This window comes from Pseudomonas sp. IT-347P (assembly GCF_949768005.1).
Taxonomy (GTDB): Bacteria; Pseudomonadota; Gammaproteobacteria; order Pseudomonadales; family Pseudomonadaceae; genus Aquipseudomonas.
Genome location: NZ_CATKPQ010000044.1, coordinates 454,384 through 511,619, shown reverse-complemented (window position 1 = coordinate 511,619; position 57,236 = coordinate 454,384). Strand labels below are relative to the sequence as shown.

General features: G+C 60.1%; 52 protein-coding genes (2 of these 52 only partly in view). 30 read left to right on the top strand and 22 right to left on the bottom strand.

The features are described from left to right. A protein-coding gene (locus ACM6IV_RS18665; RefSeq protein ID WP_414871118.1) for a serine hydrolase domain-containing protein crosses the window boundary here: on the bottom strand, nt 1–159 show its beginning. It extends 915 nt beyond the left edge of the window; the window shows 159 of its 1,074 coding nt (coding positions 1–159); its start codon is at nt 157–159; its stop codon lies beyond the left edge, outside the window. Between the two features lie 167 nt (nt 160–326). Further along, nucleotides 327–1,205 (bottom strand): acyl-CoA dehydrogenase, encoded by an 879-nt coding sequence (locus tag ACM6IV_RS18660; protein WP_414871117.1) that lies wholly within the window; start codon nt 1,203–1,205, stop codon nt 327–329. Nucleotides 1,206–1,358: 153 nt separating this feature from the next. On the opposite strand from ACM6IV_RS18660, the gene olsB reads away from it, so the two are divergent. Both olsB and ACM6IV_RS18650 read left to right on the top strand, forming a co-directional pair. Next, entirely contained in the window at nt 1,359–2,114 is a 756-nt protein-coding gene (olsB, locus tag ACM6IV_RS18655) for an L-ornithine N(alpha)-acyltransferase (protein ID WP_414871116.1), read from the top strand. After that, nucleotides 2,114–2,908: a lysophospholipid acyltransferase family protein gene (locus ACM6IV_RS18650; protein ID WP_414871115.1), complete on the top strand. Its 795-nt coding sequence runs from the start codon at nt 2,114–2,116 to the stop codon at nt 2,906–2,908. The genes olsB and ACM6IV_RS18650 overlap by 1 nt, the downstream gene beginning before the upstream one ends. Before the next feature lie 15 nt (nt 2,909–2,923). On the opposite strand, the gene ACM6IV_RS18645 is transcribed toward ACM6IV_RS18650, so the two are convergent. Beyond that, nucleotides 2,924–3,508: an ACP phosphodiesterase gene (locus ACM6IV_RS18645; protein ID WP_414871114.1), complete on the bottom strand. Its 585-nt coding sequence runs from the start codon at nt 3,506–3,508 to the stop codon at nt 2,924–2,926. Nucleotides 3,509–3,678: 170 nt separating this feature from the next. On the opposite strand from ACM6IV_RS18645, the gene ACM6IV_RS18640 reads away from it, so the two are divergent. From ACM6IV_RS18640 to ACM6IV_RS18630, 3 genes are read left to right on the top strand one after another with little or no spacing between them, the layout of a single operon-like run. After that, nucleotides 3,679–3,981, top strand: a complete 303-nt coding sequence (locus tag ACM6IV_RS18640; protein WP_016771327.1) for an ArsR/SmtB family transcription factor — start codon at nt 3,679–3,681, stop codon at nt 3,979–3,981. A 34-nt stretch (nt 3,982–4,015) separates the two neighbouring features. Beyond that, nucleotides 4,016–5,182, top strand: a complete 1,167-nt coding sequence (locus ACM6IV_RS18635) for an MFS transporter (protein WP_414871113.1) — start codon at nt 4,016–4,018, stop codon at nt 5,180–5,182. Between the two features lie 29 nt (nt 5,183–5,211). Next, nucleotides 5,212–6,261 carry an alkene reductase gene (locus ACM6IV_RS18630; RefSeq protein ID WP_414871112.1) on the top strand — a complete coding sequence of 350 codons (1,050 nt, stop codon included), beginning with the start codon at nt 5,212–5,214 and terminating at the stop codon, nt 6,259–6,261. Between the two features lie 377 nt (nt 6,262–6,638). Here the strand turns inward: ACM6IV_RS18630 and emhR are convergent, their stop codons facing one another. Beyond that, a complete protein-coding gene (emhR, locus tag ACM6IV_RS18625) occupies nt 6,639–7,271 on the bottom strand; it encodes an efflux system transcriptional repressor EmhR (protein ID WP_414871111.1) in 633 nt (210 codons plus the stop codon). Between the two features lie 266 nt (nt 7,272–7,537). Here emhR and emhA point away from each other — a divergent pair, with 266 nt between their 5' ends. The 4 genes from emhA to ACM6IV_RS18605 all read left to right on the top strand — a co-directional run bounded on the left by emhA (nt 7,538) and on the right by ACM6IV_RS18605 (nt 14,977). Further along, the gene (gene emhA, locus ACM6IV_RS18620; RefSeq protein WP_414871110.1) at nt 7,538–8,695 is read left to right on the top strand and encodes an efflux RND transporter periplasmic adaptor subunit EmhA; all 1,158 of its coding nucleotides are present in this window, start codon (nt 7,538–7,540) and stop codon (nt 8,693–8,695) included. Between the two features lie 3 nt (nt 8,696–8,698). Continuing rightward, on the top strand, nt 8,699–11,848 hold the full coding sequence (gene emhB / locus ACM6IV_RS18615) for an efflux RND transporter permease subunit EmhB (protein WP_414871109.1): 3,150 nt from the start codon (nt 8,699–8,701) through the stop codon (nt 11,846–11,848). Continuing rightward, nucleotides 11,845–13,305 (top strand): efflux RND transporter outer membrane subunit EmhC, encoded by a 1,461-nt coding sequence (gene emhC / locus ACM6IV_RS18610; protein ID WP_414871108.1) that lies wholly within the window; start codon nt 11,845–11,847, stop codon nt 13,303–13,305. The genes emhB and emhC overlap by 4 nt, the downstream gene beginning before the upstream one ends. 412 nt (nt 13,306–13,717) lie before the next feature. Beyond that, complete coding sequence (locus ACM6IV_RS18605; RefSeq protein WP_414871107.1) at nt 13,718–14,977, top strand: OprD family porin; 1,260 nt, start codon at nt 13,718–13,720, stop codon at nt 14,975–14,977. A gap of 397 nt (nt 14,978–15,374) precedes the next feature. Here ACM6IV_RS18605 and pcaC read toward each other — a convergent pair whose 3' ends face one another. From pcaC to pcaR, 11 genes are all read right to left on the bottom strand, one after another. Next, nucleotides 15,375–15,767 (bottom strand): 4-carboxymuconolactone decarboxylase, encoded by a 393-nt coding sequence (gene pcaC / locus ACM6IV_RS18600; RefSeq protein ID WP_025110738.1) that lies wholly within the window; start codon nt 15,765–15,767, stop codon nt 15,375–15,377. 13 nt (nt 15,768–15,780) lie between these two features. Next, complete coding sequence (pcaD, locus tag ACM6IV_RS18595) at nt 15,781–16,569, bottom strand: 3-oxoadipate enol-lactonase (protein WP_414871106.1); 789 nt, start codon at nt 16,567–16,569, stop codon at nt 15,781–15,783. Between the two features lie 12 nt (nt 16,570–16,581). Next, the gene (locus ACM6IV_RS18590; protein ID WP_414871105.1) at nt 16,582–17,946 is read right to left on the bottom strand and encodes a 3-carboxy-cis,cis-muconate cycloisomerase; all 1,365 of its coding nucleotides are present in this window, start codon (nt 17,944–17,946) and stop codon (nt 16,582–16,584) included. Between the two features lie 46 nt (nt 17,947–17,992). Beyond that, nucleotides 17,993–19,288 (bottom strand): MFS family transporter, encoded by a 1,296-nt coding sequence (locus ACM6IV_RS18585; protein WP_414871104.1) that lies wholly within the window; start codon nt 19,286–19,288, stop codon nt 17,993–17,995. A gap of 191 nt (nt 19,289–19,479) precedes the next feature. Further along, nucleotides 19,480–20,046, bottom strand: coding sequence for a protocatechuate 3,4-dioxygenase subunit alpha (gene pcaG, locus ACM6IV_RS18580; RefSeq protein ID WP_414871103.1), 567 nt, complete (start codon nt 20,044–20,046; stop codon nt 19,480–19,482). A gap of 1 nt (nt 20,047) precedes the next feature. Beyond that, nucleotides 20,048–20,752, bottom strand: a complete 705-nt coding sequence (pcaH, locus tag ACM6IV_RS18575) for a protocatechuate 3,4-dioxygenase subunit beta (RefSeq protein WP_414871102.1) — start codon at nt 20,750–20,752, stop codon at nt 20,048–20,050. A gap of 36 nt (nt 20,753–20,788) precedes the next feature. After that, on the bottom strand, nt 20,789–21,994 hold the full coding sequence (gene pcaF / locus ACM6IV_RS18570; protein WP_414871101.1) for a 3-oxoadipyl-CoA thiolase: 1,206 nt from the start codon (nt 21,992–21,994) through the stop codon (nt 20,789–20,791). Further along, nucleotides 21,991–22,770, bottom strand: coding sequence for a CoA-transferase subunit beta (locus ACM6IV_RS18565; RefSeq protein WP_414871100.1), 780 nt, complete (start codon nt 22,768–22,770; stop codon nt 21,991–21,993). The genes pcaF and ACM6IV_RS18565 overlap by 4 nt, the downstream gene beginning before the upstream one ends. Then, nucleotides 22,770–23,627: a CoA transferase subunit A gene (locus ACM6IV_RS18560; RefSeq protein WP_414871099.1), complete on the bottom strand. Its 858-nt coding sequence runs from the start codon at nt 23,625–23,627 to the stop codon at nt 22,770–22,772. The genes ACM6IV_RS18565 and ACM6IV_RS18560 overlap by 1 nt, the downstream gene beginning before the upstream one ends. Nucleotides 23,628–23,899: 272 nt before the next feature. Then, on the bottom strand, nt 23,900–25,246 hold the full coding sequence (locus tag ACM6IV_RS18555; RefSeq protein ID WP_414871098.1) for an MFS transporter: 1,347 nt from the start codon (nt 25,244–25,246) through the stop codon (nt 23,900–23,902). Nucleotides 25,247–25,539: 293 nt separating this feature from the next. Further along, nucleotides 25,540–26,382 carry a pca regulon transcriptional regulator PcaR gene (gene pcaR / locus ACM6IV_RS18550; protein WP_007917109.1) on the bottom strand — a complete coding sequence of 281 codons (843 nt, stop codon included), beginning with the start codon at nt 26,380–26,382 and terminating at the stop codon, nt 25,540–25,542. A gap of 652 nt (nt 26,383–27,034) precedes the next feature. On the opposite strand from pcaR, the gene ACM6IV_RS18545 reads away from it, so the two are divergent. Together ACM6IV_RS18545 and ACM6IV_RS18540 are read left to right on the top strand one after the other, a co-directional pair. Next, the gene (locus tag ACM6IV_RS18545) at nt 27,035–27,235 is read left to right on the top strand and encodes a hypothetical protein (protein WP_008080067.1); all 201 of its coding nucleotides are present in this window, start codon (nt 27,035–27,037) and stop codon (nt 27,233–27,235) included. Between the two features lie 374 nt (nt 27,236–27,609). Beyond that, nucleotides 27,610–29,085, top strand: a complete 1,476-nt coding sequence (locus ACM6IV_RS18540; RefSeq protein ID WP_414871097.1) for an inorganic phosphate transporter — start codon at nt 27,610–27,612, stop codon at nt 29,083–29,085. A gap of 998 nt (nt 29,086–30,083) precedes the next feature. Here the strand turns inward: ACM6IV_RS18540 and ccoM are convergent. Together ccoM and ACM6IV_RS18530 are read right to left on the bottom strand one after the other, a co-directional pair. Further along, on the bottom strand, nt 30,084–30,197 hold the full coding sequence (gene ccoM, locus ACM6IV_RS18535; RefSeq protein WP_016771346.1) for a cytochrome c oxidase subunit CcoM: 114 nt from the start codon (nt 30,195–30,197) through the stop codon (nt 30,084–30,086). 144 nt (nt 30,198–30,341) lie between these two features. Then, nucleotides 30,342–30,503 (bottom strand): hypothetical protein, encoded by a 162-nt coding sequence (locus tag ACM6IV_RS18530; protein WP_096819493.1) that lies wholly within the window; start codon nt 30,501–30,503, stop codon nt 30,342–30,344. Nucleotides 30,504–30,685: 182 nt separating this feature from the next. Here ACM6IV_RS18530 and ACM6IV_RS18525 point away from each other — a divergent pair, with 182 nt between their 5' ends. From ACM6IV_RS18525 to ACM6IV_RS18515, 3 genes are all read left to right on the top strand, one after another. Further along, nucleotides 30,686–31,552 carry a LysR substrate-binding domain-containing protein gene (locus ACM6IV_RS18525; protein WP_414871096.1) on the top strand — a complete coding sequence of 289 codons (867 nt, stop codon included), beginning with the start codon at nt 30,686–30,688 and terminating at the stop codon, nt 31,550–31,552. Between the two features lie 88 nt (nt 31,553–31,640). Further along, entirely contained in the window at nt 31,641–32,111 is a 471-nt protein-coding gene (locus ACM6IV_RS18520) for a RidA family protein (RefSeq protein ID WP_414871095.1), read from the top strand. Next, nucleotides 32,108–33,319 carry an aminotransferase class V-fold PLP-dependent enzyme gene (locus ACM6IV_RS18515; protein WP_414871094.1) on the top strand — a complete coding sequence of 404 codons (1,212 nt, stop codon included), beginning with the start codon at nt 32,108–32,110 and terminating at the stop codon, nt 33,317–33,319. The genes ACM6IV_RS18520 and ACM6IV_RS18515 overlap by 4 nt, the downstream gene beginning before the upstream one ends. On the opposite strand, the gene ACM6IV_RS18510 is transcribed toward ACM6IV_RS18515, so the two are convergent. Then, a complete protein-coding gene (locus tag ACM6IV_RS18510; protein ID WP_003222394.1) occupies nt 33,289–33,630 on the bottom strand; it encodes a hypothetical protein in 342 nt (113 codons plus the stop codon). The two genes, ACM6IV_RS18515 and ACM6IV_RS18510, sit on opposite strands and share 31 nt — an antisense overlap. Before the next feature lie 253 nt (nt 33,631–33,883). Here ACM6IV_RS18510 and rapA point away from each other — a divergent pair, with 253 nt between their 5' ends. Next, nucleotides 33,884–36,730, top strand: a complete 2,847-nt coding sequence (gene rapA, locus ACM6IV_RS18505) for an RNA polymerase-associated protein RapA (RefSeq protein ID WP_414871093.1) — start codon at nt 33,884–33,886, stop codon at nt 36,728–36,730. 163 nt (nt 36,731–36,893) lie between these two features. Here rapA and ACM6IV_RS18500 read toward each other — a convergent pair whose 3' ends face one another. Next, the gene (locus tag ACM6IV_RS18500) at nt 36,894–38,243 is read right to left on the bottom strand and encodes a spinster family MFS transporter (protein WP_414871092.1); all 1,350 of its coding nucleotides are present in this window, start codon (nt 38,241–38,243) and stop codon (nt 36,894–36,896) included. Between the two features lie 301 nt (nt 38,244–38,544). Between ACM6IV_RS18500 and ACM6IV_RS18495 the strand changes: the two genes are divergently transcribed. Together ACM6IV_RS18495 and ACM6IV_RS18490 are read left to right on the top strand one after the other, a co-directional pair. Then, nucleotides 38,545–38,913, top strand: a complete 369-nt coding sequence (locus ACM6IV_RS18495) for a YkgJ family cysteine cluster protein (protein WP_414871091.1) — start codon at nt 38,545–38,547, stop codon at nt 38,911–38,913. A 150-nt stretch (nt 38,914–39,063) separates the two neighbouring features. Further along, a complete protein-coding gene (locus tag ACM6IV_RS18490) occupies nt 39,064–41,346 on the top strand; it encodes a putative bifunctional diguanylate cyclase/phosphodiesterase (RefSeq protein ID WP_414871090.1) in 2,283 nt (760 codons plus the stop codon). Here the strand turns inward: ACM6IV_RS18490 and ACM6IV_RS18485 are convergent. Beyond that, a complete protein-coding gene (locus ACM6IV_RS18485; protein ID WP_414871089.1) occupies nt 41,237–42,133 on the bottom strand; it encodes an NAD(P)-dependent oxidoreductase in 897 nt (298 codons plus the stop codon). The genes ACM6IV_RS18490 and ACM6IV_RS18485 overlap by 110 nt on opposite strands. 196 nt (nt 42,134–42,329) lie before the next feature. Here ACM6IV_RS18485 and ACM6IV_RS18480 point away from each other — a divergent pair, with 196 nt between their 5' ends. After that, nucleotides 42,330–44,528 (top strand): hypothetical protein, encoded by a 2,199-nt coding sequence (locus tag ACM6IV_RS18480; protein ID WP_414871088.1) that lies wholly within the window; start codon nt 42,330–42,332, stop codon nt 44,526–44,528. A gap of 262 nt (nt 44,529–44,790) precedes the next feature. Here the strand turns inward: ACM6IV_RS18480 and ACM6IV_RS18475 are convergent, their stop codons facing one another. Continuing rightward, nucleotides 44,791–45,111, bottom strand: a complete 321-nt coding sequence (locus ACM6IV_RS18475) for a DUF2288 domain-containing protein (protein WP_414871087.1) — start codon at nt 45,109–45,111, stop codon at nt 44,791–44,793. 352 nt (nt 45,112–45,463) lie between these two features. On the opposite strand from ACM6IV_RS18475, the gene ACM6IV_RS18470 reads away from it, so the two are divergent. The 9 genes from ACM6IV_RS18470 (at nt 45,464) to ACM6IV_RS18430 (ending at nt 53,114) form a co-directional block, all read left to right on the top strand. Further along, a complete protein-coding gene (locus ACM6IV_RS18470; protein WP_414871086.1) occupies nt 45,464–46,591 on the top strand; it encodes a branched-chain amino acid ABC transporter substrate-binding protein in 1,128 nt (375 codons plus the stop codon). 230 nt (nt 46,592–46,821) lie between these two features. Further along, nucleotides 46,822–47,745 carry a high-affinity branched-chain amino acid ABC transporter permease LivH gene (livH, locus tag ACM6IV_RS18465; RefSeq protein WP_034154997.1) on the top strand — a complete coding sequence of 308 codons (924 nt, stop codon included), beginning with the start codon at nt 46,822–46,824 and terminating at the stop codon, nt 47,743–47,745. Next, nucleotides 47,742–48,998: a high-affinity branched-chain amino acid ABC transporter permease LivM gene (locus tag ACM6IV_RS18460; RefSeq protein WP_250603347.1), complete on the top strand. Its 1,257-nt coding sequence runs from the start codon at nt 47,742–47,744 to the stop codon at nt 48,996–48,998. Before livH ends, ACM6IV_RS18460 begins: the two co-directional genes overlap by 4 nt. After that, nucleotides 48,995–49,762 carry a high-affinity branched-chain amino acid ABC transporter ATP-binding protein LivG gene (gene livG, locus ACM6IV_RS18455; RefSeq protein WP_077571419.1) on the top strand — a complete coding sequence of 256 codons (768 nt, stop codon included), beginning with the start codon at nt 48,995–48,997 and terminating at the stop codon, nt 49,760–49,762. Before ACM6IV_RS18460 ends, livG begins: the two co-directional genes overlap by 4 nt. Then, complete coding sequence (locus tag ACM6IV_RS18450) at nt 49,763–50,464, top strand: ABC transporter ATP-binding protein (RefSeq protein WP_003222380.1); 702 nt, start codon at nt 49,763–49,765, stop codon at nt 50,462–50,464. A 203-nt stretch (nt 50,465–50,667) separates the two neighbouring features. Continuing rightward, nucleotides 50,668–50,973: a DUF2282 domain-containing protein gene (locus ACM6IV_RS18445; protein WP_414871085.1), complete on the top strand. Its 306-nt coding sequence runs from the start codon at nt 50,668–50,670 to the stop codon at nt 50,971–50,973. Between the two features lie 25 nt (nt 50,974–50,998). Continuing rightward, a complete protein-coding gene (locus tag ACM6IV_RS18440) occupies nt 50,999–51,886 on the top strand; it encodes a DUF692 domain-containing protein (RefSeq protein WP_414871084.1) in 888 nt (295 codons plus the stop codon). Beyond that, nucleotides 51,883–52,641 (top strand): DUF2063 domain-containing protein, encoded by a 759-nt coding sequence (locus tag ACM6IV_RS18435; RefSeq protein ID WP_414871083.1) that lies wholly within the window; start codon nt 51,883–51,885, stop codon nt 52,639–52,641. The genes ACM6IV_RS18440 and ACM6IV_RS18435 overlap by 4 nt, the downstream gene beginning before the upstream one ends. Next, the gene (locus ACM6IV_RS18430; protein WP_414871082.1) at nt 52,638–53,114 is read left to right on the top strand and encodes a DoxX family protein; all 477 of its coding nucleotides are present in this window, start codon (nt 52,638–52,640) and stop codon (nt 53,112–53,114) included. Before ACM6IV_RS18435 ends, ACM6IV_RS18430 begins: the two co-directional genes overlap by 4 nt. A 109-nt stretch (nt 53,115–53,223) precedes the next feature. Here ACM6IV_RS18430 and ACM6IV_RS18425 read toward each other — a convergent pair whose 3' ends face one another. After that, nucleotides 53,224–54,138 carry a LysR family transcriptional regulator gene (locus ACM6IV_RS18425; RefSeq protein WP_414871081.1) on the bottom strand — a complete coding sequence of 305 codons (915 nt, stop codon included), beginning with the start codon at nt 54,136–54,138 and terminating at the stop codon, nt 53,224–53,226. Between the two features lie 104 nt (nt 54,139–54,242). On the opposite strand from ACM6IV_RS18425, the gene ACM6IV_RS18420 reads away from it, so the two are divergent. The 3 genes from ACM6IV_RS18420 to ACM6IV_RS18410 all read left to right on the top strand — a co-directional run. After that, entirely contained in the window at nt 54,243–54,842 is a 600-nt protein-coding gene (locus ACM6IV_RS18420) for a short chain dehydrogenase (RefSeq protein WP_414871080.1), read from the top strand. Between the two features lie 59 nt (nt 54,843–54,901). After that, a complete protein-coding gene (locus ACM6IV_RS18415; RefSeq protein WP_414871079.1) occupies nt 54,902–55,555 on the top strand; it encodes a COG3650 family protein in 654 nt (217 codons plus the stop codon). Nucleotides 55,556–55,652: 97 nt separating this feature from the next. Further along, a protein-coding gene (locus ACM6IV_RS18410) for an NAD(P)/FAD-dependent oxidoreductase (protein ID WP_414871078.1) crosses the window boundary here: on the top strand, nt 55,653–57,236 show its 5' portion. The gene runs 30 nt beyond the window's last position; the window shows 1,584 of its 1,614 coding nt (coding positions 1–1,584); it begins with the start codon at nt 55,653–55,655; its stop codon lies off the right edge, out of view.

Genomic DNA, 57,236 nt, shown 5'->3' with positions numbered 1-57,236 from the left:
GCCTTTGCGGGTGGTGTCATCGCGGGGTGGGAAGGCGTAATTCTCCAGAACTCCTGTATCGGTGATCGTCGTGCCGATTGGCCATTGTTCGCCGGGCCATTGTTCGGCCTGAACGGTGAAGCAGGTCAGCAGCAGAAACAGCGACAGGCCTTTGCACATGAGGAGGGCTCTTGGGGAGAACCTGCTGAGATTAGTCGGGGTTGATGACAGATGTGTGGTGATGATGAGATCGCTTTCGCGAGCAAGCTCGCTCCCACAGTTGACCGAGTTCCTTCAGTTGGAATGCCATCAAACTGTGGGAGCGAGCTTGCTCGCGAAGAGGCCAGTCAAGCCTGCGCCAAAGCCTTGGCCAACCGCTTGGCCCGAGCGCCTGCGGCCAACTGCATCACCCCCTGATCCCGCTGCCACATCTGCGCCCATTCTGTCGGCCCGTCAGCCAAGGCCTGACTCACCTCCCCCTCCAGCACCTCAAATTGCGCAAACAACCCACCCAGCAACACATGCCCGGCCGGATTGTTCGGCGGCTGCCGGCTCGCCTCCGCACACCCGGCCAACAGCGCCAGCAAACGTAATTGCAGCGCTTGCGGCCAATCGCTGTCCTGCCCGACGCCATACAGCCATGCGGTCATCGCGCTCAGCACATAGACATCTTCCAGCGTGCGAAACGGTTTGACGTAAGCATCCCAACCATCACCGGCGAGCAACTCGCACAACGCCCCATCAAGCTGCAACCGGCCATGACTGATGTCTGGCATCAACGGCAACGCCGGCAATTTCTCAACGGTTACTCCGGGCTCGCCGGGATACACCACGGCCAGACTCAGGCGCGGCGTTTCGCCGGGGTCTTCGCTGCGCGCGGCGATCAGCAACCAGTCCGCCGCATCGCCCGCCGTGACGAAGTCCTTGCGCCCACTCAGGCGCAAATCGCTCAGCCGCGTCTGCATGTCCGCCGGACGCAGACTGCGCTGTTCAGTCGCGCACAAGGCACCGAGGCTCAGCGGTGCGCTCGGCCACAACATGCGCAAGGCCGCCTGATAACCGACCAGAAACGCCAGCCCCGGCGTCGCCATCCGCCGCCCGCCCGCGACCGCCAATTCGAACGGGGTGACGTTGCCCAGTTGCTGCAACAACGTTGCAAAACCCTCGGCCAGGTCGGCAACGGCGGGCAATCGTTCACGGCGGTGCAGCAGATCTGGCCAAGGCATAAGAGGCTCCTCGTGGGCTGTCATATAAGCATCACCGAACGTTCATGGCGATGACACCGGGGCTACATAGCCTGACTTTGCACAACACGGCTGCATAAAGAAAGTCGATCGGCTGCAACCCACGACGGGTTAAAGGCCCGTACGGAGATTCACATGACTCAGATCGCCCGCATCAGCGACACCGGCAATGAACGCCGCCTGCAAGCCGAACGCCTGATCGGCGCCGAGGCCTTGCAGCAAGCCCAGGCCCTGCGTTTCAACGTCTTCAGCGGCGAATTCAACGCCAAACTGAACGGCGCGGAACTGGGTCTGGACATGGATGATTATGATGTTCACTGCAGCCACATCGGCGTGCGTGATCTGAACACCGGGCGTCTGGTCGCGACCACGCGTCTGCTCGATCACACCGCCGCCAGCAGCCTGGGCAAGTTCTACAGCGAAGAAGAATTCAGTCTGCATGGGCTCGCGCATCTGCAAGGCCCGATCCTTGAAATCGGCCGCACCTGCGTCGACCCGGCCTATCGCAACGGCGGCACCATTGCGGTGTTGTGGGGCGAATTGGCCGAAGTGTTGAATCAGGGCGGCTACAGCTATCTGATGGGTTGCGCGAGCATTCCGATGCAGGACGGCGGCATTCAGGCCCACGCGATCATGCAGCGCCTGCGCGAACGTTACCTGTGCACCGAACACCTGCGCGCCGAGCCGAAAAATCCGCTGCCGACGCTCGATATCCCATCCAACGTGATCGCGGAAATGCCGCCGCTGCTCAAGGCCTACATGCGCCTGGGCGCGAAGATCTGTGGCGAGCCATGCTGGGACGAAGACTTCCAGGTCGCCGACGTGTTCATCCTGCTCAAGCGCGACGAACTCTGCCCGCGCTACGCCAGGCACTTCAAGGCGGCTGTGTGATGAGCCGGCTGCGGGTGTACGCGCGAATCGCGCGGGTGCTGCTGGTGGTGGCGCTGGGCTTGACCATGGCCAGCGTCTTTGGCGTGTTTGAACGGATTGGCCTGGCGCATTCGATGGAACGGCGTCAGCGCTGGTCGCGCTTCTTCATGGCGCGGCTGAGCAATGCCCTGCCCTTTCGCGTGACCGTCCATGGTGAGCTGCCGAAACAGCCGATGCTGTGGGTCAGCAATCACGTATCGTGGACCGACATTCCGCTGCTGGGCATGCTGACGCCGCTGTCGTTTCTGTCCAAGGCCGAAGTACGCACCTGGCCGGTGGCCGGTTGGCTCGCGGCGAAGGCTGGCAGCCTGTTCATCCGTCGCGGTTCGGGCGACAGCCAGTTGATCCGCAAACAGATGACCCGGCACCTGCAAACCGAGCACGCCTTGCTGATGTTCCCGGAAGGCACCACCACCGACGGCCGTTCGCTGCGTACCTTTCACGGTCGCTTGCTGGCGGCGGCGATTGATTCCGAGGTGATGCTGCAACCGGTGGCGATTCGTTATCTGCGTGATGGCGAAATCGATGCGCTGGCGCCGTTCATTGGCGACGATGATCTGCTCTCGCACCTGATGCGCCTGTTCAGCAATGATTGCGGCGATGTCGAAGTACACCTGCTCAAGCCGATTGCCTGTCAGGGGAGTGAGCGTGCGGCGTTGGCGTTTGAAGCGCAGCAGGCGGTGCAGAAGGCGTTGTTTGGTGAGGCGGCGAAACCGGCCGAACCGCGTCGCGCAGGCGAACTGATCGCTGCCTGAACACACACTCCTACATTAGATCTGCGGTGTCTGGGGGTTTTGTGCGAAGTCCTGGAGTTGTGGGTAGAACAAAGCGAAATCCTCACTCAACGGCTCATACAACCGCCGCAATTCCTGCATCGCCCCCGCCAGCTCTTCCGGCCGGGTCAAGCGCCGCGAGATCCCGCGCAGCACCTGTTCCAGCACTTCAAACTCCTGATACGAACCCAGCCAGTCATTGGCGACCATGTGGGGCGCGATCTTCGCCAGCCGTTCGGGCATTTGCGGTTCACGGGACAGCACCCGATACACGTCAGCGGTGAAGTGTTCCAGCGGCTGATCGGCGTACAGCTTCCAGTCCCGCGCCAGGCAATGATCGAAAAACACATCGAGCACGATCCCGGCGTAGCGCCGCCGCGTTTCGGTAAAGCGGCCCAGAGCAATGTCCACCAGGGGATGGCGGTCAGTGAACACGTCAATCCGTCGATGCAGGTGAATGGCCGCCTCCACCTCGGGCGCAAACTGCCCTTGCAGCCGACCTTTGACGAAGTCGCCATACAGACTGCCGAGCAGTTGCCCGGGGCGCTGGCCACCGAGGTGTAAATGTGCGAGATAGTTCATGGGCGCAGCTTAGCACTGCGGCCAGTAAGCCATACACCCATGTATCGTTATAACGCGATATACCAATTTATGCTGACATCAGATCAAAATCATATTGGTATATCGCGATCCAACGATTTAAAGTTCGCCTCATCGCGATATAGCGTTGTACACATTGTGAGCACCCTGCCATGAACCTCGACCTCGACGAAATAATAAAAGCCCTGGCGCACCCGGTACGGCGAGACATCCTCAACTGGCTGAAAGACCCGAAAGGCGAATTCCCGGAACAGTTGCACAACCACGAGTACGGCATCTGCGCCGGACAGATCGATCAACGCTGCGGCCTGTCGCAGTCGACCGTTTCGGCACACCTCGCAACGTTGCAGCGCGCCGGTCTGATCAGCAGCCAGAAGGCCGGTCAATGGCACTTTTTCAAACGAAACGAGGACGTGATCCAGGCGTTCCTCAGCACCCTCAGTAAAGAGCTCTGACCCTTAACGTCAGCCAGCCGACAAGGAAACCTGCATGCCCCTCTCGCTCCTCATCCTAGCCTTGAGCGCCTTCGCCATCGGCACCACCGAATTCGTCATCATGGGCCTGCTGCCCGATGTGGCGACCGACCTCGGTGTGTCGATCCCCGGCGCCGGCTGGCTGGTGACCGGTTACGCCCTGGGCGTGGCCATCGGTGCGCCGTTCATGGCACTGGCCACGGCCAGACTGCCGCGCAAGGCAGCACTGGTGGCGTTGATGGGCATCTTTATTATCGGCAACCTGTTGTGTGCGATTGCCAGCGATTACAACGTGCTGATGTTTGCCCGTGTAATCACCGCGCTGTGCCACGGTGCCTTCTTCGGCATCGGTTCGGTGGTGGCGGCCAATCTGGTACCCGCGAACAAACGCGCTTCGGCCGTGGCCCTGATGTTCACCGGCCTGACTCTGGCCAACGTCCTCGGCGTTCCGCTGGGCACCGCGCTGGGTCAGCAATACGGCTGGCGCTCGACCTTCTGGGCGGTGACCGTCATCGGTGTGATCGCAATGATCGGCCTGATCCGTTTTCTACCTGCCAAGCGTGACGAAGAGAAACTCGACCTGCGCGCCGAACTCGCCGCTCTCAAAGGTGCGGGGATCTGGCTATCGCTGAGCATGACCGCGCTGTTCGCCGCCTCCGTATTCACCCTGTTCACCTATGTCGCGCCGCTGCTCGGCGAAGTCACCGGTGTGTCGCCGCGTGGCGTGACCTGGACGCTGATGCTGATCGGCCTGGGCCTGACCGTCGGCAACATCATCGGCGGCAAACTCGCCGACAAAGGCATGGCCGCCACGCTGATCGGCGTATTCATCGCGATGGCCGTGGTCTCCACCGTGCTGACCTGGACCAGCGTTGCGCTGATCCCGACCGAAATCACCCTGTTCCTCTGGGCCACTGCGTGTTTCGCCGCCGTGCCGGCGCTGCAAGTCAACGTGGTGACCTTCGGCAAAGCGGCACCGAACCTGGTGTCGACCCTGAACATCGGCGCGTTCAACGTCGGTAACGCCTTGGGCGCCTGGGTCGGCGGCAGCGTCATCGCCCACGGTTACGGCCTGACCAGCGTGCCACTCGCAGCCGCCGCGCTGGCCGTGCTCGCCCTGCTGGTGACCCTGATTACTTTCCGTCAGAACGGCAATGCCGATCTGGCCCCTGCTACCAACTGATTAACTTTTCACTTACGAGGGTTGTAGACATGGCAACTATTTTTGATCCGATCAAACTCGGCGACATTGAACTGGCCAACCGCATCATCATGGCCCCGCTGACCCGCTGCCGCGCCGACGAAGGCCGCGTGCCGAATGCGCTGATGGCTGAATACTACGTACAGCGTGCTTCTGCGGGCCTGATCCTCAGCGAAGCCACGTCGGTGACGCCAATGGGCGTCGGCTACCCGGACACCCCGGGCATCTGGTCCAACGACCAGGTACGCGGCTGGGCCAACGTGACCAAAGCGATTCACGCTGCTGGCGGCAAGATTTTCCTGCAACTGTGGCACGTGGGCCGTATCTCCCATGAGTCGTACCTGAACGGTGAGACCCCGGTGGCGCCAAGCGCGATCCAGCCTAAAGGTCACGTCAGCCTGGTGCGGCCACTGGCCGACTACCCGACTCCGCGCGCCCTGGAAACCGCTGAAATCGCCGACATCGTCGACGCTTATCGCACCGGTGCCGAGAACGCCAAAGCCGCCGGTTTCGATGGCGTGGAAATCCACGGTGCCAACGGTTACCTGCTCGACCAGTTCCTGCAAAGCAGCACCAACCAGCGCACCGACAACTACGGTGGCTCGCTGGAAAACCGTGCGCGCCTGCTGCTGGAAGTGACTGATGCGGCGATCGACGTCTGGGGCGCCGGCCGTGTCGGTGTGCACCTAGCACCGCGCGCTGACTCTCACGACATGGGCGATGACAACCTGGCGGAAACTTTCACCTATGTCGCCCGGGAACTGGGCAAGCGCGGCATCGCGTTTATCTGCTCCCGTGAGAAAGAAGGCGCCGACAGCCTCGGCCCGCAACTGAAAGAAGCTTTCGGTGGCCCGTACATCGCCAACGAAAAATTCACCAAAGACAGCGCCAACGAGTGGCTGGCCAGCGGCAAGGCTGACGCGGTGGCGTTCGGCGTGCCGTTCATTGCCAACCCGGATCTGCCGGCGCGTTTGAAGGCGGATGCGCCATTGAATGATGCGCGTCCAGAGCTGTTCTACGCCAAGGGCCCGGTCGGTTATATCGACTACCCGACGCTATAAGGCATCACGCAGAAACGCGAAAGCCCCCGACTTGTGAGAGTCGGGGGCTTTTTTGTGTTCGCCGGGAGAGCTATTGCGCGGCTGAGTACGTGGCCCCTCATCCCAGCCCTCTCCCGAGGGAGAGGGAGCCGATCGGGGAATGTTCGGGACCTGAGTTCGACTGGATATTTCAGGTCGGCGTATCTCGAAGGAGCACCTCGGTCAGTCCCCTCTCCTTCCGGGAGAGGGCTAGGGTGAGGGCAGACTGCCAACACTCATTCACACAGAAGACACAAATTCCCTACAAAATGCGCAGCTCGCTACGTTTAAACTCCCCGCCGCAAATCTATATAAAGGCAGGCCAATTGACATAACCTGTGCCAATTACGCATTTTGTTTCATTTGCGCAGGCTGGGGCTCAGGCGCAGCATATCCAACCCTGTATCGACCCAACGCTCGGCTTCGGCATGCAGATCGAAGCTGTCCGGCGCCAGAAGCCATCCGTACAGAAGGCCATCGATGTAGGCGTGAATGCTGATGGCCGCGCGGGCAGTGTCGAGATCTTCCGGCAACTGGCCGCGATTCACCGCATTACGCAGGGTCAGCCCAATGCGCTCATTGCACTCAAGACTGGCCACCCGGCGCTGCTGGCGCAAATCGCACATTTCATCGGTGAACTCGCACTTATGAAACAGAATTTCGTTGATACGCCGGGTTTTCGGATCCAGCGCAACTTGATGAAACAAATGAATCAGCAGCTTGCGCATGCAACCCAGTGGGTCGAGTTCGTCTTCGCTCTCGCTGGCCTTGGCCAATTCATCCAGCGGCTCATGCAGGCTGTCGAGCATGGCCTGAACCAGATCCGCCTTGTTGCTGAAATGCCAATAAATGGCCCCACGGGTAACTCCGGCCATTGTCGCAATGTCGGCCAGCGTCGTCCGAGCGACGCCCCTTTCGAAAAAGGCTTTCTCCGCCGCTTCCAGAATCTGGCTACGGGTTTCTTGAGCTTCCTCTTTGGTACGACGGACCATGACAGTAAAACCTCAAACAGGATGTTTCAGGGATGGCTGAATATCCGCTGAATAAAGAAGGGGTGATCTCTCGCGGATCAGTTCCCAGGCCTACAATTTCGAACCTTGCGACGACTTTTGTAACAGGGTGGATACGCGGCGCAGGTGTTTACAAACAACCATGAACGTAAGTATATTACTTAGCAAGCTACTTATCCACTCGGTACGCATTTTTTACCCTTTCACACTTCTTGTGCGCTTTTCGCGCGCCTGACCCGAGGATCTTCATGCAATTCAAGCCAGCTGTTACCGCTCTGGTCACTGCCGTCGCCCTGGCATCGCTGCTCAGCGGATGTAAAAAGGAAGAAGCGGCACCGGCCGCTCCACCGCCTCAGGTCGGCGTCGTCACCCTGCAGCCACAAGCCTTTACCCTCACTTCCGAACTGCCGGGTCGCACCAGTGCGTACCGCATCGCGGAAGTTCGACCACAGGTCAATGGCATCATTCTCAAGCGTCTGTTCAAGGAAGGCGCCGATGTCAAAGCCGGCCAGCAGCTGTATCAGATCGATCCGTCGGTCTATGAAGCGACCCTGAAAAGCGCCGAAGCCAACCTGCGTTCGACCAAATCGATCTCCGACCGCTACAAGCAACTGGTCGACGAGCAGGCCGTGAGCCGTCAGGAATACGACACCGCTGTGGCCAACCGCCTGGAATCGGAAGCGTCGTTGCAGAGCGCGCAGATCAACGTGCGTTACACCAAGGTCTATGCGCCGATCTCCGGCCGCATCGGCCGTTCGGCGGTGACCGAAGGCGCGCTGGTCAGCAATGGCCAGGCCGACGCGATGGCGACGATCCAGCAACTGGACCCGATCTACGTCGACGTCACTCAGTCTTCGGTTGAACTGCTGGAACTGCGCCGCGAGCTGGAAAGCGGTCGTCTGCAGAAGGCCGGCGACAATTCGGCCGCGGTCAAGCTGACCCTGGAAGACGGCAGCCAGTACAAGCTCGACGGTAAGCTGGAATTCTCCGAAGTATCGGTCGATCCGACTACCGGTTCCGTGACCTTGCGCGCCGTGTTCCCGAACCCGGATCACACCCTGCTGCCAGGCATGTTCGTCCGCGCCCAGTTGCAGGCCGGCGTCAATGCCGCGGCCATTCTGGCACCGCAGCAAGGCGTGACCCGCGACCTTAAAGGCACCCCGACCGCACTGGTCGTCGGCGCCGACAACAAGGTTGAGCTGCGTCAACTCAAGGCCAGTCGCACCGTCGGCAGCCAGTGGCTGATCGAAGACGGCCTGAAGGCCGGCGATCGTTTGATCACCGAAGGCCTGCAATACGTTCGCCCAGGTGTTCAGGTCAATCCGACTGAAGCGACCAACGTAGCCAAGAAGAACCCGGCCCCCGCTCAAGCAGCTGACAAAGCCGCTGGCGGCAAAGGGGAGTAACTCATGTCAAAATTTTTCATCGACCGTCCGATTTTCGCCTGGGTAATTGCCCTGGTGATCATGCTGGTCGGGGCACTTTCGATCCTGAAACTGCCGATCAACCAATACCCGAGCATCGCGCCACCGGCCATTGCGATCCAGGTGACCTACCCAGGCGCCTCCGCACAAACCGTGCAGGACACCGTGGTGCAGGTCATCGAGCAGCAGCTCAACGGCATCGACAACCTGCGTTATGTGTCCTCGGAAAGTAACTCCGATGGCAGCATGACCATCACCGCGACCTTCGAGCAAGGCACCAACTCCGACACCGCGCAGGTGCAGGTCCAGAACAAGCTGAACCTGGCCACCCCGCTGCTGCCGCAGGAAGTGCAGCAACAAGGTATCCGCGTCACCAAGGCAGTGAAGAACTTCCTGTTGGTGATCGGTGTGGTTTCGCGTGACGGCAGCATGACCAAGGACGACCTGTCCAACTACATCGTGTCGAACATGCAGGACCCGATTTCTCGGACCGCCGGTGTCGGTGACTTCCAGGTCTTCGGTGCCCAGTACGCGATGCGCATCTGGCTCGACCCGGCCAAGCTGAACAAGTACAACCTGACCCCGGCTGACGTCAGCTCCGCCATTTCGGCGCAGAACGTCCAGGTGTCGTCCGGTCAGCTCGGCGGTTTGCCGGCGCTGCCAGGTCAGCAACTGAACGCGACGATCATCGGCAAGACCCGTCTGCAGACCGCCGAGCAGTTCAAGGCGATTCTGCTGAAGGTCAATCAGGACGGCTCGCAAGTGCGCGTCGGCGACGTAGCCGATGTCGCTCTGGGCGGTGAGAACTCGACCATTTCCGCACAGTTCAACGGCAAACCGTCTTCCGGTCTGGCAGTGAAACTGGCCAACGGCGCCAACGCCCTCGACACCGCCAAGGCCCTGCGCAAGACGATTGACGAACTCAAGCCGTTCTTCCCGCAAGGCATGGAAGTGGTGTTCCCGTACGACACCACCCCGGTGGTGACCGAGTCGATCAAGGGTGTGGTTGAAACCCTGGTCGAAGCAATCGTGCTGGTCTTCCTGGTGATGTTCCTGTTCCTGCAGAACTTCCGCGCCACCGTCATCACCACGATGACTGTGCCGGTGGTATTGCTCGGTACGTTCGGCATCCTCGCGGCCTTCGGTTTCAGCATCAACACGCTGACCATGTTCGGTATGGTGCTGGCCATCGGTTTGCTGGTGGATGACGCCATCGTCGTGGTGGAAAACGTCGAGCGGGTGATGAGCGAAGAAGGCTTGTCACCGAAGGAAGCGACCAAGAAGTCCATGGGCCAGATCCAGGGTGCGCTGGTCGGTATTGCCCTGGTTCTGTCGGCGGTACTGTTGCCGATGGCGTTCTTCAGTGGCTCCACCGGTGTGATCTACAAGCAGTTCTCGATCACCATCGTGTCGGCCATGGCCCTGTCGGTACTGGTCGCGCTGATCTTCACACCGGCGCTCTGCGCAACCATGCTCAAAGCGATTCCGAAAGGCGAGCACGGCACACCGAAAAAAGGCTTCTTCGGCTGGTTCAACCGCAGCTTCGATCGTGGCGTCAGAAGCTACGAGCGCGGTGTCGGCAACATGCTGTCGCGAAAAGCCCCATACCTGTTGGCCTATGTGCTGATCGTCGTCGGCATGATCTGGCTGTTCACGCGCATTCCGACCGCGTTCCTGCCGGAAGAAGACCAGGGCGTACTGTTCGCCCAGGTGCAGACCCCGGCCGGTTCCAGTGCCGAACGTACTCAAGTCGTGATCGACGAAATGCGTTCTTACCTGCTGGAGAAAGAAGCCGGTGCGGTGTCTTCGGTGTTCACTGTCAACGGCTTCAACTTCGCCGGTCGCGGTCAGAGCTCGGGTCTGGCGTTCATCATGCTCAAACCGTGGGACGAGCGTGACGCGAGCAACAGCGTGTTCGCCCTCGCCCAACGTGCGCAGCAACACTTCTTCAGCTTCCGCGATGCGATGGTGTTTGCCTTTGCCCCGCCAGCGGTACTGGAATTGGGTAACGCCACCGGTTTCGACGTGTTCCTGCAGGACCGCGCCGGTATCGGTCACGAAAAACTGATGGAAGCGCGCAACCAGTTCCTCGGTCTGGCGGCACAGAGCAAGGTGCTCTATCAGGTGCGTCCGAACGGCCTGAACGACGAGCCGCAATACCATCTGGAAATCGACGATCAGAAGGCCCAGGCCCTCGGCGTGAGCATTGCCGATATCAACAGCACCCTGTCGATCTCCTTCGGTAGTAGCTACGTCAACGACTTCATCGACCGTGGTCGGGTGAAGAAGGTCTACGTGCAAGGTCAGGCCGGTGCTCGCATGAGCCCTGAAGACTTGAAGAAGTGGTACGTGCGCAACAACGCCGGAACCATGGTGCCGTTCTCCGCATTCGCCAAGGGCGAGTGGATCTACGGATCGCCAAAACTGGCGCGTTACAACGGTGTAGAAGCGATGGAGATCCTCGGTTCTCCGGCGCCGGGTTACTCCACCGGTGAAGCGATGGCCGAAGTCGAAGCGATTGCCAAGAAGCTGCCGGCCGGTGTTGGTATCTCCTGGACCGGTTTGTCTTACGAGGAACGTCTGTCGGGTTCGCAAGCGCCGGCGCTGTACGCCCTGTCGCTGCTGATGGTGTTCCTGTGTCTGGCGGCGCTGTACGAGAGCTGGTCGATTCCGATCGCCGTTATGCTCGTCGTACCGCTGGGGATCATCGGTGCATTGCTGGCCACCAGCCTGCGCGGTCTGTCCAACGACGTGTACTTCCAGGTGGGGCTGTTGACGACCATCGGTCTGGCGGCTAAAAACGCCATTCTGATCGTCGAATTCGCCAAGGAGCTGCATGAACAAGGCCGCAGCCTGCGTGAGGCGGCGATCGAAGCCTGTCGCATGCGTCTGCGCCCGATCATCATGACCTCGCTGGCCTTCGTCCTCGGTGTTGTACCGCTGGCGATCTCCACCGGCGCCGGTTCAGGCAGTCAACATGCGATCGGTACGGGCGTGATTGGCGGTATGCTCACGGCCACGATCCTGGCGATCTTCTGGGTCCCACTGTTCTTCGTTACGGTTTCGTCCATGGGCCAGCGTAAAATCGCTGACGAGGATGAACCAACTGAAACTCCTAAAGAGGCTGGCCAATGAGCAAGTCGCTACTCTCCATCGCAGTCGCCGCCTTCGTGCTGAGCGGTTGCTCGCTGATACCTGATTATCAGCAGCCTGAGGCCCCGGTCGCAGGTCAGTACCCGCAAGGGCCGGCGTATTCGCCGGCCCAGGCACCGGCGCAGGCCGCTGCCGAGCAAGGCTGGAAGCAGTTTTTCCATGACCCGGCGCTGCAACAGCTGATCCAGGTTTCGCTGGAAAACAACCGCGACCTGCGTGTCGCGGCGCTGAACATCGACGCTTACGCGGCTCAATACCGCATCCAGCGCGCCGACTTGTTCCCGGCGGTGTCGGCCAATGCCGCCGGCAGCCGCCAGCGTCTGCCGGCGCGTGCCTCGCAGACCGGCGACTCGATGATCAGCAGCTCGTACTCCGCCACCGTCGGCATCAGCGCCTACGAACTCGACCTGTTCGGTCGCGTTCGCAGCCTGAGCGAGCAAGCGTTGCAACAGTACTTCGCTACTGAAGAAGCGCGTCGCAGCACCCAGATCAGTCTGGTCGCCAGCGTCGCCAACGCTTACCTGACCTGGCAAGCGGACAAGGAACTGCTCAAGCTGACCCAGGACACCCTCGGTGCCTTCGAAGAAAGCTACAAGCTGACCAGCCGCAGCAATGAAGTCGGTGTCGCCTCGGCACTGGACCTGGCGCAGTCGCGCACCTCGGTCGAGAACGCCCGGGCGCAACTGGCGCGTTACACCCGCCAGGTCGCGCAGGACGAAAACAGCCTGACCCTGCTGCTCGGCACCGGTATCCCGGCCAATCTGCAAGCGGCCAAACCGTTGGGGGATGACCTGCTCAGCGATGTACCGGCCGGCCTGCCTTCGGACCTGCTGCAACGTCGTCCGGACATTCTGCAAGCCGAGTACAACCTGAAAGCGGCCAACGCCAACATCGGCGCGGCCCGTGCAGCGTTCTTCCCGAGCATCAGCCTGACCGCCAACGCGGGCAGCCTGAGCCCGGATCTGTCCGGCCTGTTCAAGGGTGGTTCGGGGACGTGGCTGTTCCAGCCGCAGATCAACCTGCCGATCTTCAACGCCGGCAGCCTGCGCGCCAGCCTCGACTACGCCAAGATCCAGAAGGACATTGGCGTGGCGAACTACGAGAAGGCCATTCAGACGGCCTTCCAGGAAGTCGCCGACGGCCTCGCCGCACGCCAGACCTACACCGAGCAGCTGCAGGCGCAGCGTGACTTTGTGCAGGCCAACCAGGATTACTACCGCCTGGCCGAACGTCGCTACCGCATCGGCGTCGACAGCAACCTGACCTTCCTCGATGCCCAGCGTCAACTGTTCAGCGCGCAACAAGCGCTGATCACCGACCGCCTCGCGCAGCTGACCAGTGCGGTCAACCTGTACAAGGCCCTGGGCGGTGGCTGGAATGCGCAGACCGCGCAGAACGAACCGCTGAAAGAAGAAGCACCGAAGATGAAGTTGTTCTGATCATCATCGGCTGAACACAAGGAGCCCACCGATTGGTGGGCTTTTTGTTGCCTGAAAGAAATGGGTTGTCTGTCCCGGCGTTATCGCGAGCAGGCTCACTCCTACAGTTGGAATGCATTCCCCTGTAGGAGTGAGCCTGCTCGCGAAGAGGCCCTATCAACCGCCACAAAACCCGTTTTAATCTTGCGTTCGATAATCGCCCAAAACCCGCTTTCACCAATTGAAACGCTGGCTCCGCCCCCCGCACCATTCGTATCACAAAACCAATAACAACAGGTTCGACACCATGCTCCCGCGCCCTGCCCCGTCCGGCTGATTGCCGTCGTTTCCCCCTGAACCCTTTTCATGTCTGCACCGCAAAACGGCGCAGCGCATCCGTTCACCCTAAAAAAAACAAGAGAGACCCGAGCCCATGACAACCTCCCCTGCGCCTTACGCGTTTCCCGGTCTGATCGCCCTCGCGCTGGCCGGTACTGCTTTGCCCGCTGTAGCCGAAGACGCCGGTTTCATTGAAGGGGCCAAGGTCAACCTGAACCTGCGCAACTTCTACATCAACCGCAATTTCACCAACCCGACCAAGGCTCAGGGCAAAGCTGAAGAGTGGACGCAGAGCTTCATCCTCGACGCCAAATCCGGTTTCACCCAAGGCACCGTCGGCTTCGGCATGGACGTGCTCGGCCTGTATTCGGTGAAACTCGATGGCGGTAAAGGCACTGGCGGTACGGCGTTGCTGCCGCTGGATCACGACGGCCGTCCGGCGGACAACTTCGGACGCACCAACGTTGCTTTCAAGGCCAGGCTTTCCCAGACCGAAGTGAAGGTCGGCGAATGGATGCCGGTGCTGCCGATCCTGCGTTCGGACGACGGTCGCTCGCTGCCGCAAACCTTTCGCGGCGGCCAGATCACTTCGAAGGAAATCGATGGCTTGACCCTTTACGGCGGCCAGTTCCGCGCCAACAGCCCGCGCGACGACAGCAGCATGAGCGACATGTCGATGACCGGCAAAGCGGCGTTCACCTCTGACCGCTTCAACTTTCAGGGCGGTGAATACGTTTTCAACGAAAAACGCACACAGATCGGCCTGTGGAACGCCGAACTCAAGGACATCTACAGCCAGCAATACGTCAACCTGATTCACAGCCAGCCGCTGGGCGACTGGACCCTCGGCGCCAACCTCGGCTTCTTCTACGGCAAGGACGACGGCAGCGCCCGCGCCGGCGATCTCGACAACAAAACCTGGTCGGGGATGTTCTCGGCGAAGTACGGCGGCAACACCTTCTACGTCGGCCTGCAGAAACTCACCGGCGACAGCGCCTGGATGCGCGTCAACGGCACCAGCGGCGGCACCCTGGCCAACGACAGCTACAACGCCAGTTATGACAATGCGCAGGAACGCTCCTGGCAGGTACGCCATGACTACAACTTCGTAGCGATGGGCATCCCCGGCCTGACCTTGATGAACCGCTACATCAGCGGCGACAACGTGCACACCGGGACGATCACCGACGGCAAGGAATGGGGCCGCGAATCGGAACTGGGCTACACCGTGCAGAGCGGCGCCCTGAAGAACCTGAACGTCCGGTGGCGCAACTCGACCATGCGCCGCGACTTCAGCAACAACGAGTTCGACGAGAACCGCTTGATCGTCAGCTACCCGATCAGCCTGCTCTAAACACCGCTTTCAAACTGTAGGCCTTCGCCTGCTCGCGATAGCGGTGTGTCAGTGACATTTAAGGTGACTGACACACTGCTATCGCGAGCAGGCGAAGGCCTACAGGAGGATCTTTGCCATTGGTCAGGAGAAGTGGCACTTCGCCGGCCGGCAGGTAAAGTGGCAAAACCTGAAGGACTCAGGTGCTTCACCTTTCCGCTTCCGTCGTCGTAGTCGGTCCTCAAGCTGGGAGCCAGGTTGTCATCGGAAGACACCAACGATCACTGGAGGACCACCTCAATGATCTCTGATTCGTTACGGCCGTTACCACTTTCGCGAGCAACCCCGCTCCCACAGTTGAAATGCATTCCAAATGTGGGAGCGGGCTTGCTCGCGAAGGCGTCAGTCCGGGCAACACTTATTCCCGGGATTCAACACCCAGCTCGTCCCACACCGACTCCGCAAGATGAAACGTTGCATTCGCCGCCGGAATCCCGCAGTAGATCGCACTCTGCATGATCACTTCCTTGATCTCGCCCCGGCTCACGCCATTATTGGCCGCCGCGCGCAGGTGCAGTTTCAGTTCACCCTCGCGGTTCATGCCGATCAGCATCGCGATGGTGATCAGGCTGCGCGTGTGCCGCGGCAAGCCCGGGCGCGTCCAGATATCGCCCCAGGCGTGGCGGGTGATCATCTCCTGAAACTCCGAGTTGAACTCGGTCAGCGTGGTCAGGCTGCGATCGACATGCGCATCGCCCAGCACCGCGCGGCGCACTTGCATGCCGTCGTCGTATCGTTGTTTCTCGTCCACGAAAATCCCCTTATCAGGCGTTTAGAAACGCCAACACACGATCACTGAAATCCGCGCCAGCCTGCACATTGGACAGGTGCGCCGCGTAGAACTCGGCGTACTGGGCACCGCGTACATGCTCCTGAATGAAGTGCCCACCTGATGGGGGCGTCACCGCATCTTCAGTGCCGGCAATCACCAGCAACGGCACGTTGATCGACGCCAGTTGTTCGCGGAAATCGGCATCACGCACCGCTGCACAGTTAGCCGCATAACCTTCAGGCGACGTGGCTGCGAGCATGTCGGTAATCTGCTTGGCCGCCGCCGGATGCGCCGCCGAAAAGTCTGGAGTAAACCAACGGGCAATCGACGCGTCACGCAAAGCAACCATCGCTGCTGCGCCATCGCGCAGGACGGTTTCGATGCGTGGATTCCACACCGACGGATCGCCGATTTTCGCGGCGGTGTTGCAGACGATCAGCTTGTGCAGACGATGCCCGGCGTTGATCCCCAGCCACTGGCCGATCAGGCCGCCCATCGACAGTCCGCAGAAATGCGCGCGCTCGATGTGCAGCGCATCCAGCAGGCCAAGTACATCGTGACCCAGTTGCTCAATGCTGTAAGGACCCGGCGTGACCAGCGATTTGCCGTGACCACGGGTGTCGAAACGCAGCACGCGAAAATGCTCGGTCAACGCCTGCATCTGCGCATCCCACATGTGCAGGTCGGTGCCCAGCGAGTTGGACAGCACCAGCACCGGTGCATCGACCGGGCCTTCAATTTGATAGTGCAGTTCGCCATCGGCGAGTTGAACGAAAGCCACAGCCCTCTCCTTTCAGTCAGACAATGCGTTGTGTTCGGCCACCGCGCGCTCGACCCAGGTTTTCGCCTGACCGAGGTAATGGGCGGGGTCCAGAAGATGATCGAGTTCAGCGTTGCTCAGTTCGGCGGTGACCTTCGGCTCATCGCCGAGTACGGCGCGCAAATGACGCTGCTCGGCCACTGCGCGTTTGCAGCATTGTTCGAGCAGGTGATGCGCCGCATCGCGACCGACACGTTGAGCGAGGACGATGCTGACGGCTTCGGCCAGTACCAAACCTTGGGTCAATTCGAGATTGCGCGACATACGTTCAGCGTCGACTTCAAGCCCTTCCGCCAACAATCGAGCCTGTTGCAGCGATCCCGAAACCAGGCAGCAAATCTCCGGCAAGGTTTCCCATTCGGCATGCCACAGACCGAGGCTACGCTCGTGCTCCTGGGGCATGGCACTGAACAGCGTCGAGACCAGACCCGGCACCCGCGTCGCGGCTCCGATCAACACCGCGGCGCCGACCGGATTGCGCTTGTGCGGCATGGTCGACGAACCGCCCTTGCCCGGTGCCGAGGGCTCGAACACTTCAGCCGCTTCAGTCTGCATCAACAGGCTGATGTCGCGGCCGAACTTGCCAAGGCTGCCGGCGATCAAACCGAGCACCGCGCCGAACTCGACCACGCGATCACGCTGGGTGTGCCACGGTTGTTCGGGCAGGGTCAGTTGCAGTTCTTCGGCGAGGGCTTCAGCGATCGGCAAGGCCTGCTCGCCCAGCGCGGCGAGGGTTCCGGACGCTCCACCGAATTGCAGCACCAGCAGACGCGGTTTGAGTTCACGCAAGCGCTGCCGGCTGCGCGTCACAGCGCCCAGCCACCCGGCGATTTTCATGCCGAGGGTCACTGGCGTCGCATGTTGCAGCCAGGTGCGTCCGGCCAGCGGCGTCGCCGCATGACGTTGTGCTTGAGCAGCGAGAGAGTCAGCCAGTTGCGCCAGATCGCTTTCGATCAAATCCAGTGCCTGACGCAATTGCAGCACCAGCCCGGAATCCATCACGTCCTGACTGGTCGCGCCCAGATGCACATATCGCTCGGCTTCAGCGTTGCTGCCGGCAATCTGTTTGCCCAGCGCCTTGACCAGCGGAATCGCCGAATTGCCGGCCGTAGCAATCGCCTCGCCCAGCACCGCGAAGTCGTACAGATCGGCATTGCACGCTGCCGCAATCGGTGCCACGGCAGAGGCCGGAATCAACCCGACCCGCGCCTCGGCCCGGGCCAGCGCCGCTTCAAAGTCGAGCATGGCCTGCACGCGGCCCTGATCGCAGAACACTTCGCGCATATTGCGGGCAGTGAAGTAGGCATCGAACAATTGATTGCCCGGTCGCTGAGTCATAAACAGTCCTTGCCGGCGCGGACCATCACGGCCCGCGCGCTTCGGGTTAGAGATCGTGGTGCAAATACGCCGCCTGTTTCGGCAGGCGCAGGCTGAACAGGAACGCGATCGCCATCATCACCGTCACGTACCAGTAGAAGGCGTTTTCCATGCCGATGTTTTTCAGGCTCAGGGCGACGAATTCCGCCGAGCCGCCGAAAATCGCATTGGCCACCGCATAGGCCAGACCGACGCCGAGGGCGCGGACTTCCGGCGGGAACATTTCGGCTTTCACCAAGCCACTGATCGAGGTGTAGAAACTGACAATCGCCAGCGCCACGGTGATCAATACAAAGGCGAGGAACGGGCTGCTGACGCTTTTCAGGCTCAACAGGATCGGCACGGTGAGCAACGTACCGAGGGCGCCGAACCAGAGCATCGAATTACGCCGGCCGATCTTGTCGGCGAGCATGCCGAACAGCGGCTGCATGCACATATACAGGAACAGCGCGCCGGTCATGATGTAGCTGGCGGTCTTGGCGTGCATGCCCGCAGTGTTCACCAGATATTTCTGCATGTAGGTAGTGAAGGTGTAGAAAATCAGCGAGCCACCGGCGGTGTAACCGAGCACGGTGATGAACGCGGCTTTGTGATCGCGGAACAGCGCGGCGATGCTGCCGGCGTCTTTGTGTTCGCGGGTTTCCTTGTTGGTGGTTTCTTTCAGGCTGCGACGCAGGAACAGCGAAATCAACGCCGCCACCGCACCGACCACAAACGGAATCCGCCAGCCGTAGGCACGCAGGTCTTCTTCGGTGAGGAATTGCTGCAAAACCACCACCAGCGACACGGCCAGCAGTTGCCCACCGATCAGGGTCACGTACTGGAACGAGGCAAAAAAACCGCGCTGGCCCTTGAGGGCGACTTCGCTCATGTAGGTGGCGGTGGTGCCGTACTCGCCGCCCACCGACAGGCCTTGCAACAGGCGCGCGAACAACAGCAGGACCGGCGCCCAGACACCGATGTCTTTGTACGTCGGCAGGCAGGCGATCAGCAAAGAGCCGAAGCACATCATCAGAATCGAAATGAGCATCGAATTCTTGCGCCCGTGCTTGTCGGCGACCCGGCCGAAAATCCAGCCGCCAATCGGACGCATCAGGAAGCCGGCAGCGAACACACCGGCGGTGTTGACCAGTTGCACCGTCGGGTTGTCGGAGGGGAAAAACGCCGGGGCGAAATAGATCGCGCAAAAGGCGTAGACGTAGAAGTCGAACCATTCGACGAGGTTGCCGGACGAGGCGCCGACAATGGCAAAGATACGCTTGCTGCGCTCTTCACCGGTGTAATGGGAGGTGGTGGTTGTCATTGTTTTTCACTCGATAGGGACAGTCACAGTCTAGACATACTTTGCAACAGTCCCGTTCCACAGTTCCATCTGCAACACAGTTCCCTTGTAGGAGTGAGCCTGCTCGCGATGGCGATGTGTCATTCAGACCATTTAAATCTGACACACCGTCATCGCGAGCAGGCTCACGCCTACAGGGATTGGGGTGTTCTTCAGTAATCGAAGAACACGGTCTCGGCGTCGGTGCCCTGCAGAATCACATTCCACTGGTAAACGCCGGATGCATCTTTTTTAGCCAGCAACGTACTCCGACGCTCAGCCGGCACACATTCGAGCAACGGATCATTAACGTTCGCCGGCTCACCCTCAAAATAAATCCGCGTCAGCAAGTGCTTCACCAAGCCACGGGCAAACACCAGCACCACCAGATGCGGCGCCTGGGTCGAGCCCTTCAGGCCTTCAACCGTACCCGGTTTGATCGTGGTGAAACGGAAACGCCCTTCCGCATCCACCGGCACCCTGCCGAAACCTTCGAAATGCGGATCGAGCGGTTTGTCCTGCTCGTCTTCAGGGTGGTCGTACTTGCCGGCGGCATTCGCCTGCCAGACTTCAAGCATGGCGTCGTTGACGACATCGCCGTTGCCGTCCACCACCTGCCCGGTGATTGCCACGCGCTCGCCGAGGGTTTGCTCAACGGTGAGGTTTTCGCGGTTCAGCCAGGTCAGACCGATGTGGTAATACGGCCCGACGGTGTGGGACGTGGTCGCTGTCAGCGTCATCTTATTTCTCCATCGGCGTGGCTTCACGCCCGCGCAGCACGATGTCCCAACGATAACCGAGGGCGTAGGACGGAATGGTTTTTTCCAGATCGAAACGGGCGATCAGGCGTTCCTTGGCCGAGGTGTCCGGCACGCAGTTGTAGATCGGGTCGTAGGCCAGCAGCGGATCGCCCGGGAAGTACATTTGCGTGACCAGACGCGTGAGGATGCTCGGCCCGAACAGCGAAAAGTGGATGTGCGCCGGACGCCAGGCGTTGTGGTGGTTGCCCCACGGGTAAGCGCCGGGCTTGATGGTCTGGAACTGATACCAGCCGTCGGCGTCGGTGACGGTGCGGCCGGTGCCGGTGAAGTTCGGGTCCAGCGGTGCGTCGTGCAGGTCGCGCTGGTGGTTGTAGCGACCGGCGGCGTTGGCCTGCCAGATCTCCACCAGAATTCCCGGCACCGGCAGACCGTTTTCGTCGAGCACGCGGCCGTGAATGATGATGCGTTCACCCTGTGGCTCGCCTTCATGCTGGGCGGTCAGGTCGTTATCGGTGTCGCCCACGCGTTCGGCGCCGATGGTCGGCCCGGTGATTTCCGACAGCGAATGCGGCAGAAATACCAACGGCTTGGACGGCGAGCGCAGGTTGGTGGATTGATACGTCGGGTGCAGGTACTCAGGCTGAGTGCCTGCCTGCGGACGACGGTAACCAGGCTTGTCAGACATGTCGCTTTCCTCTGTTCTTTTTCGTCACGGCTTGCGTCAGACGCGTTCGATGGCCAGGGCCAGACCTTGGCCGACACCGACGCACATGGTCGCCAGACCTTTCTTGCCGCCGGTCTTTTCCAACTGATGCAGCGCGGTCAGCACCAGACGCGCACCGCTCATGCCCAACGGGTGACCCAAGGCAATCGCGCCGCCATTCGGGTTGACCTGCGCAGCGTCGTCGGCCAGACCCAGTTCACGCAGCACTGCCAGGCCTTGGCTGGCAAACGCTTCGTTGAGTTCGATCACGTCGAAATCGCTGACCGCCACGCCCAGACGCTCGATCAGTTTGCGCACCGCCGGCACCGGGCCGATGCCCATCACACGCGGCGCGACACCGGCGCTGGCCATGCCGAGCACTTTGGCGCGGGCGGTCAGGCCGTGTTTTTTTACCGCTTCGGCGGACGCGAGAATCAGCGCAGCAGCACCGTCGTTGACCCCGGAGGCATTGCCGGCGGTGACGGTTTTGTCTGGACCGTTGACGGGTTTGAGTTTGGTCAGTGCTTCAAGCGTCGTATCGGCGCGTGGATGTTCGTCCTGGCTGACCACGGTTTCGCCCTTCTTGTGGGCAATCCGCACTTCGACGATTTCTTCCGCGAAATAGCCGGCAGCCTGTGCGGCGGCGGTGCGTTGCTGGCTGCGCAGAGCGAAAGCGTCCTGATCGGCGCGCGACACTTTATAGTCATCGGCGACGTTGTCGGCGGTCTGCGGCATCGCATCGACGCCGTATTGCGCCTTCATCAACGGGTTGATGAAGCGCCAGCCGATAGTAGTGTCTTCGAGTTTCATGTTGCGCGAAAACGCTGCATCAGCCTTGCCCATCACGAACGGCGCACGGGACATCGACTCGACGCCGCCGGCAATTGCCAGCTCCATCTCACCGCTGGCAATCGCACGGAATGCGGTGCCGATGGCGTCCATGCCCGAAGCGCAGAGGCGATTGAGGGTCACGCCCGGTACGGTTTCCGGCAGGCCGGCCAGCAGCAATGCCATGCGCGCGACGTTGCGGTTGTCTTCGCCAGCCTGGTTGGCGCAGCCGAGGAAGACTTCGTCGATGGCGTTCCAATCCACCGATGGATTGCGCTCCATCAGCGCCTTGATCGGCACCGCAGCCAGATCATCGGCGCGGACCGCAGACAAACCGCCGCCGAAACGGCCGATGGGCGTGCGAATCGCGTCACAGATATAAACGTCACGCATCATGCTTCTCCCGGTGCCTGGCCGTGGGCGGCGGCAGTGCGCGCTTCGAGATCGCGCAGCGCGGTCAGTTCGACTTCGGTCGGTTCAGCGGTGGTTTGCACATGCTCGGCAAACCGGATCGCCCAACCGGTGGCCGCGACCACTTGCTCACGGGTCACGCCCGGGTGCAATGCGGTGACCACAAATTCGTGGGTGCCCGCTTCCGGCTCCATGATGCACAGGTCGGTGATGATCCCGACCGGCCCGGCGCCCGGCAGACCCAGACGTTTGCGCGAATCGCCGCCCTCGCCATGACCGACCGAGGTGATGAAATCGAGTTTGTCGACAAACGAACGCGCCGACTGTTTAAGGATGATCAATACGCTTTTCGCCGAACCGGCAATCTCCGGCGCGCCACCGGCGCCCGGCAGACGGACTTTCGGCGAGAAGTAATCGCCGACCACGGTGGTGTTGATGTTGCCGAAACGGTCGACCTGCGCGGCGCCGAGAAAACCGACGTCGATGCGCCCACCCTGCAACCAGTAGCGAAAAATCTCACCGGTCGGTACCACGGTGTCAGCGGTTTCCGCCAACTCGCCGTCACCGATGGACAGTGGCAGCACGCTCGGTTTGGCGCCAATCGGGCCCGATTCGTAGATCAGCACCACGTCGGGCGACGAGGTCAGGCGTGCAAGGTTGGCGGCTTTCGACGGCAGGCCGATACCGACGAAGCACACCGAGCCGTTCTTCAGGCGACGGGCCGCCGCAACGGTCATCATTTCATTGGTGGTGTAAGTCATTACTTGGCCTCCGAAGCAGCGGCCAACTTGGCCTGGAACGCGCTGAAGTCAACGCAGCCATGGATGTATTCGTTGATCCACGCGGTAAACGTCTCACGGTCGCGGGCAATCGGATCCCACGCCTGATAGAAACGATTGTCACGCTCGGTGTAACCGTGGGCGTAGGACGGATGCGCACCACCGGGTACGTGGCAGACCGCGCTCAAGGCCCAGGTCGGCAGCACGCAGGCGTTCATCGGTGCCTTGAGATCGTCGACGATTTCTTCAACCGTGACGATGCAGCGTTTGGCGGCCAACGCGGCTTCTTTCTGCACACCGAGAATGCCCCACAGCAACACGTTGCCCTGGCGGTCGGCTTTCTGTGCGTGGATCACGGTCACGTCCGGGCGCACCGACGGCACCGCCGCCAATACTTCACCGGTGAACGGGCAAGTCACGGTTTTGATCAGCGGATTGACCTTCGGCAGATCGGAACCGGCGTAGGCGCGCAGCACCGCGAACGGCAGGCCGGATGCGCCGGCAACGTAGGCGTTGGCCAGGTCGGCGTGGCTGTGTTCTTCGATTTCCAGCGCATGCGGCCATTGCTTCTCCACCGCGTCACGCAGGCGGTGCAGCGAACCGACACCCGGGTTGCCGCCCCAGGAGAAAATCAGTTTGCGTGCGCAACCGGCGCCAATCAGTTGGTCGTAGATCAGGTCAGGCGTCATCCGCACCAGCGTCAGATCTTTCTTGCCCTGACGAATGATTTCATGACCCGCTGCCGTAGGGATCAGGTGAGTGAAGCCTTCGAGCGCGACGGTGTCACCATCGTTGACGAATTGCTTCACCGCGTCGTGCAGCGAAAGGATCTCAGCCATGGAGCGGGCTCCTGTTTTTGTAATGAATCGCCAGTGATAAAAAGGCGCGAGGTTTCAGCGCCGGAGTCACTGAAGATTAAGCCTGGGAAATGGGCCAAACAATCCGATAATCGACTGAGTGTTCGTTTATCGAACGGATTGTTATTTCCCTAACAATCCGATCAAAAGCTTCGCGAGCAAGCCCGCTCCCACATGGGAATGCATTTCAAATGTGGGAGCGGGCTTGCTCGCGAAGAGGTCTGTTGTATCAATGAAGATCTATAGACCTGACCTCAAGTCGCATCCGCATGACTCACCATGCCCTTGATAACCACCGCTGCGGTCGCCAGCCCCGCCGGAATCACCAACGCCGTCAGCACCTGCTCGAAATTCCAGCCCAGGCCCAACAATGTTGCGCCCATCCACGCGCCGAGAATCGCGCCGAAGCGGCCGATGCCCAGCATCCATGAAACACCGGTCGCCCGCCCTTGGGTCGGATAAAACCGCGCCGCCAGCGACGGCATCGCCGATTGCGCGCCGTTCACGCACATCCCCGCCACCAGCACCAGGGTGGCCAACAGCGTGATGTTGCCCAGGCTCTGCCCCACCGCGTAAGCAAACACCCCGGCCAGCAAGTAGAAAGTGCCGATGACCTTGTGCGGATTGAAGCGGTCCATCGCCCAGCCCACCGCGACCGCGCTCAACACCCCGCCGAACTGGAACAACGCGCCGATGAACGCGGCTTGCTCCATGCTTGCGCCGCTGTCGCGCATCAGCGTCGGCAGCCAACTGGTCAGCAGATAAACAATCACCAGGCCCATGAAATAGGTCAGCCACAGCAACAAGGTGCCGGTGCTATAAGTGCCGGAGAAGATCACCGCGAACACATTGCGCGCCTTGACGGTTTTCTGTTCTGGCACGCTGAAACTCGAAGCCTTGGCGACGGTTACCGGGTCAATCGGCGCCAGCGTTTTGCGAATCTTGTCGGTGCCACGGTTACGAACTACAAGGTAGCGCGCCGACTCCGGCAGCCAAAACAGCAGCACCACGGCGAGGATAAGCGGCAGGATCCCGCCGATCAGCAACAGGCTGTGCCAGCCGAATGCCGGAATCAGCTTGGCGGAAATGAACCCGCCACCGGCCATGCCGAGGTTGAAGCCGCAGAACATGCTGGTCACCAGCAGCGACTTCTTGCGCTCCGGGGTGTACTCCGAGAGCAGTGTGGTGGCGTTTGGCATCCCCGCCCCCAGCCCCAAACCGGTCAGGAAGCGCAGCACCAGCAGCTGTTCAACGTTGGTGCTGTACGCCGACGCCAGACTGAAGGCACCGAACAGCACCACTGCGCCAACGAGTACGACTTTTCGCCCGAAGCGGTCAGCCAATGGGCCGGAACCCAGCGCACCGAAGACCATGCCGATCAGCGCGGCACTCATCACCGGGCCGAGGCTGGCACGGTCGATGCCCCAGTCCTGCGATAACGCCGGAGCAATGAAGCCCATCGCGGCGGTGTCGAGGCCATCGAGAAAGACAATCAGGAAACACAGGATCACCACCCGCCACTGATAGCGCGAGATCGGTTGGGCATTGATGAAGGTCTGCACGTCGAGGCAGTTACCCACAGCGGACTGAGGCTGGTTCATTATTTTTATCCACGCAAAAAACGCAGTCGAACGGCGGCCGGCCAGAGAGCGGCACGGTCACAAGAATAGAAGGTCTGGATCAGGCGTTGCAGTCAATCCGGCAACAGCGGATGGGGCGGAGACAGTCGGGGAACGTGCGCATGGTGAGTTGCCTCTTGTCATTATTATGGGAGTCGACAGTCCGGCGGGCTCATTCACATCAGCGCCGGATGACGCTGCCGCGACATTAATGATCCGAGGGTTTTAGCGTCAATTCGATAAACGCAACACTGTGCGTTTATCGAACAGCTTCATCAGGCGAACAACTGCGCGCTGAGGTCACGACTGGCACTGAGCAGGCCCGGCAGAAAGCGCTGTTCCAGTTCGGTACGGCTGACGCGACCGGCGTGAGTACTGACATTGAGCGCCGCGACGACCTGGCCGGAAGCGTCGTAGACCGGCACGGCAATCGAACGCAGGCCCTGTTCCAGCTCCTGATCGACGATGCACCAGCCTTGCTGCCGCACTTCCTGCAGGCATTCGAGCAACGCGTCGGGGGTGTGAATCGTACGGCTGGTCTTGGCGACCAGTTCAGCGTGATCGAGGTATTCACGCAGCGACGTGTCATCGAGGGCTGCCAGCAGAATCCGCCCCATCGACGTGCAATAGGCCGGCAAGCGTCCGCCCACCGACAGGTCCACCGAAATCAGGCGCTGGGTGGTCGCCGAGCGGGCGATATAGAGAATGTCGTCGCCCTCGAGCGTGGCCATGTTGCAGGCTTCATGCAGTTGCTCGCTCATGCGGTCAAGGTACGGCTGAGCGGATACCGCCAGCGGCGTCGACGACAGATACGCGTGGCCAAGGGTCAGCACTTTGGGCAGCAATGAATAAGTGCGACCGTCCGTGGTGGCGTAGCCGAGTTTGATCAGCGTATGCAGACAACGACGTACAGCGGCGCGGGGAATTTCCGTGCGATGGCTGATCTGGGCAATGGTCAGGTGGCGCTTGCGTTCCTGAAACGCCTGCACCACCGCCAGCCCTCGGGCCAGCGAGGTCATGAAGTCCGGGTCACCGGTCAGCGCCTGAATGCGCTTGGCCGGCGAGGCGACGATCGGCGGCGCCACGGAGGTGAAGGAGTTGCGCATTTGATCGTTCATTTTTTGTCCTGTTATCCGGCACGGATCAATGGGCTATACAAGCGGCTCGCCGACCAATGCACAAGGGTCGCGCCTGCAAGATTGGGCGATTATCGAACCAGCGACCGATAATCGCAATCAGCTGCGGCGGTTGCCTCAAACCTTTTCCGGGCTTGTTCAACTTGCGCCGTTATCTGGAATCAGCGCTTTAGTTGTTCGACTAAATGGCGCCAAAAACAGATCACCCGTCAAACAATGACCAACACGCACTTCAACTAGTAACAAAAGTTGCGAGTCACAAAACAATCACACATTCGGAACCGTTTTTAACTTGGCAAAGATAGTCATTCCTGAATCGACCGCTATAATGCACCTCAGTGGCTACCCGTTTTCAATTGCCGAGGTCGCCACTCGCTGCGGCGATGCCCATCGCCAACAGCCCGGCCAGCGCCTGACGCGCATCACTCATGCAACGCCTGCGCTCGCTGAAACAGGAAACTGATGCTGCGTCAGTTTTTATCTGGTGCCGTAGCCGCCTGTAACACGGAAGTCTTGATCGTCCCACCGTTTGCGCCAACGCCTGTCCGGGCGTTGAACTCGCGGTGGCTCCGTTCAATCGATTTGTTGCAGTGCGTTTCACCAGACACTTAACTCAACTCATACAGGTAGCACTGTGACGAAAGACGAACTGCGCGCGGAACTTGAGCGCCAGGAACAACGTTACAAGGAAGTTTACGGCGGGGAAGTCACCACCTACGCCGCTCAGCCCGAACCGGAACGCAAAGCATGGCGTAAACGCCCTACCGTTCAGGATCAGGTCTTCAAGCAAGAAATTGAAAAGATCGAAAAGGAACTCAAAGCCGAAGAGCCGTGAGCGACGATTTCCGGACTTTTTGAAGGGTTGCGTCCACACCGGTTACAAGCGCGGTGGAACGACGATGCCTTGCGCGCCCGCTACCCGCGGGCAGCGGCCATTACCCGGTCTGGCTGACTGAGGACGGGCGTCCTACAGGTTTCACAGATATTTCAGACAAGCGTTTGAGGCCCCTCCGCGCTGGTAAAATCGCTTGGCAAAAACGAATTTTATCAATTAAATCAACGAGTTGAAAAACCATGCGTGACGCTGGGTTTTCATGCGCTGCAACAAATTAAATCGAAGAAGTGTGTAACCGATGAGCAGGTAGGGGATCGATTTCCAGTCTTTTCTGGCATAATCGCGCCCCCTTACGACCGGGTCAGAAAACCTTCATGATCGATTTATTCAGCGGACTGGATGCTTGGGTGCTTGTGAGCCTCTTGCTCGCCCTGACGTTTGTCCTCGCCTTCGAGTTCATCAATGGATTTCATGACACCGCTAACGCGGTAGCCACTGTTATCTACACCAAAGCCATGCCGCCTCACCTGGCGGTGTTCTTTTCCGGTGTGTTCAATTTCCTCGGCGTGCTGCTGGGCGGCGTTGGCGTGGCGTATGCCATTGTCCATTTGCTGCCGGTTGAGCTGCTGATCAATGTGAACACCGGCCATGGCCTGGCGATGGTGTTCTCGTTGCTCGCCGCGGCAATCGCCTGGAACCTGGGCACCTGGTACTTCGGTATCCCGGCTTCCAGCTCGCACACCCTGATCGGCTCGATCCTCGGTGTCGGCCTGGCCAACGCCCTGATCAACGACATCCCGTTGGCCGATGGCGTGAACTGGCAGAAAGCGATCGACATCGGCGCCTCGCTGGTGTTCTCGCCGATGGCCGGCTTTCTGATCGCCGCGCTGGTCCTGATCGGCCTGAAATGGTGGCGTCCGCTGTCGAAGATGCACAAGACACCGGAACAGCGCCGCAAGATCGACGACAAGAAGCATCCACCGTTCTGGAACCGTCTGGTCCTGGTGATCTCGGCCATGGCCGTGAGCTTCGTGCACGGCTCCAACGATGGCCAGAAAGGCATCGGCCTGATCATGCTGGTGCTGATCGGTATCGTCCCTGCACAGTTCGTCCTCGACCTGAACAGCACCACCTACCAGATCGAACGCACCCGCGACGCGACCCTGCACTTGAGCCAGTTCTACCAGCGCAATGCCGATTCGCTGGGTGAGTTCCTGGCCCTGGGCAAAAGCGTGGAAGGCGACCTGCCGGAGAAATTCCGCTGCAACCCGCAGCAGACCGAACCGACCATCAGCGCCCTGCTGCACACGCTTAAAGGCGTTGCGGACTACCACTCGCTGTCGTCGGAAAGCCGCATCGAAGTGCGTCGCTACCTGCTCTGCCTGGACGACACCGCGAAGAAGGTTGGCAAGCTGCCTGGCCTGGAAGCCCGTGAAAAGGCTGACCTCGACAAGCTGCGCAAAGACCTGACCACTACCACCGAATACGCCCCGTTCTGGGTGATTCTGGCGGTTGCACTGGCTTTGGGTCTGGGCACCATGGTTGGCTGGAAACGCGTGGTACTGACCATTGGCGAGAAGATCGGCAAGCAAGGCATGACCTATTCCCAGGGCATGTCGGCGCAAATCACCACCGCGAGCCTGATCGGTATGGCCAACATCTTCAGCCTTCCGGTGTCGACCACTCACGTGCTGTCCTCGGGTGTGGCTGGCACCATGGTCGCTAACAAAAGCGGCCTGCAAGGCGGCACGGTGAAGACAATTCTGCTGGCTTGGGTATTGACCTTGCCGGCGACTGTGGCGCTGTCGGCCGGGTTGTTCTGGCTGGCGTCGAAGGCGTTGGGTAGCTGATAGATAGCGGCACATGAGAAAGGCGCGATTCGAGAGGATCGCGCCTTTTTTTTGTTCTTGGGGGATTGGGGTTTTGAGTATTTGAGATTGGGGGCATATCCGTTGCTGCGGGTGCTGCCGCTGGCGGTTTCGCTCTTACAGCGAGTCCCTTTTTCAAACGCCAAAAAGGAACCAAAAGGCTTTGCCCCTGGCGTACGGCACTTCGCTGAGGCTCAGTGTTCCCTCGCTACGGTGTCCATCCGGGGGCATCGCCTACGGTTTGCTTCGCTGCACCTCCTCTCGATGAATGCGGCTTCGCCGCACGGCGCTGCGCGCCTCCCCCCGGATGAACACATCCGCTCGGCCTGCCGATGGGGCAAAAGATCAAAAGCCAGATCAAAAGCCCCTCACCCTAACCCTCTCCCAGAGGGAGAGGGGACTGACCGAGGTGTTTGGCAGAGCTACGCCGACGTGAAACCGAGTCGAATGCAGATTCTGAAAGCCCACAAATCGGCGCCCTCTCCCTCGGCATAGGGCTGGGGCGAGGGGAAAACCCAACACAAATCCAAAGCCAAACACGCTGTGCTCCTCACCACTCAACAGGATGAGCGCAAGCTCGGCTGCCGCTCTTGATTTTGATCCTCGGGCGACGTCGGAAGGCTGAGTGGAGGGATTGATCCGGGCGTGGGAGCGCAGCGACCGTTTGGCGCAGCCAAACACAGCGAGAGGAGGTGCAGCGAAGCAAACCGGAGACGCTGCGCCCGGATCGATCCCGCAGCGAAGGAACCCCGAGCCCCAGCGAGCGGGCCGCACGTAGGAGCAAGCGTTTTTGGTTACTTTTGAGGCGTTTGTCAAAAGTGACCCGCCGTAAGGGCGGAACCCTAATCAGCAACACCCGCAACAACGGATATACACCCAAAACCCCAAGAACATGGTCGGCCCAAAAGCCGCCAAGACAAAAAAAAGGGGCAACCGAAGTCGCCCCAAAATGCCTTGCGTGCCCATCAATCCAGAAGAACTTACTTGCGCCGCTTATGCGCATCCTTCCAGATAAAAAATCCAAACCCTGCAAAAAACAGAACCATGAGACCTACCGTCAAAACCCCGGCAAACACCACGTTATCGAAAAACATGACTGGCCTCCTGGCCCTGCTCTGCTGCGATGGAACTAAGTTACCAAACACACAGGCGCACAAATTGACCGGGATCAATACCAGCAACGAAGGGGAGTAAAGGAGGGAAATTAAATGACCTGCATCAACGGATGCAGGGGGAGATCAGCGCTTTTTCGGCTTGTTTTTCGACTTTTTCTTAGGCTTTCCTAACGGCATCGCCTGTTCGAACGCCTGACGCACCTCGTTCAGGCGCTTCTCGTTGAGGTCGTGCACGCGTTTGGCGCGTTCAGTGCTGAGGTCAATCAGTTTGTCGTCTTGGCTCATGGCATCAGTACATCACTTGAAAGAATCACAACTGCCACATCACCGGCAGGACTGCGCCAATAATGCAGCCTGGCGCCGACACTGACCAGCCATTGCCAGCGACGGCCGATAACAATTGATGTACCCAACGACCGTTTTCCCCGCAGAATCTGCGCTTTGCACCAGAGCCGAGGAGGATTGCCGTGCCCTTGCATCAGGATCTGCCACCGCTGATGGCCTTGCGCGTCTTCGAGGCTGTGGCCCGCCACTTGAGCTTTATCAAGGCCGCCGATGAGTTGTCGGTGACGCAAAGTGCGATCAGCCATCAGGTGCACAAACTGGAAGCGTTTCTTGAGCAACCGTTGTTTGTCCGACGCACCCGAGCGATCGACCTGACGCCCGCCGGCGAGGCCTACTATCGCCAGATCGAACCGGCACTCGCCGCCATCGCCGCCGCCAGTCGCGACTTGCGCGGCAATCAACGCCCAACCTTGCGAATCGGCCTGCTGGCGTCGTTCGCCACCTTGTGGCTGGCATCGCGACTCAGCGAGTTTCGGGCCAAATACCCGGACATCCATGTCGAACTGATCCCCGCCGTGCAATTGGCCGACGTCAAGGGTGGCGAGGTTGACTTGGCCATTCGCTACGGCAAGGGCCATTGGCCGGACGTGCAAGCCCGGCGCTTCATGACTGAAACCCTGACACCGGTGTGCAGCCCGGCCTTCAAGCGTCAGGGCGTGGAAAACGGCCCCTTGCTGATGGCCAAATCGCTGCAACCGTTCGAATGGACTGACTGGAGCCAGCACAGTGGCATCGATCTGGCTCAAGTGCCGAGCGTCATGCTCCACGACTACAACATCGTGGTCGAATCCGCCGTCGCCGGTCAGGGCATCGCCATGGGCCGGCAATGCCTGATCGCTCGCCGACTCAAGGAAGGCTCCTTGGTGCCGGCTTTTGATACCGCACCGCTGCGCGGTGAGATCGGCTATTGGCTGGTGACGCCGGACCGGCCCTTGTCCGCAACGGCAGTGTGTTTCAGCCAATGGCTGGATGAAGCCGCAGACGCATGAGCGATTTCGATTCATCGGATTAAATATATCCGTTTGTCGCCCTGCCCTCGCTTCAACATGCTGAGGCCTTCATTCAGGAGGTCTCACCATGAGCGAATCTCTCAGCCAGCGTATCGAACAACTCGGGTTGCGCCTGCCCACGCCGAGCCAACCCATCGCCAACTACATCAACCACGTCGTTACGCAGAACCTGCTGTATATATCCGGACAGATCCCGCTGATCGACGGCAAACCGGCTTTTATTGGCCGTCTGGGCGAAACGATTGCCGAAGAGCAAGGCGTCAACGCCGCCGAACTCGCTGCACTGGGTTTGCTCGCGCAATTGAGCGATGCGCTGGGCGATGACCTGTCGAAGCTGGTACGTACTGTGCGTCTCGGCGTATTTGTTGCCGCGTCGGCTGACTTTCAGCGACAGGGCGTCGTGGCCAATGGCGCATCGAACCTGCTGGTCAACGCGCTGGGCGACAAGGGCCGTCATGTCCGCACCGCCGTCGGCGTCTCCAGCCTGCCAGCGGGTGTGGCGGTAGAGGTCGAGGCGATTTTCGAGCTCAAGCCGTGAACAGCGAGGACGTCGAAAGCCTGCGAGCTGCCACGCCCGGTTGTGCGCGGATCATTCATTTCAACCACGCCGGTTCTTCACTACCGAGTCAGACAACCCTTGATGCAATCGTCGAGCAACTGCAACGCGAAGCACTCGGCGGGCCGATGGAGGCTGCCGATCTGCAAATTCAGCAGAGAGCACGTAACGCCGCCGCCCAAATGCTCAATGCTGAAACCGAGAGCATCGCCTTCACCAGCAGCGGCTCGGCCGCGTGGAGTCAGGCGTTCAATGCGCTGGGGCCGTGGCAGGCGGGTGAGCGGATTCTGGTCGGGCGCCATGAGTGGGCCGGCAATCTGGCGTGCATCGCTGAAGCGGTAAAGGCCGGCGCACGCCTGGAGGTGATTCCCTGTGATGCCCACGGCGCGGTCGATCCGCAGGCACTGGCGCAAATGATCGATCGCAACGTGCGGCTGATCGCGTTGACCTGGCTGCCCGCCAACGGTGGCCTGATCAATCCCGCCGCACAGATCGGTCAGGTCGCGCAACGACACGACATCCCCTACTTCATCGATGCCGGTCAGGCCTTGGGGCAGTTGCCCTGCGATGTCCAGACCTTGCACTGCGATGTGCTCAAAGGCGCGGGCCGCAAATACCTTCGCGGCCCGCGAGGCACCGCGCTGCTGTATGTGCGGCCGGGCTTCATGCAACGTTTGCTGCCGGTGCAGCGCGATGTGCTGTCGGCACCGTGGGACGGCCAGCGCTTTACCCTGCGCGACGACGCCCGACGTTTCGAAACCAGTGAAGTGTCATTGGCGCTGCTGGCCGGACTGGCCAATGCGCTGGAGGAATACAACCGCCTCGGCGCGCAGACAATTCGTCGGCGAATCGAGCACTTGAGCCGCACGCTACGCCAACGTTTACAGAATATTCGCGGATTGGCGTTGCAGGATCTCGGCCGCGAACATCAGCAGTCCGGGCTGATCGCCTTTACGCTGGAGGGCTGGGATTGTCTGGCGTTGAAGCAGGCGCTGGCGGCGCGCGGGATCAACATTGGCGCCAATGGCGTGGCCTATACACCGCTGGATATGCAGGCGCGAGGGTTTGAGAGCATCGCGCGGATTTCTCTGAGTTATCTGAACACCGAGGCAGAAATCGACGTACTCCTGACCGCGCTGAGCGAACTCGCCGCTCAACCTCAGATCTCGATATCGACCCACAAACCCTGACGCGGCTGATCTTCCATCAGCGGCACCACCGGCACGGTGTTGTCGGCATTCAGCTCGGTGCCGGGCACGGCCAGGTGTTCTTCGGGGTCTTCGTCGGCTTCGCGGCGGCGCCGATCACGCTCCTGCTGACGACGCTGTTCTTCGCGCGCCAGCAAGCGATCCTCTTCCGGATCGCGCTTTTGCAGATCGATCGTGCTTTCGTTGGAGCTTTCCTGCACCGGCACCACCGGCGGGATGTCCGGTCGCTGGCGGATCGGATCCTGCTGGGAAGTGATCGGCACAGCGCTCAGGGGGAGCATCGGTGGCAACATATAAAGGGTCTCCTGTCAGCAGGCTATCGGCTGCGGCAAAGGTGCCTTGAGCCATCCGTCGTAAATCTGTGACGCACTTGGCACCCTGCAGGAGCTGCCGCAGGCTGCGATCTTTATCAGACAGCTCAAACCTCAAGGGTTCTCGACGATCAAAAGATCGCAGCCTGCGACAGCTCCTACGCCAGTAATCTTTGGCCCTGAAGCCCTCATTCCGTTAAGATAGCCCGCTTTTTCAAGGTGGGAGTCAGGCAGCATGGCGCAGCAGTATCAACCGGGGCAACGCTGGATCAGTGACAGCGAAGCAGAGCTTGGTTTAGGCACCGTTCTGGCACAGGACGGCCGCTTGTTGACCGTGCTTTACCCGGCCACTGGCGAAACCCGCCAGTACGCGCTACGGAATGCGCCCCTGACCCGCGTGCGGTTCTCACCGGGTGACAGCATTACCCACTTCGAAGGCTGGAAGATGACCGTGCAGCAAGTCGACGACGTTGACGGGCTGATGGTCTATCACGGCCTCAACGGGCAGAACGAAGCCGTCACCCTGCCGGAAACCCAGCTGTCGAACTTTATCCAGTTCCGTCTGGCCAGCGACCGTCTGTTCGCCGGGCAGATCGACCCGCTGGCGTGGTTCTCGCTGCGTTACAACACCCTCGAACACACCAGCCGCCAGTTGCAATCGTCGCTCTGGGGCCTGGGTGGCGTTCGCGCTCAGCCAATCGCGCATCAACTGCACATTGCCCGTGAAGTCGCCGACCGTATCGCCCCGCGCGTTCTGCTGGCGGACGAAGTAGGTCTGGGTAAAACCATCGAAGCCGGTCTGGTGATCCATCGCCAACTGCTCTCGGGCCGCGCCAACCGCGTGCTGATCCTCGTTCCGGAAAACCTCCAGCACCAGTGGCTGGTGGAGATGCGCCGCCGTTTCAACCTGCAAGTCGCGCTGTTCGACGAAGAACGCTTCATCGAAAGCGATGCCACCAACCCGTTCGAAGACACTCAACTGGCGCTGGTTGCGCTGGAGTGGCTGGTCGACGACGAGAAAGCCCAGGACGCACTGTTCGCCGCCGGTTGGGATTTGCTGGTGGTCGACGAAGCCCACCACCTGGTCTGGCACGAAGACAAGGCCAGCCCGGAATACTCGCTGGTCGAGCAACTTGCCGAAGTCATCCCGGGCGTGCTGCTGCTCACCGCCACCCCGGAACAACTCGGTCAGGACAGCCACTTCGCCCGTCTGCGCCTGCTTGATCCGAACCGTTTCCATGACCTGGCCGCCTTCCGCGCCGAGAGCGAAAACTATCGCCCGGTGGCCGAAGCCGTGCAGGAATTGCTCGACAAGGGCCGTCTCTCGACCGAAGCGCACAAGACCATTCACGGTTTCCTCGGCAACGAAGGCGAAGCGCTGCTGACCGCAGTCAACGATGGCGACACTGAAGCCAGCGCGCGCCTGGTGCGTGAACTGCTCGATCGCCACGGCACCGGCCGCGTGCTGTTCCGTAACACCCGCGCCGCGGTACAGGGTTTCCCCGAGCGCAAACTGCACCCGTATCCGCTGCCGTGCCCGGACGAATACCTCGAACTGCCGCTGGGCGAACACGCCGAGCTGTACCCGGAAGTCAGCTTCCAGGCCCAGCCGGACGCCAGCGAAGAAGAGCGCTGGTGGAAATTCGACCCGCGTGTCGAGTGGCTGATTGATCAGCTGAAAATGCTCAAGCGCACCAAAGTGCTGGTGATCTGCGCCCACGCCGAAACCGCGATGGACCTGGAAGACGCCCTGCGCGTGCGTTCCGGCATCCCCGCCACGGTGTTCCATGAAGGCATGAACATCCTTGAGCGTGACCGCGCCGCCGCTTACTTCGCCGATGAAGAGTTCGGCGCGCAAGTGCTGATCTGCTCGGAAATCGGCAGTGAAGGTCGCAACTTCCAGTTCGCTCACCACCTGGTGCTGTTCGATCTGCCGTCGCACCCGGATCTGCTCGAACAGCGTATCGGTCGTCTCGACCGGATCGGCCAGAAGCACATCATCGAACTGCACGTGCCGTATTTGGAAACCAGCCCGCAAGAGCGCCTGTTCCAGTGGTACCACGAAGCGCTGAACGCGTTCCTCAACACCTGCCCGACCGGCAACGCCTTGCAGCATCAGTTCGGCCCGCGCCTGCTGCCGCTGCTCGAAGAAGCCGACGACAGCGAGTGGCAAGCACTGATCGATGAAGCGCGTACTGAACGCGAGCGTCTGGAAGCCGAGCTGCACACCGGCCGCGACCGTCTGCTGGAACTCAACTCCGGCGGTGCCGGCGAAGGTGAAGCGCTGGTCGAGGCAATTCTTGAGCAAGACGATCAGTTCGCCCTGCCGATCTACATGGAAACCCTGTTCGACGCGTTCGGCATCGACAGCGAAGACCACTCGGAAAACGCCCTGATCCTCAAGCCGAGCGAGAAGATGCTCGACGCCAGCTTCCCGTTGGGCGACGACGAAGGCGTGACCATCACCTACGACCGCAACCAGGCGCTGTCGCGCGAAGACATGCAGTTCATCACCTGGGAACACCCGATGGTGCAGGGCGGCATGGATCTGGTGCTGTCCGGCTCGATGGGCAATACCGCCGTCGCGCTGATCAAGAACAAGGCGCTGAAACCGGGCACCGTGCTGCTGGAACTGCTCTACGTCAGCGAAGTGGTCGCGCCACGTTCGCTGCAACTGGGCCGTTACCTGCCGCCAGCCGCGCTGCGCTGCCTGCTCGACGCCAACGGCAATGACCTGTCGCCACGGGTCTCGTTTGAAACCCTGAACGATCAGCTGGAAAGCGTGCCGCGTGCCAGCGCCAACAAGTTCATCCAGGCCCAGCGCGATCAGCTGACGCCACGGATCAACGCCGGTGAAGACAAGATCGCCCCACGTCACGCCGAGCGCGTGGCCGAGGCCCGCCGCCGTCTGGCGGCCGACACCGATGAAGAACTGGCGCGCCTGACCGCATTGCAAGCGGTCAACCCGACCGTGCGTGACAGCGAACTGGAAGCGCTGCGCACGCAACGTGAGCAGGGTCTGGCGATGCTGGATAAAGCGGCGTTGCGTCTGGAAGCGATTCGGGTGCTGGTAGCGGGTTAAGCCGCCCTGCTCCACCGCCAAAAACAAAAAGGCCCGCAGTGATGCGGGCCTTTTTGTTTGCCTATTATTTATCAGCTGATGCTGATGGCCCTTTCGCGAGCAAGCTCGCTCCCACCATTTGGAATGCATTCCCATGTGGGAGCGAGCTTGCTCGCGAAGGCGGTTATGCAGTCGCCGCAGCCACTTCTGGCTCAACCACTGCAATCAAACCTTCCTTCATCAGCTGCGCATCGCGCACAAAACACCGCGCCGCCAGAAACAGAAAGACCATGGTCAAAAACAGCGCCACCGGAATCAGGTACATCGCATCATGCAGCCCGACAGCCTTGAACGCTTCGGTCATCTGCTCCGCCCCGGCCGCCGCCATCGCGGTATGCGCAAAATGATCGGACAGACCACCGACCACCACCGGCCCCAAGCCACCGCCGAGCAGATACAAACCGGCAAAGAACAACGCCATCGCCGTCGCCCGCAAACGTGGTTCGACCACATCCTGAATTGCCGTGTAAACACAGGTGTAGAAGTTGTAGGCAAACAGCCAACCAACACTGAACACCGCGACAAATACACCAATCTCGATCCGCCCGGCATGCAGTGCCCACGCCGTGCACAGGGTCGAGATGATCAGACTGAACGCCGCAAACAGCAGTCGCCCGTTGGCCACGCGCTGGTGAATCTTGTCGGCAATCCAGCCGCCGAGGGTCAACCCGATCAGCCCGGTCACGCCAACAATCATCCCGGTCGCTACGGCCGCTTCCTGCAACGGCATGAGGAAATAGCGCTGCAGCATCGGCACCAGAAACGAGTTGCAGGCATAGGTGGCGAAGTTGAAGCACAAACCGGCCATCACGAGCCAGAGAAAGGTCGGAACCGCCAGAATCCGGCGGATCGGCTTGTCGACTTTCTCTTGCGAAACCTGCACGGTCTCTGCTGCGCCGCGCTTCGGTTCTTTGATAAAGAACATGAAAATCGCCAGAAGCAGACCCGGCACCGCTGCAATAAAGAACGGCGCACGCCAGCTGTCAAACGCCTTCACCATCCAGCCAATGGTGAAGAACGCCAGCAACAGGCCTAACGGCAAACCGAGCATGAAAATGCCCATGGCCCGCGCCCGACGATGGGCCGGAAACAGATCACCGATCAGTGAATTGGCCGCCGGCGCATAACTGGCTTCGCCGATACCAATGCCCATGCGCACGATCAGAAAGCTCCAGAAACTGCCGACCAGGCCGTTGACCGCCGTCAGCGCACTCCACGTCGCCAGGCCCCAGCCCATCAGTTTGCTGCGCGAGCCGGTGTCGGCCATGCGCCCCAGCGGCAGACCGGCAATCGCGTAAACAATGGTAAACGCTGTACCGACGATGCCCAGTTGAAAGTCACTGAGGTGCCATTCCATGCGGATCGGTTCGATGATGATCGCCGGAATGGTGCGGTCGAAAAAGTTGAACAGGTTGGCCAGGAACAGCAGGAACAGAATGCGCCAGGCATTCGCCGCTTGGGTCGAGTTCTGCATGGGTCCGTCTCTTTATTGTTATAGGGCTTCACTGCCACCGCATCCGAGCCCGGAACCTGCAATCTAGTCAGCCCGGACCGGGCTGTCTGTGATCATTCGTCTGCCTGATATCGGCCCATGGCACTGTAACGAAACGTAAGCCCTTGATAAGCCTGCAATCCCCCGAAAACCGGGGCTTTTACGGCAAAATCCTGGCACAAAAAAATACTTTCGCGCCCCCCTTCCCAAGTCTGCGGCAAAGCCTAGAATGGCCGCCGGATCCGTCCGGATCTCCCGATCAATCCCTTTGATACCCTCGCCCATGTCCGAAGTCAGTCCGTGTCTGAATTGCGGTGCCTGCTGTTCCCATTTTCGCGTGTCTTTTTTCTGGGGTGAGTGTTCATCCGCTGGCGGTACGGTGCCCGATGAACTGGTGGCGCAGATCACCCCAAGCCGGGTGGCCATGATCGGCACCGACCGTAAACCGGCGCGCTGCATGTCCCTGGCGGGTGAGGTGGGTAGCGCCGTTGCCTGTACGATCTATGACAAACGCTCGAGTACCTGCCGCGAGTTCGAGGCGTCGTGGGAGAACGGCGAGCACAACCCCGACTGCGACAAGGCCCGTGCCGCCCACGGCCTGCCACCCTTGCCGCCACACTGGAACGACCTGCCGCTGGAGCGCATCGCCTGAGCCTTAGCGCGAATCGCTATGAGGCTAATGTCAAAATCATTACCGCCAATGTGCCACTACGCCTTACAGCCTGAAAACCGCCTCTATACTCCTTTCATTCGCCTGCGTTGATTGACGCACGGGCCAGATGAATCCGAGACGGGGCACGCTATGGAGTGGCTTGGTTTGCAGTTTGTTGCCGAGCTGCCGGCGGGCGGGCAGGTTCTCCTCGAATGCAGTCACAACCCTTTGCTGGTGATGGTGGCGTATCTGGTCGCCTGCGCCGCCAGTTTCGCCACCCTGGATATGGCTGAGCGCGTTGTACATGCCGAAGATCCGGGGTCACGGCGGATCTGGCGCTGGATCGGCGCGACCTGCCTGGCCGGTGGCATCTGGGCCATGCATTTCATCGGCATGCTGGCTTTCCAGACACCAATCGACATTCAGTACGACCTCGGCATCACCCTTTTCTCGCTGCTGATCGCCCTGCTCGCCTCCTGGCTGGCCATGCAGACCCTGAGCGAGGTGCAGCCAAGTGCGTTGCATTGCCTGAAAACCGCGTTGGTCATTGGCCTGGGCATCGCCGGCATGCATTACGTTGGCATGGCGGCCATGAAGTCGAGCGCTACGGCCTACTATCAGCCAGGACTGTTCGCGCTGTCGGTGGCGATCGCCATCGGCGCCAGTTTCGCCGCGCTCTGGGTCGCCCGCTATCTGAGCGAAGGCAACGGTGTGGCGCATCAGTTGCTCAAGTACAGCGCTGCGCTGATTCTCGGCGCCGGCATCATCAGCATGCACTTCACCGGCATGGCTGCGCTGGATCTGGTTCTTCCCCGGGGCGGTCTGATAACGGGTGGCGGCGATACCGGGCATCTGCAACTGGGCCTGACCGTGGCGCTGATCATCCTGCTGATCCTTGGCAGTGCAATCAGTGCGGCGCTGGCCGACAAGAAACTGCAGAACAAGGAAGAGGACCTGCGCCGGGTCAACGCCCTGCTCAGCCAGCTCGATCAGGCGCGCATGTCGCTGCAACAAGCGGCCAACTACGATGCCCTGACCAACCTGATCAACCGTCGCGGTTTCAACCAGATCTTTGCCGAAAAGCTCTGCCAGAAGACCACTGAAGGCGGCATGCTCGCGGTGATGTTTCTCGACATCGATCACTTCAAACGGATCAACGACAGCCTCGGCCATGACGCCGGTGACGAGTTGCTCAAGGTCATCGCCAACCACATCAAAGGTTCGGTGCGCAGCCATGAAGACGTGGTGGCCCGCTTCGGCGGCGACGAGTTCTGCATCCTCATCAACCTGCATGACCGCGAAGAAGCCCGGACCATGGCCCAGCGCATCATGCTCAAGATGAAAGAGCCGATCGAACTGGCCGGGCGCCGTATGGTGATGACCACCAGCATCGGCATCAGTCTGTTTCCGGAGGATGGCAGCACCTGCGAGGAACTGCTCAAGCACGCAGACCTGGCCTTGTATCAATCCAAAGGCGCGGGGCGCAACGGCCTGCACTTCTTCAGCGCCAACCTCAAGACCCGCGCCAGCTTCGAACTGCAACTGGAAGAAGAATTGCGCCACGCCTTGCGCGAAGAAAACGGCCTGATGCTGTATTACCAACCGATCTTCGAACTGAAAACCGGTCGTGTCACCAAGCTTGAAGCGCTGATCCGCTGGCAGCATCCGCTGCACGGTTTGCTGACCCCGGATCGCTTTATCACCATCGCCGAAAATAACGGCCTGATCGCCGAGCTGGATAACTGGGTGCTGCGTCGGGCTTGCAAGGATCTGGGCGAATTGTCACGGCATGGCTGCGAAGAGCTGAAAATTGCCTGGAACTGCTCGCCGCTCAACCTCACCCGCGAAGAACTGGCCAACGAAATCGAAACGGCCTTGCGCACCGCCGGAGTGGCGCCGGAACGCCTGGAACTGGAAGTCACCGAGAATGCGCTGATGGGCAACATCGCCAACACCCTGGTGTTGCTGCGCCAGATTCGCGCCTTGGGGGTGTCATTGTCGATCGACGACTTCGGCACCGGCTATTCGTCGTTGGCCTACCTCAAACGCCTGCCGCTCAACACCCTGAAGATCGACCGTTCGTTCATCCTCGACATTCCCACGGCAACCGCCGACATGGAAATCGTCCAGGCGATCATTGTCATGGCGCACACCCTGCATTTACAGGTGGTGACCGAGGGCGTGGAAAGCCTGGAGCAGTACGAATTCCTTGAACGATCAGGCTGCGATTTCATTCAGGGTTACCTGCTCAGCCGCCCGGTGCCGCTGGACGAGCTGCGCCCGGTGCTGGAGGAAATCAATCAGCGCAAGCCTTCACACGCGCTCAATCCGTTGATGCTGGCGCGCGGTACATTTGCACCAGTGTCGCTGGATCCCGCGCCAAAAAGCCCTGCGCCCCATGCAGGCGCATCAGTTGTGCGGCCAATCCGCTGATCGGCGTCGCCGAGCCCTGTTCGCGGGAGAATTTGACGGCGGTGTCGAGATCCTTGAGCAAGGTGCGCACGTGCCATTTGACCGGTTCAAAGCGGCTTTCGGCCATTTGCGGAGCGAGGATCTGCAACGGTTTCGAGTCGGCAAAGCCACCCGCCAGCGCTTCAGCGATCAGGCTCGCGTCAACCCCGGCCTGTTCGGCCAACGCCACCACTTCGGCAATCACCAGCGCGTTGCAGGCGACAATCATCTGGTTGCAGGCCTTGGTCACCTGACCGGCACCGATGCCGCCCATGTGCGTGACGCGCTGACCGAGGTTGAGCAACACCGGGCGCACCCGCTCAAGATCTGCCGCTTCACCGCCCACCATGATCGCCAGACTGCCCGCCTCGGCTCCCACCACGCCGCCGGACACCGGTGAGTCCAGCCAGCTCATGCCGGTGTTCTGCGCCAATTCTGCCGCCATCGCGCGGGTGGCGGTCGGCTCAAGGCTGGAAAAATCCACCAGCAACTGACCTTTTTCCGCGCCTTCGGCGACACCCGCCGGGCCAAACACCACTTCGCGCACCACCGCCGTATCGGCCAGACACAACATCACCACGTCGGCGTGTTCGCACAGTTCAGCGGGGCTAGCGACCTGTCGGGCTCCGGCCGCGACCAGTGGCGCGCATTTGTCCGGGTTGCGATTCCACACGGTCAGCGGGTATCCCGCCGCCAACAAACGCCGGCACATGGGCAGGCCCATCAGACCGATTCCGGCGAATCCCAACGAAGGTAGCGTTGACATCATTTTGCCTCTTTTCGATTAAAGATCGCCGAATCATGGCCGATTCATCAACGATCAGGAAAGGATTCCCCCCAGCGACAGTCAGGCCAAAACCCTGATGCCCGGGTTCAATTCGCGCAAATAAAAGACGCGAGATCTTATTCCGTGAGGTTCGCAGGGCAGACCCGCGAGCCAACCCAGTCCAGGTACATGGCGCACAATGACTTCTAAAAACAATCCCGCCACTGCGGTAGCCGATCTGACGTTGAGCCCCGCCGCCAACAGCCCGTCATCGTCGAAGCCATCGGTCCCGTCACGTCCGCTGTCAACCCAGCAATACCTGTACTTCACCGAAACCAATACCGACCGCATCCTCGACAATCTCGATGGTCTGCGTGATCTGGTGTTTCCGCGCCCGCCGCACCTGGAAGGCGATAACGAACAGCACAACGACCAGGAATTTCCCTCGGTGTGCCTGATCGGCCTCGGTCGCTGCGGCTCCAACATCGCCCTCGATGTTGCGGAGCTGGTGTACAACGCGCGCAAGTTTTACCTCAACGAATTCAACAACGAAGACCGTGCGGCCGATCGGCGACTGGCCGACAAGGGCTACAGCCCGGCGCAGTGGATCAAGAACAACTTGCGCATCGGCCCGAACAAATCGAGCAAACCGGTGTTTCTGGTCGAACCGCTGGTGATGCTCGGTGACCTCGACAAGGACATTGCCGGGCGCATCCGTTTCTCGCGCAAGGGTGAGAAAAGCGGCTTCCTGCGCGACTACAGCAAAATGAAGATCATGGACTTGTCCGAAGTCCACGCCGGTGGCGCCGGTAACGCGCCGATCCTCGGCCAGTATCTGGCGAAGATCATCCTCAACAAGGACACCCAGCGTTTCTCCAGCCCTGACTGGAAAATGATCCACTCGTACCTGATCGACAGCTGCGGCATCAAGGCCAACCAGTCGCGCCTGTACTTCTCGATTTTCAGTGCCGGCGGCGGTACCGGTTCCGGCATGGCTTCGGAATTCGGTCTGGCCCAGCAGCACTCGTACATGAACAAGACGTTCGACACCAAGCCGATGGATGAGCATGACGGCAAGAGCGGTCATTCGTTCGTCTTCGAGCCGATCTTCACCAGCGGCATCTGCGTGCTGCCAAACATTTCCGATCACCGCAGCGAAATGTCCGAAGCGCTGCACATCAACGCCGGACGCCTGCTGTGCAAATACCTCTCGGAAGAATGGGATTTCTCCTACAACTTCGCTAATGAAGACAGCAGCGAAGCCAGCGTCATGGGCCGCATCCGCCCATGGAACGCGATGATGCTGATCTCCAACGACATCATGCGTTACGCCGAAGAGAGCGATGACGGCAACATCCAGAACATTGATGTCAATGCGATGGAAAAGCACGCCAACCAGTACATCTCGCAGCAGATCTTCAACATTCTGACGGCGCAGGCAGTCACCACTGACTACGACCAGAACTACTTCCGCCGCGCCGGCATCGACATCGGCGAAACCATTCGCCTCGATGCCAACGACCTGTTCATGAGCCTGGCCGGTCCGGTGGCGATCGCCTACGCCGAATCGGTGGTGCCGGAAACCCCGCCGCCAAGCAGCGACAAGTTCAAGGTGTTCGACAAAGAGCCGCAGCGCCTGAACATCGACGACCTGTTTTTCCGCTCGATCGACCTGCCGCACTTCAACAAAGTCACCCAGGCGATCGAAGGCATCAGCCTGCTACCGATCGAGTCCAAGCGTTATCGCGCTTCGCTCGAGCAATACAAAAACTCCGGCTACGACGCCGCAGCCCTGCACGATCTGCACTTCTTCAAGAACTGCTCGTCGGTGGTCTCGATCGTCTCGCTGCCGAAAGACTACAAACTGTCGTACATGGACCTGAACCGGTTGAAGACGCACCTCAACAGCCTGTTCCCCAACACCACGCTCAAGCGTTACGCGTTGGTGATCGGCGCCTCGGCCAACCTGTCGCTGACCACGTTGATCGCCAAGAGTCCGTGCCTGTCCGATGACTTCCTGACCCTGATCGTGGCGTTCATCAAGCGCTGCTTCGCGAAGAACCCGTACCGTTTCGACGACACCCTGGACAACTCGATCCTCGACTTCATCATCAATGAGGAATTCGACGAAGACCGCATCGACGACCTGCTCAACGAGTTCGAAAACCCGGCGAAGATCCTCGACACCAACTGGTATGCGATCAAACCGATGTACGAGAAGAAGTACCGCGAGCTGATCAACGACAAAGAGAAGTTTGTCTCGATCAACGACATTCGTCTGTCGCGCGATTGCGTGAAGAAGTCGATCAAGTACCTGCGCGAGATTTACCGTCACCGGATTGGCAAGACCAAGGTTATTTCGCTGAATAACCATACCGGCAAGTCTTTCTCGGTCTGACCGAGTCGCCCCCTTCGCGAGCAAGCTCGCTCCCACATTTGGAATGCAATCCTCTGTGGGAGCGAGCTTGCTCGCGAAGGGGCCGGTACATTCACTAAAGATTTCAGCCTTTCCAATATCCAGAAACAATTAAGCAGCCGTTAGGCTGCTTACTAAACTGTTCCCGTTACGTTTACGTCACCGTGAGGCGTGGTGTTTCTCCACGGCAAGGTGCCATCACGCTACTCCGCTACACACTTTCCGGAAACGGTCCTTCGCACCATCAAGGTGCATCAGTCGAAGTAACCGCCCTTTCCTGGATCAGAATCCACGGCGAAACCACCACGGCCCAGAGTTGCGGATCACGTTCAAAAATATCCAGCGCCCGCGTTTCAGACAGCTTGGTGACCTTGTCTTCGGCCAGCCAGGCAGCCACTTTCTCGCCATCATCCGAGGCCACAGCCTCGGCGGCAGCGATCAAATCCAGCGCAGGGTCGACCCACAATAGGGCACCCTTGGCGAAGAACGGCTCCAACTCTTTCCAGGTAATAGATGCGGTTTCACCAAGCAGCTTGGCATAGAGGGTGCTAGGTTCTTGATTCATGGGTGCTGTCCGGAAAAGAAATCGACGCGAATGATAACGTCGGTGGTCCGCCAGAAAAACCCGGTTGCAAATGGCTGCACCGAACGAAAAGAGCAGGAACGCCAGGGAATGCTGCTGATTGGGCTATATGCCCACGAACGCCCCGCCGCAATTCTGTCTTTTTCATTCAAAAATGCGACACCCCCAAGTTTTGCCCCTCGGCGCCCGCTTCCCAGGCTGACAACCGGCGCTCTACACTGTACCGGTACAGTTGCCGGGGGCATTTCCGGAGGGTATCGCAAAGATATCTGACCCGGTTCTGCTGCTACGGCGCCAGAACTCAAAAAAATTACAACAGTAAGAGTGGAGCACTATGACTAAGGCTACTAAGCAGATTTCCAAACTGTTTGCCGCTATGGTTCTGGCCGGGGTTGCCAGCCATTCGTTCGCAGCTGACACCATCAAAATCGGGATCGCCGGTCCTAAAACCGGTCCAGTAGCCCAGTACGGCGACATGCAGTTCAGTGGCGCCAAAATGGCCATCGAACAAATCAACGCCAAGGGCGGCGTCGCTGGCAAGAAACTCGAAGCCGTTGAATACGACGATGCCTGCGATCCAAAACAAGCCGTAGCGGTCGCGAACAAGGTCGTCAACGACGGCGTCAAGTTCGTGGTCGGTCACCTGTGCTCCAGCTCCACTCAACCGGCTTCGGACATCTACGAAGACGAAGGCGTGATCATGATCACCCCGGCTGCCACCAGCCCGGACATCACCGCCCGTGGTTACAAAATGGTCTTCCGCACCATCGGTCTGGACAGCGCCCAGGGCCCTGCCGCCGGTAACTACATTGCCGATCACGTCAAACCTAAAATCGTGGCGGTCCTGCACGACAAGCAGCAATACGGTGAAGGCATCGCCACTGCCGTCAAAGCCACCCTCGAGAAGAAAGGCACCAAAGTTGCCGTGTTCGAAGGCGTCAACGCCGGCGACAAGGACTTCTCCTCGATCATCGCCAAACTCAAGCAAGCCAACGTCGACTTCGTTTACTACGGCGGCTACCACCCGGAGCTGGGTCTGATCCTGCGTCAGTCCGCTGAAAAAGGCCTGAAAGCCAAGTTCATGGGTCCGGAAGGCGTGGGTAACGACTCCATTTCGCAGATCGCCAAAGACGCTTCCGAAGGTCTGCTGGTAACCCTGCCGAAGTCCTTCGACCAGGATCCAGCGAACGTTGCCCTGGCTGATGCATTCAAGGCGAAGAAAGAAGACCCGAGCGGCCCGTTCGTGTTCCCTTCCTATTCGGCGGTTGAAGTGATTGCCGGCGGTATCACCGCGGCCAAATCCGAAGACCCGGCCAAAGTGGCCGAAGCCATTCACGCTGGCACCTTCAAAACCCCGACTGGCGACCTGAGCTTCGACGCCAAGGGCGACCTGAAGGACTTCAAATTCGTGGTGTACGAGTGGCACTTCGGCAAACCGAAAACTGAAGTTTCGCCTCAGTAAGGCGCGCCCTGACTGACTGCCAATAAAGCCCACGGCGTGCCGTGGGCTTTGTTTTACGAATGTATGGGCCGCGCTGGCGTGATCCGCCAGTCTCCCCACCTGAAAATCTCAAAACCGTCATCAGCGGTTCGCTGGCAAAACCCGGATTCGAAGTGGATAGAGATCCACGGGGCCGGGCGGGAAAATGACTCCACCAGTGAAATGCGTATCAGGTTTTTAGGAGCGTTGTAATGCCTGACCTCTATCACTTCTTCCAGCAGCTGGTTAATGGTCTGACCATTGGCAGCACGTATGCCCTGATTGCCATCGGCTATACGATGGTTTACGGCATCATTGGAATGATCAACTTCGCCCACGGCGAGGTGTACATGATCGGTTCTTACGTGGCGTTCATCGCCATCGCCGGGCTGGCCATGATGGGAATCGACAACGTCCCGCTGTTGATGACCGCAGCCTTCATCGCGAGCATCGTTGTCACCAGTTCGTACGGCTACAGCATCGAACGGATCGCCTACCGCCCGCTGCGCGGCAGCAACCGTCTGATCCCGCTGATTTCCGCCATCGGTATGTCGATCTTCCTGCAGAACACGGTTCTGCTGGCGCAAGACTCCAAGGACAAATCCATCCCCAACCTGATCCCCGGGAACATTTCCTTCGGGCCAGGTGGCGCACATGAAGTGCTGATTTCCTACATGCAGATCGTAGTGTTCGTGGTGACCCTGGTCGCCATGCTCGGCCTGACGCTGTTCATCTCCCGCTCTCGTCTGGGTCGCGCCTGCCGCGCCTGTGCCGAGGACATCAAGATGGCCAACCTGCTCGGCATCAACACCAACAACATCATCGCCCTGACCTTCGTCATTGGTGCTGCGCTGGCGGCCATTGCGGCTGTGCTGCTGAGCATGCAATACGGCGTGATCAACCCGAACGCCGGTTTCCTCGTCGGCCTCAAAGCCTTCACCGCTGCGGTACTCGGCGGCATCGGCAGCATCCCCGGCGCCATGCTCGGCGGGTTGGTGCTTGGGGTGGCGGAAGCCTTTGGTGCCGATATCTTCGGTGACCAGTACAAGGACGTCGTGGCTTTCGGCTTGTTGGTTCTGGTGCTGTTGTTCCGTCCGACCGGCATTCTGGGCCGTCCGGAGGTTGAGAAAGTATGACTAGGAATCTTAAACAGGCACTGTTCAGTGCCTTGCTGGTGTGGGCTGTGGCCTACCCGGTACTCGGTCTGAAACTGACCATCGTCGGCATCAACCTCGAAGTGCACAACACCAGCCCGATGATTCTGGCGACCATCGCCATCTGCTCGGTGCTGATGTTCCTGCGGGTGCTGTTCAACCAGCAAATCAGCAAGGCCTGGAATTCCTCGCCGGGCATGCCGCTGATCCCGGCAAAGGCGAGCAACTTTCTGACCCTGCCGACCACCCAACGCTACTTCATCATTGCGCTGATCATCGGTGCGCTGGTGTGGCCGTTCTTCGGTTCGCGTGGTGCGGTGGACATCGCGACGCTGATCCTGATCTACGTGATGCTCGGCCTCGGCCTGAACATCGTCGTGGGTCTGGCCGGTCTGCTCGACCTCGGTTACGTCGGCTTTTACGCCGTCGGCGCTTACAGCTACGCGCTGCTGTCGCATTACTATGGCCTGAGCTTCTGGATCTGCCTGCCGATTGCCGGCCTGATGGCGGCGACGTTCGGCTTCCTGCTGGGCTTCCCGGTGTTGCGTCTGCGCGGTGACTATCTGGCGATCGTGACCCTCGGCTTCGGCGAGATCATCCGTCTGTTCCTGCGTAACCTGACCGACATCACCGGTGGCCCGAACGGCATCAGCAACATCGAGAAACCGACGTTCTTCGGCCTGACCTTCGAACGTAAAGCCGCAGAAGGTCTGCAAACCTTCCACGAGTACTTCGGCCTCGAATACAACTCGATCAACAAGGTGATTTTCCTTTACCTGGTTGCGTTGTTGCTGGCGCTGGCGGCGCTGTTCATCATCAACCGCCTGCTGCGCATGCCGATCGGCCGTGCGTGGGAAGCGCTGCGTGAAGATGAAATCGCCTGCCGTGCACTGGGTCTGAATCCGACCGTGATCAAGCTGTCGGCCTTCACCCTCGGTGCGAGCTTCGCCGGTTTCGCCGGCAGCTTCTTCGCCGCCCGTCAGGGTCTGGTGACCCCGGAGTCGTTCACCTTCATCGAGTCGGCGATCATCCTCGCCATCGTCGTGCTGGGTGGCATGGGCTCGCAGCTGGGCGTGATCCTGGCCGCCGTGGTGATGATCCTGTTGCCGGAAATGATGCGTGAGTTCAGCGAGTACCGCATGTTGATGTTCGGTGCGCTGATGGTGTTGATGATGATCTGGCGTCCACAAGGTCTGCTGCCGATGCAACGCCCACACATGGAGTTGCGCAAATGAGCCGCGAGATCCTTAAAGTCGAAAACCTGAGCATGCGCTTCGGCGGTTTGCTCGCGGTCAACGGTGTGGCCCTGACCGTCAAGGAGAAACAGGTGGTTGCACTGATCGGCCCGAACGGCGCGGGCAAGACCACCGTGTTCAACTGCCTGACCGGTTTCTATCAGCCGACTGGCGGCAGCATCCTGCTCGACGGCGAGCCGATCCAAGGCCTGCCGGGCCACAAGATCGCCCTCAAAGGCGTGGTGCGCACCTTCCAGAACGTGCGTTTGTTCAAGGACATGACCGCGGTCGAGAACCTGTTGATCGCCCAGCACCGTCACTTGAACACCAACTTCCTGGCGGGTCTGTTCAAGACCCCGGCGTTCCGCAAGAGCGAGCGCGAGGCCATGGAGTTTGCCGAGTACTGGCTGGAAAAGGTCAACCTCAAAGAGTTCGCCAACCGTACCGCCGGCACCCTGGCCTACGGTCAGCAACGGCGTCTGGAAATCGCCCGCTGCATGATGACCCGTCCGCGGATCCTCATGCTCGACGAACCGGCGGCCGGTCTGAACCCGAAGGAAACCGAAGACCTCAAGGCGCTGATCAGCGTGCTGCGCGAAGAGCACAACGTGACGGTGCTGCTGATCGAACACGACATGAAACTGGTCATGAGCATTTCCGACCACATCGTCGTGATCAACCAGGGCACGCCTCTGGCCGACGGCACGCCGGAACAGATCCGCGACAATCCTGAAGTGATCAAAGCCTACCTGGGGGAAGCGTAAATGCTGCAGTTCGAAAACGTTTCCACCTTCTACGGCAAGATCCAGGCCCTGCACAGCGTCAACGTCGAAGTCCGTCAGGGCGAGATCGTGACCCTCATCGGCGCCAACGGTGCCGGCAAGTCCACGCTGCTGATGACGCTCTGCGGTTCGCCGCAAGCGCACAGCGGCAGCATCCGCTACATGGGTGAGGAACTGGTCGGCCAGGACTCGTCGCAGATCATGCGCAAGAGCATCGCGGTGGTGCCGGAAGGTCGTCGGGTGTTTGCCCGTCTGACCGTTGAAGAAAACCTGTCCATGGGCGGCTTCTTCACCGACAAGGGCGACTATCAGGAGCAAATGGACAAGGTTCTCGGCCTGTTCCCGCGCCTGAAAGAGCGCTTCAACCAGCGCGGCGGCACCATGTCCGGCGGCGAACAGCAAATGCTCGCCATCGGCCGTGCGCTGATGAGCAAGCCCAAACTGCTGCTGCTCGACGAACCGTCGCTGGGCCTGGCACCGATCATCATCCAGCAGATCTTCGACATCATCGAACAGCTGCGCAAGGACGGTGTGACGGTGTTCCTGGTCGAGCAGAACGCCAACCAGGCGCTGAAAATCGCCGACCGCGCCTACGTTCTGGAGAACGGCCGCGTAGTCATGCAAGGCACCGGTGAAGCGCTGCTGACCGATCCGAAAGTACGTGAGGCGTATCTCGGCGGTTGATGCATTTCGCCAAAAAAGAAACGGCCTTCGGGCCGTTTTTTTGTGCCTGTACGACTTTCGGATTCTCCAACACTCCTGCAGGCTTTTGGGTTTTACCAAAAAGATTTTGAGCGGGCTGTAACGCATCGCCACCTCGTTTCTCTAGAGGGACAAGCAAGCGCAATAGCGCTTGTAAAAACCCTGACCAAGACTGGAGAAACATCATGACTGCTACCACCCGCACCCTGTCCGTCACCGCCCTGGTTCTGGCCCTCGGTTCCGCTCTGAGCATCGCCACTGTTTCCACTGCCCAGGCCGCCGACGCCAACATGGAAAAATGCTTCGGCGTGGCCATGAAAGGCAAAAACGATTGCGCCGCCGGTGCAGGCACTACCTGTGCCGGCACGTCGAAAATGGACTACCAGGCCAATGCCTGGAAACTCGTTCCGAAAGGCACTTGCGCCACCACCGAGAGCAAGACCTCGCCGACCGGTTTCGGCCAGATGGAAGCGTTCAAAGCCAAATCCTGATCGTTGGCCTGCCTGAGTGACGACCATGCTCACCCTCAATGACCATGCCCACTCCCGCACTCAGGCAGCCCTTACCGGGCTTCCGGCCCGTGCCGGGTTAGGGCTCAAGACCGGGCACTTTCGTGAAGTGCTCGGTTCTCGCCCCGACATAGGTTTCTTTGAAGTCCACGCCGAAAACTACATGGTCGACGGCGGTCCGTTTCATCATTTTCTCGGTTTGATCCGCGAGCAGTATCCGCTGTCGTTGCACGGTGTCGGCTTGTCCATCGGCGCTGAGGGGCCGCTGGACGCTCAGCATCTGCAACGCCTGAAGGTGCTGATCGAGCGCTATCAACCACAATCCTTTTCCGAACATCTGGCCTGGTCGAGCCACGGCCCGGTGTTTCTCAATGACCTGCTGCCGCTGGCCTATGACACAACGACGCTGGACCGCGTCTGCGCGCATATCGATCAGGTGCAGAACACGCTTCAACGGCCAATGCTGCTGGAGAATCCGGCGACCTATCTGGCGTTCAAGCGCTCAACAATCGATGAGGCAGATTTCATCGCCGAGGTCGTGCGCCGCAGCGGCTGTGGCCTGTTGCTCGACGTCAACAACGTCTACGTTTCCTGCGTGAACCATCAGCGGGATCCGCTGGCGTATCTCGATGCCCTACCCTTGCACAGGGTTGGCGAGATTCATCTGGCCGGGTTCGCCGAAGATGGCGACAGCCTCGGTGACCGTTTGCTGATCGATGATCACGGCGCGCCAATCGATCAAGCCGTCTGGGATTTGTACCGACAAGTACTGCAGCGCATCGGCCCGCTGGCGACATTGATCGAACGCGACAATCAAGTGCCGGCGTTTGAGGTGCTACTGGCGGAAGCTCAGCAAGCTGATGCGCTGTTGCTGAATGCCGGAGGCCGCACATGAGCACTCAACGCGCTTTCACTGCCGCGCTCATCGACACGCGACTGCCCTGCCCTGAAGGTCTGTGCAGTGCCAACGGCGCTGATCCGGCGAGCCGTTTCGCGGTTTATCGCAACAACGTGCAAGGCTCACTGATCAATGCGTTGGGCGACAGCTATCCGGCGGTTGCGCAATTGGTGGGCGAAGATTTCTTCCGTGCCATGGCGGCCATTTTCGTACAGCAGCAACCGCCGCAGAGTCCGTTGATGAGCCGCTATGGCGAGACATTTGCGGACTTCATTGCAGCGTTTGAACCGGCCGGCGGCGTGCATTATCTGGCAGACGTAGCTCGCCTCGAGCACCTGCGCACCCTCGCCTATCACGCTGCCGATGCCCTGCCCGTCCGGCCAGAAGAAATCACCGCAGCACTGACTGATGCGCAAACGCTGAGTGAACTGCGCCTCGAATTTCATCCCTCCCTGCATCTGCTCGACTCGGACTTTGCCGTGGTTGCGATCTGGGCTGCACATCAACACGACGCGACGCTGGAGCGCGTCGACGTCAACCAGGGTCAACATGCACTGGTGTTGCGCAATGACCTGGACGTCGAAGTGTTTGCCCTCGCCCCCGGCGCCAGCAGGTTTATCCGCAACCTGATCGATGGCCAGCCACTGCTGGCAGCGGCTCAGAACAGTACTGATTTCGACCTCGCGCAAACCCTCGGCCTACTGATCTCGCGCAACGTCATTTGCCACTTGGATAACAAGGAACTGCCATGAAAACGCTCATCACCCGCGCCATCGCGCTGCTGGAAAAAATCCCCCACAGCCTGATCGCGTTCCTTGCGCGTTTTTCGATCGCAGCAGTGTTCTGGAAATCAGGACAAACCAAGGTTGAAGGCCTGGCCATCGACCTGATCGACGGCACTTTTCAACTCGGCTGGCCACGTTTGGCCGACTCGACGATTCCACTGTTTGAAAGCGAATACCACGTGCCGCTGCTGTCGCCGGAGATTGCCGCGCACATGGCGGCGTTCGCCGAGCATTTTTTTCCGTTGCTGATCCTGATTGGCTTCGCTACACGATTTTCCGCGCTGGCGCTGTTGGGCATGACCCTGACCATTCAACTGTTCGTGTATCCCGATGCCTATCCGACTCACGGCACCTGGGTGGCGGTGTTGTTGTATTTGATGGCGACGGGGCCGGGCAAGTTGTCGATTGATCATCTGATTGCTCGCCGTTTCGCAAAATAAACAAAATCCTTGTGGGAGCGAGCCTGCTCGCGAATGCGTTGGTTCAGTCAACACATGAGTGTCAGTGAAACCGCTTTCGCGAGCAGGCTCGCTCCCACAGGGGTAAGGATCAACGCTGAAGTCGATCCAGCGCTTCACCACTGCGCTTGAACCAGCCAATCAGATAATCCGCAAGCACTTGCGTGCGTTTGGGCAATCCACCCTGATACGGATGCACCAGGTACATCGGCATGCGCCGGGTCTGAAAGTCGCGCAGGAGCCAGCGCAATCGACCGTCAGCCAATTCCGCTTGCAACAAGTAGGACGGCAATCGCGCGATACCGGCGCCACTGAGTGCGGCTTTTTTGAGCAAGCTGTAATGATTGCTGGCGAACGGTCCAGACACCCGCACCCGCAACAATTCGTGTTGCTGGTGGTACAGCCATTCCTCGCGGCCACTGTAGTGGCTGTTGAGCAGACAGCGATGTTCGGCCAGTGCCTGCGGCGTCAGCGGTTCACCGAAGCGCTCCAGATACGCCGGACTCGCGCAGGTCATTTCCTGCCAGGCCAGCAACGGTTTGGCGACCAGTCGCTGGTCATTGGCCACCTCGCTGCGGATCCCCAGGTCAAAGCCGTCCCGTGACAGATCGCGGTAACTGTTGTTCAGCTCCAGCTCGATCTGTACCTCGGGGTATTGCTGCGAAAACTCCAGCAACAAACCATCGAAGAAGGTTTCGCCCAATGACACTGGCACAGTCATGCGCACGGGTCCGGCCATATCGTCCTTCAGCCGCGCCAAGGCCTGGCGCGCCCTCTCCACCTGAACGACCAGCGCCTGCGCCTGCGGCAACAACGCTGCGCCGGCAGCAGTCAGGCTCAAACGCCGAGTGGTGCGCTGCAGCAACACCACGGAAAACTGCGTTTCGAGCTGGCTGATGCGTTTGGACAACTGGCCCTTGCTGCAGCCCAACTGCTGCGCTGCCAGGGTGAAACTGCCCGCTTCGATCAACACCGCGAACGCCGCCAGATCATCCATCTCGCTCATGGATTGTTTCCAATTGAAAACCAAAGGTTGCCTATTAGCACGCTTATCCACAGAAAAAACCACCCTAGACTGAAACCTCGTTCAATCACTTGGGGTACAGCTCGATGAAGATTTTGTTGATAGGCGCAGGCGGCACCATTGGTTCGGCGGTGGACAAAGAGTTGTCGCAACGCCACGAAGTCATCCGTATCGGGCGCAACAGCGGTGACTTGCAGGTGGATATCAGCGACAGCGCGTCGATTCGCAAGCTGTTCGAACAGACCGGCAAGTTCGATGCACTGGTGTGTGCCGCCGGCAACGTGACCTTCGCCCCGCTGGGTGAGATGATGGAAGACAGCTTCGCCCTCGGCCTGAAAGACAAACTCATGGGCCAGGTCAATCTGTTGCTGATCGGCCGTGAATTCGCCAACGACGGTGCCTCGTTCACCTTCACCACCGGCGTACTCAGCCATGATCCGATCCGCAGCGGCGCCTCGGCAGCGCTGGTCAACGGCGCTCTGGACAGCTTCGTCCGCGCCGCCGCCATCGAATTGCCGCGCGGCTTGCGGGTGAACTCGATCAGCCCGACCGTGCTGCTCGAAGCGATGGGCAGCTACGCCCCGTATTTCCGCGGCTACAAGCCGGTTCCTGCGGCGGATGTGGCATTGGCCTACGCGAAGAGTGTCGAAGGCTTGCAGACAGGTCAGACATTTCACGTGGGCTAAACCCTTGTGATGAACGGTCAGCCTGCGTAACGTGGCGACACTTGTCTGGAGATCCGAAGATGCGTGTTGCCCGTTCGTTAGTCCTTGTCGCCCTTCTGCCATTGTTTGCCGCTTGCCAGTTGCTCGATGGCGAGCGTGAAAGTGCGTCGCATGTCGGGCAAACGCGGATGCAAGGCCAACTGACTGCTGCTGACGGCAAACTGGTGTTCCAGCCGTGCCAGGATCAGCGTCAACTGGTGGTCAATGACATCGGTGGTACCAGCATTCTGCAAGAAGCCGCGACCCTCGCCGATGAGCAAGGCAAGCTGTTCGCCGATGTGCGCGGCAAGGTCACTGGCGACCGTCTCGATCTGACTCAGCTGTATCGCGTCGAACGTTCCGGCACCGCCTGCGATGATCCGAATTTCAAACTGCTGATCCTCCGTGCCGCCGGCCATGGCCCCGAGTGGAGCGCCAAAGTCAGCGGCAAAGGCATGGTCATCGACCGCGCAGGCCAGCCGCCACTCGCCGTGCCGTATGTTGAAGAACAATTGGGCGACGGCCGCTTCAATCTGAGCAGCGAGGCCAACAACCAGCGCATCGAGTTGTGGGTCGCACCGCAGCGCTGCGTCGACAGCAGCACCGGCAGCGTGCAGCACATGAGCGCCGAGTTGCGCATCGACGGCCAAGTGCAGCGTGGTTGCGGGTATTTCGGCGGATCGCGTAACGACTGAGCGTTTTAGCCTCACCGGATCCGGCCTTTGCGGCTTATAATCGCGGCCTTCAAACGCCCTGGCGCAGTTGTGCGCCCCGCGAACCCGGATCCTCGCCATGTTACGAATCACTGAACTCAAGCTGCCAATCGACCATCCCGAAGAAGACCTGCGCGCTGCCATCGTGCAACGTCTGGGCATCGCCAGCGATGACTTGCTTGATTTCACCTTGTTCAAGCGCAGCTACGACGCGCGCAAAAAGTCCTCCGAACTGTGCTTCATCTACACCATTGACCTCAACGTGCGCGATGAGGCCCGAGTGTTGGGCAAGTTCGCCGACGACCGTAACGTCAACGTGGCGCCGGATGTCAGCTATAAATTCGTCGGCGAAGCGCCAACCGATCTGGACCAGCGCCCGATCGTTGTCGGTTTCGGCCCGTGCGGGATTTTCGCCGGTCTGCTGCTGGCACAGATGGGTTTCAAGCCGATCATTCTCGAACGTGGCACCGAAGTCCGTCAGCGCACCAAGGACACCTGGGGCCTGTGGCGTAAAAGCGTGCTCAACCCCGAGTCCAACGTGCAGTTCGGCGAAGGCGGTGCGGGCACGTTCTCTGACGGCAAGTTGTACAGCCAGATCAAAGACCCGAAATTCCTCGGCCGCAAAGTCCTGCACGAATTCGTCAAGGCCGGCGCGCCGGAAGAAATCCTCTACGTCAGCAAGCCGCACATCGGTACATTCCGTCTGACCGGCATGGTTGAAAACATGCGCGAGCAAATCCGCGAACTGGGCGGCGAAGTGCGCTTCCAGGAACGCGTCAGCGATGTGCTGATCGACGACGGCCAACTGGTCGGCGTGCAACTGGCCAGCGGCGAAACCCTGCATTCGAAACACGTGGTTCTGGCCCTCGGCCACAGTGCCCGCGACACCTTCCGCATGCTCCACAGCCGTGGCGTGTTCATGGAGGCCAAGCCGTTTTCGGTGGGTTTCCGCATCGAACACCCGCAGTCGCTGATCGACCGCGCGCGCCTGGGCAAATACGCCGGGCACCCGAAACTCGGTGCCGCCGACTACAAACTGGTGCACCACGCTAAGAACGGCCGTTCGGTCTATAGCTTCTGCATGTGCCCGGGCGGCACCGTGGTCGCGGCGACGTCCGAGCCGAACCGCGTGGTCACCAACGGCATGAGCCAGTATTCGCGTAACGAGCGCAACGCCAACTCCGGCATCGTGGTCGGCATCACCCCGGAGGTCGACTATCCGGGCGGCCCGCTGGCCGGGATCGAGTTGCAGGAACGCCTGGAATCCCATGCGTTCATCCTCGGCGGCAGCGATTACAAAGCTCCGGCGCAACTGGTCGGCGATTTTATCAACGACATTCCTTCGACCGAATTGGGTGAAGTTGAGCCGTCGTACAAACCGGGCGTAGCGCTGGGAGACCTGTCCCTGGCCTTGCCGGACTTTGCCATTGAGGCGATCCGTGAAGCTTTGCCGGCGTTCGAGAAGCAGATTCGCGGCTACTCGCTGCATGACGCGGTGTTGACCGGGATCGAGACGCGTACTTCGTCGCCATTGCGGATTACCCGTAATGAATCGCTGCAAAGCATGAACGTGAAAGGCTTGTTCCCGGCCGGTGAAGGCGCGGGTTATGCGGGCGGGATCCTGTCGGCGGGTGTTGACGGGATTCGTATTGCCGAAGCCGTG

Bases quoted from the DNA above. Each gene is read 5' to 3' on its own strand.
- ACM6IV_RS18430 (WP_414871082.1), top strand. From the start codon at position 52,638: ATGAAAACGCTCATCACCCGCGCCATCGCGCTGCTGGAAAAAATCCCC.
- ACM6IV_RS18530 (WP_096819493.1), bottom strand. From the start codon at position 30,503: ATGAGCCAAGACGACAAACTGATTGACCTCAGCACTGAACGCGCCAAA.
- olsB (WP_414871116.1), top strand. From the start codon at position 1,359: ATGACTCAGATCGCCCGCATCAGCGACACCGGCAATGAACGCCGCCTG.
- ACM6IV_RS18475 (WP_414871087.1), bottom strand. From the start codon at position 45,111: ATGAATCAAGAACCTAGCACCCTCTATGCCAAGCTGCTTGGTGAAACC.
- pcaR (WP_007917109.1), bottom strand. From the start codon at position 26,382: ATGAACGATCAAATGCGCAACTCCTTCACCTCCGTGGCGCCGCCGATC.
- ACM6IV_RS18630 (WP_414871112.1), top strand. From the start codon at position 5,212: ATGGCAACTATTTTTGATCCGATCAAACTCGGCGACATTGAACTGGCC.
- ACM6IV_RS18565 (WP_414871100.1), bottom strand. From the start codon at position 22,770: ATGACTTACACCACCAATGAAATGATGACCGTTGCGGCGGCCCGTCGC.
- ACM6IV_RS18435 (WP_414871083.1), top strand. From the start codon at position 51,883: ATGAGCACTCAACGCGCTTTCACTGCCGCGCTCATCGACACGCGACTG.
- ACM6IV_RS18560 (WP_414871099.1), bottom strand. From the start codon at position 23,627: ATGGCTGAGATCCTTTCGCTGCACGACGCGGTGAAGCAATTCGTCAAC.
- ACM6IV_RS18450 (WP_003222380.1), top strand. From the start codon at position 49,763: ATGCTGCAGTTCGAAAACGTTTCCACCTTCTACGGCAAGATCCAGGCC.
- ACM6IV_RS18470 (WP_414871086.1), top strand. From the start codon at position 45,464: ATGACTAAGGCTACTAAGCAGATTTCCAAACTGTTTGCCGCTATGGTT.
- pcaF (WP_414871101.1), bottom strand. From the start codon at position 21,994: ATGATGCGTGACGTTTATATCTGTGACGCGATTCGCACGCCCATCGGC.
- ACM6IV_RS18635 (WP_414871113.1), top strand. From the start codon at position 4,016: ATGCCCCTCTCGCTCCTCATCCTAGCCTTGAGCGCCTTCGCCATCGGC.
- livH (WP_034154997.1), top strand. From the start codon at position 46,822: ATGCCTGACCTCTATCACTTCTTCCAGCAGCTGGTTAATGGTCTGACC.
- rapA (WP_414871093.1), top strand. From the start codon at position 33,884: ATGGCGCAGCAGTATCAACCGGGGCAACGCTGGATCAGTGACAGCGAA.
- pcaH (WP_414871102.1), bottom strand. From the start codon at position 20,752: ATGTCTGACAAGCCTGGTTACCGTCGTCCGCAGGCAGGCACTCAGCCT.
- ACM6IV_RS18520 (WP_414871095.1), top strand. From the start codon at position 31,641: ATGAGCGAATCTCTCAGCCAGCGTATCGAACAACTCGGGTTGCGCCTG.
- emhR (WP_414871111.1), bottom strand. From the start codon at position 7,271: ATGGTCCGTCGTACCAAAGAGGAAGCTCAAGAAACCCGTAGCCAGATT.
- emhC (WP_414871108.1), top strand. From the start codon at position 11,845: ATGAGCAAGTCGCTACTCTCCATCGCAGTCGCCGCCTTCGTGCTGAGC.
- ACM6IV_RS18495 (WP_414871091.1), top strand. From the start codon at position 38,545: ATGTCCGAAGTCAGTCCGTGTCTGAATTGCGGTGCCTGCTGTTCCCAT.
- ACM6IV_RS18445 (WP_414871085.1), top strand. From the start codon at position 50,668: ATGACTGCTACCACCCGCACCCTGTCCGTCACCGCCCTGGTTCTGGCC.
- ACM6IV_RS18585 (WP_414871104.1), bottom strand. From the start codon at position 19,288: ATGACAACCACCACCTCCCATTACACCGGTGAAGAGCGCAGCAAGCGT.
- ACM6IV_RS18420 (WP_414871080.1), top strand. From the start codon at position 54,243: ATGAAGATTTTGTTGATAGGCGCAGGCGGCACCATTGGTTCGGCGGTG.
- ACM6IV_RS18460 (WP_250603347.1), top strand. From the start codon at position 47,742: ATGACTAGGAATCTTAAACAGGCACTGTTCAGTGCCTTGCTGGTGTGG.
- ACM6IV_RS18440 (WP_414871084.1), top strand. From the start codon at position 50,999: ATGCTCACCCTCAATGACCATGCCCACTCCCGCACTCAGGCAGCCCTT.
- ACM6IV_RS18650 (WP_414871115.1), top strand. From the start codon at position 2,114: ATGAGCCGGCTGCGGGTGTACGCGCGAATCGCGCGGGTGCTGCTGGTG.
- livG (WP_077571419.1), top strand. From the start codon at position 48,995: ATGAGCCGCGAGATCCTTAAAGTCGAAAACCTGAGCATGCGCTTCGGC.
- ACM6IV_RS18605 (WP_414871107.1), top strand. From the start codon at position 13,718: ATGACAACCTCCCCTGCGCCTTACGCGTTTCCCGGTCTGATCGCCCTC.
- ACM6IV_RS18510 (WP_003222394.1), bottom strand. From the start codon at position 33,630: ATGTTGCCACCGATGCTCCCCCTGAGCGCTGTGCCGATCACTTCCCAG.
- ACM6IV_RS18555 (WP_414871098.1), bottom strand. From the start codon at position 25,246: ATGAACCAGCCTCAGTCCGCTGTGGGTAACTGCCTCGACGTGCAGACC.
- ACM6IV_RS18660 (WP_414871117.1), bottom strand. From the start codon at position 1,205: ATGCCTTGGCCAGATCTGCTGCACCGCCGTGAACGATTGCCCGCCGTT.
- ACM6IV_RS18490 (WP_414871090.1), top strand. From the start codon at position 39,064: ATGGAGTGGCTTGGTTTGCAGTTTGTTGCCGAGCTGCCGGCGGGCGGG.
- ccoM (WP_016771346.1), bottom strand. From the start codon at position 30,197: ATGTTTTTCGATAACGTGGTGTTTGCCGGGGTTTTGACGGTAGGTCTC.
- ACM6IV_RS18425 (WP_414871081.1), bottom strand. From the start codon at position 54,138: ATGAGCGAGATGGATGATCTGGCGGCGTTCGCGGTGTTGATCGAAGCG.
- ACM6IV_RS18540 (WP_414871097.1), top strand. From the start codon at position 27,610: ATGATCGATTTATTCAGCGGACTGGATGCTTGGGTGCTTGTGAGCCTC.
- emhB (WP_414871109.1), top strand. From the start codon at position 8,699: ATGTCAAAATTTTTCATCGACCGTCCGATTTTCGCCTGGGTAATTGCC.
- ACM6IV_RS18590 (WP_414871105.1), bottom strand. From the start codon at position 17,946: ATGACTCAGCGACCGGGCAATCAATTGTTCGATGCCTACTTCACTGCC.
- ACM6IV_RS18485 (WP_414871089.1), bottom strand. From the start codon at position 42,133: ATGATGTCAACGCTACCTTCGTTGGGATTCGCCGGAATCGGTCTGATG.
- emhA (WP_414871110.1), top strand. From the start codon at position 7,538: ATGCAATTCAAGCCAGCTGTTACCGCTCTGGTCACTGCCGTCGCCCTG.
- pcaG (WP_414871103.1), bottom strand. From the start codon at position 20,046: ATGACGCTGACAGCGACCACGTCCCACACCGTCGGGCCGTATTACCAC.
- ACM6IV_RS18645 (WP_414871114.1), bottom strand. From the start codon at position 3,508: ATGAACTATCTCGCACATTTACACCTCGGTGGCCAGCGCCCCGGGCAA.
- ACM6IV_RS18415 (WP_414871079.1), top strand. From the start codon at position 54,902: ATGCGTGTTGCCCGTTCGTTAGTCCTTGTCGCCCTTCTGCCATTGTTT.
- ACM6IV_RS18500 (WP_414871092.1), bottom strand. From the start codon at position 38,243: ATGCAGAACTCGACCCAAGCGGCGAATGCCTGGCGCATTCTGTTCCTG.
- ACM6IV_RS18640 (WP_016771327.1), top strand. From the start codon at position 3,679: ATGAACCTCGACCTCGACGAAATAATAAAAGCCCTGGCGCACCCGGTA.
- ACM6IV_RS18480 (WP_414871088.1), top strand. From the start codon at position 42,330: ATGACTTCTAAAAACAATCCCGCCACTGCGGTAGCCGATCTGACGTTG.